The following is a 55,913-nucleotide window of genomic DNA, read 5'->3' as shown; positions in this document are numbered from 1 at the left end:
CGTCGAGAAGGACGTGGCCGCTCGGATCAAGAAGGCCTTTGGCGGAACGCGGCACATGATCCACTCGCGCACGGCCAACATCACCCAGCCGATGCCCGAGCAGGGGCGCGTGAACTGCCAGTACCGCAACAAGTGCATCCTGGGCTGTCCCTTCGGTGCCTACTTCTCGACCCAGTCGGCGACGCTGCCGGCGGCGATGAAGACCGGCAACCTGACGCTGCGGCCGTTCTCGATCGTCAAGGAAGTGCTCTACGACAAGGACCGCAAGCGTGCGCGTGGCGTGGAGGTGATCGACGCCGAAACCGGGCAGACCTACCAGTACACCGCCAAGGTCATCTTCCTCAACGCGTCGTCGTTCAACTCCACCTGGCTGCTGATGAATTCGGCGACCGACGTCTGGGACGGGGGACTGGGTTCTTCGTCGGGCGAGCTGGGGCACAACGTGATGGACCATCATTTCGGTGCGGGCGCCTCGGGCCGGGTCGAGGGCTACGAAGACAAGTACTATTTCGGCCGCCGGCCCTGCGGCTTCTACATTCCGCGTTTCCGCAATGTCGCGTCCGACAAGCGCGGCTACCTGCGCGGGTTCGGTTACCAGGGCGGTGCCAGCCGCACCGGCTGGTCGCGCGAGATCGCCGAGCTGAACATCGGTGCCGATCTGAAGGAGGCGCTGACGGTGCCGGGTGACTGGCGCATCGGCATGACCGGGTTCGGTGAAATGCTGCCGCACCACGACAATGCGATCCGCCTGGACCGCGACCGCAAGGACAAGTGGGGGCTGCCGGTGCTGGCGATGGATGTGTCCATGCGTGCCAACGAACTGGCGATGCGCAAGGACATGGCCGCCGATGCCGCCGAGATGCTGGAGGCGGCCGGGGTCAAGGACGTGAAGATGCACGACAACGACTACGCCCCGGGCAAGGGCATCCATGAGATGGGGACCGCGCGCATGGGACGTGATCGGAAGAGTTCGGTATTGAACGCGCACAACCAGGTCTGGGATGCGCCCAACGTCTACGTCACCGACGGTGCCTGCATGACCTCCAGCGCCTGCGTGAACCCCTCGTTGACCTACATGGCGCTGACCGCGCGCGCGGCCGACCATGCGGTGCGCGAACTGAAAGCGGGGAACCTGTGATGGACCGCCGCGAACTGCTGAAGATGATCGTTGCAGCCACCGGTACGGCCATGGTCGGCCTGCCGGCCCTGGTGCATGGCAAGGTTCCGGCAGCCGGGGCGATGCCCGCGTTCTCCGACGCCGATATCGGCATGCTCGACGAGATCGCCGAGACCATCCTGCCACGGACCCGGACACCGGGTGCAAAGGATGCCGGCGCCGGCCTGTTCATGGCGACGTTCGTCAGCGACTGCTACACCGCCCGCCAGCAGGCAGCGTTCCGCACCGGCCTGGCCGACATCAACACGCGCGCAGGCGGTCGTTTCGTGTCGCTCACGCCGGACGCCCGCACCGAACTGCTGCGCCGGCTGGACGCGGAAGCCAGGGCACGCCCTGCCGAGGTGACCGAAACCGGGACGCCCGAAGAGGGCGAGGCCATGCCGCATTACTTCACGATGATCAAGCAGCTGGCCATTTTCGGCTTCTTCACCTCCAAGGTCGGCGCGACCGGAGTGCTGCAGTACGTCGCCGTGCCGGGACGCTACGATGGCGACCTCGCCTATGTCCCTGGTACGCCGGCGTGGGGGACCAGCTGATGGACAACACCAGGATGATCCGCACAGTGCTGGCCACCGTCGGTCTGCTGGCCACGGCATCGGCATCGGCGCAGGACAGTGCCGACGCTGCACGTGACCCGAAGAAGACCGAAGTGTGGACCCCCGTACCCGCTGTCGTGGCCACGCCGCCAGGCAAGGCCCCCTCCGACGCGATCGTGCTGTTCGATGGCAAGGATGTGTCCGCGTGGGAATCGGAGCAGGGCGGACGCGTGCCCTGGAAGGTTGCCGGGGGCGTGATGACGGTCGTTCCGGGCAGCAAGGGCATCCGTACCCGGCAACGCTTCTGCGATGTCCAGCTGCATGTCGAATGGCGTACTCCCGCCGAAACGAAGGGCTTCGACGGCCAGAACCGCGGCAACAGCGGGATCTTCCTGCAGGAACGGTATGAACTGCAGGTGCTCGACAGCTACAACAACCCGACCTATGCCAATGGCCAGGCGGGCTCCATCTACAAGCAGGCCATGCCGCGGGTGAATGCCTCGCGCGCGCCGGGCCAGTGGCAGGCCTACGACATCCTCTGGAAGGCCCCGCGCTTCTCGGCGGGAGGCGGGCTGATTTCGCCTGCGCGCATCACAGTGCTGCACAACGGCGTGCTGGTGCAGGATGACACCGTGCTGGCCGGCAAGACCGAGTACATCGGGGCGCCCTCGTATTCGCCCCATGCCTGTGCGCCGCTCTATCTGCAGGAGCATGACTCCAGGGTCAGCTACCGCAACATCTGGGTGCGCGAGCTGTAGCCCGGTCCGTTACTTCGCCAGGTAGCTGGCGATGTCATCGATCTCCTGCTGCGACAGCTGGGGGAAGGGCGGCATCAGGCCGCCGCCCTTCCTGATCTTGTCCTTGATCTGCGCGGCATCCAGGCGCTTGCTGACATCGGTGAGCGCCGGGAACGCACCCGGCATGCCAGCGCGGTCCGCACCATGGCAGGCGGTGCAGTTGGCGGAGTAGAGCTTCGCCCCGGCGGCAGGGTCGTCCTTGCACCACGCGGCGGTTGCCAGTGTCGTGCCGCACAGAAGCACGGCCAGGGTCAGGATCGGTTTCAGGCGGATGTCCAAGCAAGGCTCCTTTGCGGGTCAGCGCCGCGCACGAGCGGGCTGGCTGAGGGTCAGGTGTTCACGCAGGTAGTCCGCGCCGGTCTGGATGACCTTGCCCGGATCGCGTGGCTGGTCGTGCTCGACGATGTACCACTTCACGTTGGCCGCCGCTGCGGCAGGCAGGATCGCGTTCCAGTCCAGCACGCCCTGGCCCACCGCGGCGAATCCGCCTTCGTCTTCGGCCTGGCCCTTGGGCGCATTGTCCTTGGCATGCACGGCGAACAGGCGGCCGCTGAACTTGCCCAGCATCGCCGCCGGGTCCAGACCCGCACGCGCGACCCAGGCCAGGTCCAGCTCGGTCTGCAGCTCGGGCCCGGCCGCTGCGAACAGCAGCTCCAGTCCGGTCCTGCCTTCGAAGTCGGCCAGCTCGAAGTCGTGGTTGTGATAGGCCAGCTGCATGCCCTTGCCGCGCAGTTGCCTGGCGATCCGGCCCAGGTCCTGGCCAAGCGCGGTCCATCCTGCGGCATCGGCCGGCCGGTCCTTCTGATCCAGGTAGGGCACCACCAGCGTGGTGTTGCCGATCGCGCGGTTGAACGCCACCACGCCATCAAGATTGTTGCGCAGTTCGGTCAACGGGACATGCGACGAAACCGCCTTGATCGCGTAGCGGTCCAGCAACTGCTTCAACGCCTGCGCGCTGACGTTCTGGGTACCGACCGTTTCGACCGCGCGCACGCCCGCGTCGTGGACGATCTTCAGCTGCTGGTCCAGTGAGCCGGCGTTGCGCAGCGTGTACATCTGCACAGCGATGGGTTGCTGCGGAGCTGCTGCGTTCCGCGCGAAGGCGGGCAGGGCAGCGAGCAACAGCACGACAAGGGTTGCAGTTCTACGCACACGGATGTTCATCATGGGGTCCTCCCGGGATTCAACCGATGGCGGTCCAGGCGCGTGACCTGGCCGATGCAATGACACGATCGACGATCTGCGCCGAGCGCAGGCCGTCTTCGAAGGTGGGCAGGCCCTGCGGCCGCTCACCTTCAATGGCGCGGTAGGTGTCGGCGACGAACGCCTCGAAGCACTGGGCGTAGCCCTGCGCGTGCCCGGCCGGCAGCACCGACAGCCGGCGCTGTTCGGCAGTGCCCGCGCCGGGCCCGCGCACGAAGATCTCCTCGCGCTGGTCGGGCAGGCCGATCCACAGCCGCTCGGCATCCTCCTGGTCGAAGGCGACGCTGGCGTTGGCGCCGTCGATTTCGAACCAGAGGCGGTTGCGGCGTCCGGCCGACACCTGGCTGACGGTCAACGACGCCAGCGTACCGGCCCGGGTCCTGAACATCGCGGCCGCCACGTCCTCGCTTGCGACCGCCTGCATTGCGCCCCCTGCGGCCGGTGTGCTGAAACTCTGCGCGCTGATCGCGCCGCGTTCGGCGATCACGGTGGCGAACGCCGCGCTGACCTCGGCGAAGCGTTCGCCGCTGACCCATTCGACCAGATCGCACCAGTGTGAACCGATGTCGGCGAACACGCGCGACGTGCCTCCCAGCGCAGGGTCCACGCGCCAGTTGTTGCTGGCCGGGTCCAGCAGCCAATCCTGCAGGTAGCTGCCATGGATCAGGTGCAACGGCCCCAGCTCACCCTGCGCGATGCGCGCGCGGGCCTCACGCACCACCGGGTGGTAGCGGTAGACGAACGGCACCGTGGCAACCAATCCGGTCGAGGCCGCCAACGCGGCCAGCTCCCGCGCATCCTCCAGCGTGGTCGCCAGCGGCTTCTCGCAGATCACGTGCTTGCCGGCCTCCAGTGCGGCCTGGGCCATGGCACGGTGCAGGTGGTTCGGCGTGCAGACGTGCACGACCTGCACCTGCGGGTCGGCCACCACCTGTTCGATGTCCCGATAGGCGAGCGGAACATTCCACGCCTCCGCCGTGTCGCGTGCACGCTGCAGGGAGGACGCGGCCACGCCACGGATCTGCGCGCCGGCCAGCAGCGCCGCGCGACGATGCACAGCGCCGATCATGCCGGTGCCGATGATAGCGATTCCAAGCTGGGGCATCGGCCGGTCTCCTCAGTGTGTGGATGGTGCGGCCGCAGCCACCGGCCGGTCGCGGAACAGCAGCAGGAAGGCGACCAACACCACCAGCGCGACGCCGGCCGGGAACAGCCAGATCTGTTGCCAGTCCGGGCCTGCGGCGGTGGTGAAGTGCTCGACCACGGCACCGGACAGGAAGGTGCCGATCAACATGCCAACCCCGTAGGTGGCCAGGGTGATGAAGCCCTGCGCGCTGCTGCGCGCTGCTGCGCCAGCATGCGCATCGGTGTAGATCTGGCCGGTAACGAAGAAGAAGTCGTAGCAGATGCCGTGCAGCACGATGCCGATCACCAGCAGCGAGAAACCGCCCCCGGCATCGCCAAAGGCGAACAGGACGTAGCGCACCACCCAGGCCGCCATGCCCACCGCCAGCATGGTCTTCACCCCCAGCCGCACGAACAGGAAGGGCATGGCCAGCATCAGCAGCACCTCGGAGACCTGGCCCAGCGACTGCAGGCCCGCGGCACCGCGCACGCCCAGGTCGTTGAGATAGGGGTTGGTGAAGTTGTAATAGAACGACAGCGGGATGCAGATGGCGATGGAGGCCAGGAAGAACACCAGGTAGGCGCGCGACTTCAGCAGCCGCAGCGAGTCCAGCCCCAGGATCTGCCCCAGCCCGGCGTCGCGCTGCTGTGCCAGTGGCGGTGTGTGTGGCAGGGTGAACGCATACAGCCCGAGCAAAAGCGACGCCAATGCGGCCATGCGGAACGTCAGCTCAAGCCGATGCGCCTGCTCCCACCCCAGCCAGCCGATCAGCACGCCTGCGATGATCCAGCCGATGCTCCCGGCCACGCGTACCAGCGGGAACTGCTTCTCGGGCGACTGCATGTGCCGCATGGCCACGCTGTTGGCCAGTGCCAGGGTCGGCATGAACAGCAGCATGTAGCCCATCACGCAGGCCGAGAACACACTGAAGCTGGTGGCGGTGGACGCCAGCCACATCAGCACCGCGCCGGCCAGGTGCAGCACCGCGAGGATGCGCTGCGCCGCGAAGTAGCGATCCGCGATCAGGCCGACCAGGAACGGCGCCACGATGGCGCCGATGGACTGGCTGAGGAAGGCGGTCGCTACCTGGCTCGCGCTGGCCTGCAGCGGGCCCTGCACCAGGTAGGTGCCGAGGGTGACGAACCACGCCCCCCAGATGAAGAACTGTAGAAACATCATCGCGCCCAGGCGCGACATGGCGTGCGTCATGGCTTGCCCTCCCGGGGCGGTCTTGGCTCAGATTCCCAGCATGCGGTGCAGTGACGCGGCGTCGGTGCCGCTGTCGGCAAAGTCGTCGAAGGCGCGTTCGGTCACGCGGATGAGGTGGTCGCGGATGAAGGCGGCGCCCTCGCGCGCGCCGTCTTCGGGGTGCTTCAGGCAGCACTCCCATTCCAGTACCGCCCAGCCGGGGAAATCGTACTGGGCGAACTTCGAGAAGATCGCCCTGAAGTCGATCTGGCCGTCGCCCAGTGAACGGAAACGGCCTGGACGATCGATCCAGTCCTGGTAGCCGCCATACACGCCGCTGCTCGCGCTGGGACGATACTCCGCGTCCTTGACGTGGAAGATGCCGATGCGCGCGTGGTAGCGGTCGATGAAGCCCAGGTAGTCCATCTGCTGCAGCAGCAGGTGGCTGGGGTCGTACAGGATCTTCGCGCGCGGGTGGTGGTCCACCACTTCGAGGAAGCGTTCAAAGGTCGCGCCGTCGTGCAGGTCCTCGCCGGGGTGGATCTCGAAGCACAGGTCCACGCCGCAGGCGTCGAAGGCATCCAGGATCGGGCGCCAGCGGCGGCCGAGTTCGGCGAAGGCTTCATCCACCAGCCCGGGGGGGCGCTGCGGCCAGGGGTAGAAGTAGGGCCAGGCCAGTGCGCCGGAGAACGTGGCGTGTGCGGTCAGTCCCAGCCGCTGGCTGGCTTTGGCGGCCAACAGCAGCTGCTCCACCGCCCAGGCCTGGCGGGCGGCCGGATCGCCGCGCTTTTCCGGCGGCGCGAACCCGTCGAACAGCGCGTCATAGGCGGGATGGACGGCCACCAGCTGCCCCTGCAGGTGGGTCGACAGTTCGGTGATCTGTACGCCATGCCCGGCCAGCATGCCGGCAATGTCGTCGCAGTACGCCTGGCTGCGGGCGGCCTCGGCCAGGTCGAACAGGTGGGGCGCGGAGGTGGGGACTTGTACGCCAGAATAGCCCAGACCCGCGGCCCATCCGGCCAGCGTGTCCAGCCGATCAAAAGGAGCTGTGTCGCCGATGAACTGCGCCAGGAACAGCGCTGGACCCTTGAGCGTCTTCAACGTGATTCGCCCTCGATGCAATCGATTGCATTATCCTAGCAGGGGCTTACGCAGGACCTGTTGTGCAGTGCACAGCGGGCAGGAGAACTAACGCCATGGCCACCATCTACGACATCGCAAGACACGTCGGCGTGTCCGCCGGTACGGTGTCGCGCGCGCTTTCGCGGCCGGACAAGGTGCTGCCGGCCACCCGCGCGCGGATCGAACAGGCGGCCGCCTCGTTGGGCTATGTGCCCAACACGGTGGCGCGCACGCTCAAGACTCAGCGCAGTGGCAAGATCCTGGTCACTGTCCCGGACATCGCCAATCCGTTCTTCGCGCAGATCCTGCAGGGGGCGGAGGAGGCCGCGCAGGCGGTCGGCTATGCGGTACTGCTGGGCGATACCCAGCATCAACCCGACCGCGAGGAGCGCTACGCGCAGATGCTCAGGCGCAACGAGGCCGACGGCATGATCGTGCTCGGTCATCGCCTGCCGCCCACCGCGCGCGCGATCGTCGAGCAGCGTGGCGCCGCCGCGCCGGTGGTCAACGGGTGCGAGTTCGACCCCGCACTGGGCATCCCCAGCGTCCACATCGACAATGCGGCCGCCGCACGCACCGTGATGGAGCATCTGTACGCGCTGGGACATGAGCGGATCGCCGTGGTCGGCGGGCCGCCCGACAACCCCCTGCACCAGCAACGGCTGGAAGGGGTCCGCGCGGCCGGCAGGGCGCGTGGCCGCCTGCGCCAGCTCAGCATCGTGCCGGGTGACTTTTCCGTGGAGTCCGGGCATGCGGCGGCAATGGCGCTGCTGCACGCCACGCCTGTTCCGACCGCGGTGTTCTGCTTCAGCGACCAGATGGCGCTGGGCACCCTCGCGGCCTGCCGGGACCTGGGCATCCGCGTGCCGGACGACCTGTCCGTCGTCGGCTTCGACGATCTGGCGTCGTCGCGTTACCTCACCCCGCCGTTGACGACCGTCCGCCAGCCCATGCGCGAGATCGGCGAGCGCGCGGTCAACCTGCTGCTCGCGATCATCGATCAGGCCGATGTACCACTTCAGCAGACGCTGGAGTTCAGTTTCATGCTGCGCGGTTCGACGGCGGTGCCCAGGCCCGGGTGAGCGCGGAGCGGGGCGGCGGCGGGCAGCCATCCGGCGGTCGCGGCAGCGTGCAACCTTGATCCCGAATTGACGCCGGGCTGTCAGACTCATCGCAGGCAGCCCGGCAAGGGCCGTAGCAGCAGGTGCGATCGTCCAAGGGGGTCGGCAATGCCGTTCTTCACCGATTCGACGGAAGGCGCGGTCGAAGGCATTGGCGCGGCACGGCGCATTGGCTGGATGCGCTTCGTTGGCAATGGACTGGGGGCGATCCCCATCGCCTCGATCATGCTCGAACGGGGGGACGGCGGACCGGCGTGGAGCCTGCTGCTGCTCAACGCACTGGCGTGGCCGACACTGGCCCTGTTGCTGACCCGGCGCTCCCGCCAGCCGGCAGTCGTCCAGTTCCGCTGCATGGTGGCCGATTCCTTCTTCGGCGGTGGCTGGATCGCGTTCATGGCGCTGAGCGCCGTGCCCAGCGCGCTGTTCGCTGCACTGCTGGTGGCCGACAAGATCGCCGCCGGTGGCGTGCGCCTGGCGATGCGCGCCACGCTGGCGCTGCTGCTGGGCTTCGCGCTCGCCTGGTGGGCGCTCGGGTTTCCGTACCAGCCGGTGACGTCGCAGCGCACGATCGTGCTCAGTGTGCCGTTCCTGTTCGTCTATGGCATCGGCCTCAGCATCCTCAGCTGGCAGCTGGCGCGCCGGGTCAAATCGCAGAACCGCCAGCTGCAGCGGCTCAGCCGGATGGATCCGCTGGTCGAGCTGGCCAACCGTGGATTCCTGATCCTGCGCGCGCAGCAGGCACTGGACCGGGCGCAGGGCCAGGGCGGCTTTGCCTGCCTGCTGATGCTCGATGTGGACGACTTCAAGCGCATCAACGATTCGCATGGCCACCGCGCCGGCGACGAGGTGCTGCGCCATGTCGCGGCGACGTTGCGCACGTTCGCGCGGCCGGGGGATACCCCGGCGCGGCTCGGCGGCGACGAGTTCGTGGTGCTGCTGCACGACTGCGCGCCCGCCGATGCGATGCACGTGGCCGAGCGCGTGCGCCTGCACCTGCTTGAAGCCGCGCGCCAGGCCACGCCGGGCGTGGAATTCAGCGTGAGCATCGGCATTGCCGCCACCCCGCGCGGGGGCAGTGTCGAGGACTGGCTGGCACTGGCCGACCGCGCGCTCTACCACGCCAAGCGGCAGGGCAAGAACACGGCCAGCTACGGCGAATGAGTGCAGCGGGCGGCGGCAGGGCGGCCACCGGATGAACGCGTAATACCCGTTCAGCCTGCACGCCGAATCGGTGGGTCAATCCTCTACCATGGGCCACCCCGCCCGGACGCGCTCCCATGCAAGATGCTCTTGTTGCCCCGCCCAAGCCCCCGATTGCCAGGATCGCGGCCTGGTTGATGATGCTGCTGGGCATGTGGCTGGCGCTGAAACTGGGCCTGGTGGTGACCCTGCTGTCCGGCCTGCTGGTGTTCCAGCTGACCCACGTTCTGGCGTCCACCGTGGAAGGCAGGCTGCCGCCGGGACGGGCACGGGCGATCGCGGTGATCGTGCTGTCGGCGATCATCATCAGCGCGCTGGTGCTGGCCGGGATCGGCGTGGCCTCGTTCTTCCGCAACGAGACCGGCGGCCCGGACGCACTGCTGGCGCGGCTGATGGAGATCCTCAACACCTCGCGGCACCAGGTGCCGGCGCTGCTGCAACCCTACATTCCCGAAGACATGCCAGCGCTGCGCGCGGCGCTGAACGACTGGGCCGCCGAGCATCAGCGCCAGCTGGGCGTGGCCGGTACCTCGGTGGTCCAGGTAGGTGTGCGCGTGCTGATCGGCATGGTGCTCGGCGCCATGATCGCGCTGTATGACGAACTGCCGCTGCCGAAGATGGGCCCGCTGGCGCAGGAGCTGATCGGGCGCACCAGCCGCCTGGCCACCGCCTTCCGCCAGGTGGTGTTCGCGCAGGTGAAGATCTCGCTGCTCAACACCGTGTTCACCGCCATCTTCCTGCTGGGCGTGCTGCCGTTGTTCGGCATGCACCTGCCGCTGTCCAAGACCCTGGTGCTGATCACTTTCCTGGCCGGCCTGCTGCCGGTGGTGGGCAACATCATCTCCAATACCATCATCACCATCGTCGCGCTGTCGGTCTCGTTCTACGTGGCGGTGGCGGCGCTGCTGTACCTGATCGTGATCCACAAGCTCGAGTACTTCCTCAATGCGCGCATCGTCGGTGGCGAGATCCAGGCCCGCGCGTGGGAACTGCTGCTGGCCATGCTGGTGATGGAAGCGGCCTTCGGCCTGCCGGGCCTGGTCGCCGCGCCGGTGTTCTATGCCTACGTGAAGCGCGAACTGGTCGACCAGCGCTGGATCTGACGCGGCTGGGCATGACGCCATTGCCACGATCCGAGTGCCGGCGCGGCCTTGCCGTTGGGTTCGCGGCGGGTGCGCCATACCCACGGGCACGGTTGGCCCGGTAGCGGCTTGGCGCCCGCGTAGCCGGCCGCTACAGTGAGCGCACTTCAGGGGAATATTGCATGGCCCGCAAGGCGTCGCCCATTGGATTGCGGACCTGGGTCTGGATCCTGGCCGGGCTGTTCGTGGTCTGTACGCTGCCCTTGATGGCCATCGCGCTGGTGCAGGGCACGCTGCGCTTCACTGCCGCCGAGGACAATCTGGTCAGCCTGCGCCAGCTGCGGCAGACCTTTGACCTGGCCAACCGGGTGTCGGCCGAACGCGGCCCGGCCAACAGCCTGCTGGGGGCAGACCCGGCCGATGCGGACGAACAGGCACGGCTGGCAGCACAGCTGGCGGTCGCGCGCCGGCGGGTCGACGCCGCCCTGCTGCAGCTGGACACCGTGTCGAGGGCCGATCCGGACGTGGTCGGCGCGCACGGGCTGCTGGCCGACGCGCGACGTCGCCTGCACTCGGCGCGGGCCGCGGTGGACCGGGTGGCGGCACAGCCGCAGGGTGCACGCCGGGTGGAGGACGTGGAGCGCGCGATCAGCAGCATGTTCGCCGTGGTGGACCGCCTGCACGTGCTGACCTCGGCGCAGATCAACGCACTGGTCAGTGCCGACCGCGAAGCAGCGATTCCCGCGATGCAGGGCCAGGTGCTGATCGACCTGCGCGAACATGGGGGCCGCCTGGCCTCGAACGTGATGGCGCCGGTGGCGGTCCCGGGGGCATGGCGTGATGAACAGGTCCGTGCCGCATTGCAGACCGAAGGCCGCCTGCTGGAGCTGTGGCGGCTGGCCGGCAGCCATGAAGCGGTGTACCGCAGTGATCCGGGGCTGTCCTGGCATTGGGACATGGCGCGCCGGCAGTTCTTCGGCGAATCGCTGCCGATGATCGAACGGCTGATCGACGATGGCCGGCGCGGCGTGCGCCCGCCGTGGACCGCCGCCGAGTTCACCGCACGCTACGTGCCGACCCTGCAGTCGCTGGAAGCGCTGCGCGACGGTTACCTGATCGTGGCCATCGCCCGTTTCGAGCACGCCCGCAACCGTGAAGCCATGCGCCTGGTGGTGCTGGTGGCAACGGCGCTGGGTACGCTGGTGGTGCTCGGCGTGGCCCTGCGCATTGCCCACCTGCAGATCCTGCGGCCACTGCTGCAGGCGCAGAAGCAGGTGGTCCAGATCGCCTCGGACGCGCCCGGTCCGGCGCAGCACGTGACCCACCCGCTGGCCGAGATGCAGCGCCTGTTTGATGCCATCGAAGTGCTGCGCGAAAAGTCGCGGGAGCGCTCGGCCCTGACCAGCGAGCTGCGCCAGCTGGCCGGCACCGATGAACTGACCGGGTTGTTGAACCGGCGCGCGCTGGACGAGAGGGTGCAGCAGCGCCACGCTGACGGCGGCAACAGCGCGGTGGTGATCCTGCTCGACGTGGACCGTTTCAAGGCGATCAACGACGGCCATGGCCATGATGCGGGCGACCAGGTGCTGGTGCAGGTGGCGCGCCTGCTGCAACGGCACCTGCGGCGCAGCGACAGCGTTGCCCGCTACGGTGGCGAGGAGTTCCTGGTGCTGCTGGCCGATGGCGATCTGGCCGGCGGGCGCCAGCTGGCCGAATCGCTGCGCGTGGCACTACAGCAACTGGACATCGCACTGGCCGGTGGCAACGTACTGCGCGTTACCGCCAGCTTCGGTGTGGCCGAGGGCGGGACCGATGCACTGGGCTGGCGCACGCTGCTGCGCGCTGCGGACGCGGCCATGTACCGGGCCAAGGCACAGGGGCGCGACCGCGTGCGCGTGGCCGGCGGTGGCCGCAACCTGCGCTGAGCAGTGCATCAGCCGATGCGTGCATGCACGCGCCGAAGCGTCCGCGCGATCATGCGGCGCGCAATCGGCCGTGGCACCGACAGCCCGCGCCAGCGCAACGCGCCCACCCGGAAGGTGGCGCTGGCGGTGGCCAGCACCTTGCCGGTCGGATCGGTCAGCCAGCCGCGGGTGAAGGCGATGCTGCCCTTGCTGTGCTCGACTTCGCCCCAGCCGATGATCCGCCCGGGCCGCGCCGGGCTGACGAAGCTGGTCTTGGACTCCACCGTGACCGCGATGCGATTGGCCGGCAGCGTGGCGTAGATTGCCGGCCCCATGCAGTCATCGAGCATCGCAGACAGGAATCCCCCCTGCACGTTGCCCATCGGGTTGGTCAGCAGCGGGCGGGCCTCGAATTCGACCTGGATGCGGCGCCGTGCATCGTCGTAGTCGACGAAGCGCCAGCCAAGCAGGGTGCCGGCCTGGGAACGCGGCAGATCACCGTTGACCACGCGGTAGAAGATCGATTCGGGATTCATGGCGGAGCCTCGTGGGGAGGGGGGAGGGGAACTCACCGGGACAGTGACAGCACGGCCAGCACGAAGCCGAGGAGCGACAGCAGCACCACGGCCGCGCCGGTGGATACCGGGGTACGCGCACCGGTGCGTCGCCGCACGCCGGAGGCGACCAGCACCGGCGGGACGGTGGCGACCAGGCAGAACAACTGGAACGCCAGCAGCTGTGGCAGCGCGAAGTGACCGCCGAAGAAGATCAGCCAGGCCAGCATCACGCCGGCGCCGGCCAGCGCGATCCAGCCTGCCCCCACCACGCGGATGAGGGCCATCACCAGCACCTGCATGCGGGGTTCGACCGCAGCCCAGGGCAGGCCGACCGCCTGGCCGTGGTAGGGCATGAAATCGGAACGCCTCAGGTAGGCCGCGGCGAACAGCGCGACAATGACGAACGCCAGCAGGTAGCAGCCGAACGCGAGCCAAGCGAACAAGTCCATGTGGAGGCCATGCGGTTGCGGAGGAGTCGCCGCCCGCACGCCGGCGGCCATGCCGGTCGTGCGACGGGGTTGCGCGATTCTGGGGCAGCACGCCGTTAGGGACGCGTCGCGGCTTGCAGGGCCGTTCCTCCATCTGCCATTAACGCCAGTGTGGTGTTGAGGCATGCGTCACGCACGCGCCATGCGCTCTATCTCGTTTCCTGTGAAGAGGCCGCAACTGGCCATCCACGCTTCGGTCACCGCGCTGCGCAGAGGCTGGGATTCCATCCGATGAAGGACGACGTCATGACCCAGCTCACCCTGCCCGAACTGGCCAAGAAGATGGCCGGCATTGATTTCACCCTGCTGCAGACCCACGCCGGTGGAGAGATTGCCGGCCGTCCGATGAGCAACAACGGCGACGTGGACTATGACGGTGACAGCTGGTTCTTCACCACCGAAGACACCGACATGGTGAAGGAGATTGAAGCTGACCCGGCCGTTGCCCTGGGGTTTTCCGGCAGCAAATCGTTGCTGGGCAAGCCGCCGCTGTTCGTGCACGTGCAGGGCAGGGCTGCGCTGGTGCGCGATCGCGCCACGATGAGCCAGCACTGGGTGAAGGACCTGGAGCGCTGGTTCGAACAGGGCGTGGATACACCGGGGCTGGTGCTGATCCATGTGCGCGCCAGCCGCATCCACTACTGGGATGGTGAGGACGAGGGCGAGCTCACAGTCTGACCCGGCGGTGGTAGGGCAACGCAGCCGTTGCGCGCCGCGCCCGGGCTTTGCCATCCTCCCCGCTGCGTTCCGCACCGTGGAGTTCCAATGCGCCCTGCCATCTGGCTGATCCTGGCCCTGCTGCCTGCCCTGGCGGCAGCGCCGCCTGCACGCGCAGCCAAGGCCAACGCACAGCCGCAGGACTCCTTCAGCGAGTTGTTCGATACCGCCTGCATGCAGCACATCGGCGCGCCGGCGCGGTTGCAGTCGTTGATGGAATCCAACGGGCTGTCGCCGCTGCCGCCGGCCGAGGCCGCGACCCTGCTGCAGGGGCAGCCGGGCGTGGCCTGGATGGTGCCGCTGGCCAGCGGCCGTTATGCGGTCAGCTGGGCCGATGATGGCACCTGCTCGGTGTATGCGGAGAAGGCCGACGCGGCAGTGGTGCAGAAGGGTTTTGCACGACTGGTGCAGGCCGCACCGAAGCCCTTGCAGGCACGCTCGCTGCCGGGCCGTGGGCCCTTGTCGGCCGACCAGGTGGCGATCCAGTACGGCTGGGCCGCGCCGGGACAGGCCAAGCTGCAGGCGCGCTTCCGGCTGGTCACGCGGCAGGCGCCGGAGGCAGGCGTGCAGGCGATGGCCTCGGTGACGCCCGGTGAGGCGATGCGGGAGCAGAGCACGCCGGGGCCCTGATCGGAACCCCCGAGCACGGTTCAGCCTTTCACGCTGGTTGTGGTATATCGTTTATCGATAAATCCACCCGGGGCGGCGAGGCCGCTCCAATGCCGGAGGCCGCTTGACCGCTCGTCCCGCCCGCGCCAGACCGGCGCGAGGCCTGTTTACCCTGGCCCAGGCCGCCGTCCAGGCGGTGCGCGCGATGTGCTGGCTGGGCATCCTGGCCGCACTGCTGGCCGTGCCGCTGGTCGCCCACGACCGCCGCTGGCTGCTCGACAGCGTCCATGACGCCGGTGCCGCCGCCGCGCACGGCAATGACCTGTTCCTGCATTTCTGCCTGGGCCTGGGCGCAATCGTCGCGCTGCTGGTGCTGTGCCTGCTGTTCCTGCGCCATCTGCTGCGGCTGCTGAAATCGGCGGCGCGCGAGCGGCCGTTCACCCACGCCAACGCACAGCGCCTGCAGCGCATGGCCTGGCTGATGCTGGCGATGGAGCTGCTGTCGATCCTGATCGGCACCTACGCGGCCTGGATGGGCCCCGACTTCACCTGGATGGAGGTGGGCGGCGGCATGTCGATCACCGGCCTGGTGGCGGTGCTGATGCTGTTCGTGCTGGCACGCGTATTCGCTGTGGGCGCGGTGATGCGCGATGACCTCGATGGTGTCATCTGATGGCGATTGTCATCACCCTGGACCGCATGCTGCAGGAACGGGGCATGACGCTGTCCGAGCTGGCCGGGCGCATCGACATCACCTTGGCCAACCTGTCGATCCTGAAGACCGGCAAGGCGCGCGCCATCCGCTTTTCCACGCTCGATGCGATCTGCCGCGAGCTGCAGTGCGCGCCTGGCGACCTGCTCGGGCATGACCCGGCGCAGGCGCAGGACGCGGACTGAGTGGACGCCCTTTTCCCCTAACTACTGACGAAACGGACCTGAAATGGAATGGTTGGCTGACCCCTCGATCTGGATGGGCCTTGCAACCCTGGTCGTGCTGGAGATCGTTCTCGGCATCGACAACCTGGTGTTCATCGCGATCCTGGCCGACAAGCTCCCACCGCACCAGCGCGACCGCGCGCGGGTGATCGGCCTGGCGCTGGCGCTGCTGATGCGCCTGGTGCTGCTGGCTGCACTGGCCTGGATCATGAAGCTGACCGCGCCGCTGCTCACGCTGTTCGACCACAGTTTTTCCGGGCGTGACCTGATCCTGCTGGGCGGTGGCCTGTTCCTGCTGTTCAAGGGCACCATGGAGCTGCACGAACGGCTGGAAGGCCGCGAACACCACGAGGATGGCAAGAAGGTCTACGCCAGCTTCGCAATGGTGGTGGCGCAGATCGTGGTGCTCGATGCGGTGTTCTCGCTGGACTCGGTGATCACTGCCGTCGGCATGGTCGACAACCTGGGCGTGATGTATGCGGCCGTGACCATCGCCATGGCGCTGATGCTGCTGGCCAGCAAGCCGCTGACCCGCTTCGTCAACAAGCATCCCACGGTGGTGGTGCTGTGCCTGGGCTTCCTGCTGATGATCGGCTTCAGCCTGGTGGCCGAAGGGCTGGGCTACAAGATCCCGAAGGGCTACCTGTACGCAGCGATCGCCTTCTCGATCCTGGTCGAGGCGTTCAACCAGTGGGTGCGTTTCAACCGCGAGCGCAACGAGCGCCGCCTGCCGTTCCGCCAGCGCACCGCCGATGCCGTGCTGCGCATGCTCGGCGCGCGCCCGGCCAATGGCCAGGACGATGAAGGCGTGGACGCGCAGGTGGACGCTGAAGAGCGCCTGCAGCCGGCCGAACACGAGATGATCCGCAGCGTGCTGGGCCTGGCCGATCGCCCGGTGTCGAGCGTGATGACCGTGCGCGCCGACGTGCAGTGGATCGACCTGGCGCGTGGGCAGGAGGACGTCGTGGCGCGCCTGGTGGCATCGCCGCATACCCGCCTGCTGGTGGGTGAGGGTGACCTGGACAGCCTGCGTGGCGTGGTGCAGAGCCGCGATCTGCTGGCCGACCTGCTGCAGGGCAGGCCCCTGCACCTGGAAGGCAACCTGCGCGAACCGCAGTACGTGCTGTCCAGCGCCAGCGCATTGCAGGCGCTGGAGCTGATCCGCCAGCATCCGGTGCCGCTGGCCGTGGCGGTGGACGAGTACGGCAGCGTGGAAGGACTGGTGACCGCCAACGACCTGCTGGCGGCGATTGCCGGTGACCTGGTCGATACCCAGGATGAGCGCTATGGCGTGGTCGCGCAGGGCGAGGGCCAGTGGGAGGCCGACGGTGCGCTGACCCTGGACGACCTGCAGCGCCTGGCCGGCGTGTCGCTGCCGCGCAGTGCCGACTACATGACCATCTCCGGGCTGGTGCTGGAGCAGCTGGGCCGGCTGCCGGACATCGGCGATGCGGTGGAGGTGGCGGGCGTGCGCATCACCGTGCTGGCGATGGAGAAGCGCCGTATCGCCCGCCTGCGGGTGGAACGCCTCGACGGAATGGCCTGACCACCTGTTGTTGTAGAGCCGAGCCCAGGCTCGGCTCTACACAGCACGACCCGCAGCCGTCACCATGGCGGCCCGCTTTCTTTCCAGGATGGTTGCAGTGCTGAGTACGATCGGTTTGTTGATGGGCCTGTATGTGGCCTGGCGCCTGTTCTGGCCACTGCGGATGCCCACTTGGCTGAAGGTCGTGCTGTCGCTGCTGCTGGTGGGCGTAGCCGTGCAGCTGCGTATCGTCGCCACCTTCTGGGGCACGATGGCGTCGCCGGAAATTCCGAAGCTGGCCATCGCCACGCTGGCCACCGGCTCCACGGCGGTGTTGCTGCTGGCGTTGCTGATGCTGGCGATGGATGTGGGCCTGCTCGCGTCCCGCCTGCTGCGCTGGCCTCGTGCGGTCGCCGCATTGCGCACGCGGCGCTTGCGGCCGGCGGCTGGCGTGCTGGCCCTGCTGGTCAGTGGTTATGGTGTCAGCCAGGGCATGGCAGTGCCCCAGCCCCGGCAGATCGAGGTGAGCATTGCCGGGCTGCCCGCTGCGTTCGACGGCTATCGCGTGCTGCAGCTGACCGACATCCATGCCAGTCGTCTGCTGACCGGCGACTGGGTGCGCAGGGTGGTGGATGAGAGCAACGCATTGACGCCGGACCTGATCGTGATCACCGGCGACTTGATCGACGGCAGTGTCGAGGCCCGCCGTGACGACGCGCGCCCACTGGCGGATCTGCGGGCGCCGGACGGTGTCGTCGCGATCACCGGCAACCACGAGTATTACGCGCAGTACCAGGCATGGATGCAGGCGTTTCGCGCGCTGCACATGCAGGTGCTGGAGAACAGCCACCTGCAGGTGCGCCGTGGCGACGCGGCGCTGACCATTGCCGGGGTCACCGATCCGGTGGCCGCACGCTACGGCCTGCCGCTTCCGGATCTGGACGCCGCCTTGGCCGGTGCCGATCCCGCCGCGCCGGTGATCCTGCTCGATCACCGCCCGCGCAATGCACGTGCGGCACCGGCGCGCGGCGTCAAACTGCAGCTGTCCGGCCATACCCACGGCGGGCAGATCATCGGCATGGACCAACTGGTGAAGCGGGCCAATGGTGGATTCGTGTCCGGCCGCTACGACGTGGATGGGATGACGCTGTACGTGAGCAATGGTGCGGGCCTCTGGGCCGGTTTCCCGGCACGCATCGGCGTGCCGTCGGAGATCACCCTGGTGACACTGCGCCGCGCGCCGTGACCTGAAGTGGGTCAGATCCCTTTTTTGGGGGAAAGGGATCTGGCCCCGGGTCGTCACGCCGTCCGCAGCGGTGGCCGCGCATGCGCGCTTCGGCGCAGCGCCTGCGCCCGCTTGGCGATCCAGCGCACCACGAAGGCGGTGAACAGCAGTGCCGACGGCACCGCATACCAGACGTTGCCCGGCACGCGCTTGAAGTACGAGTAGGTGAACACCGCCGCGATGATCCACATGCCGGTGACGTGCAGGCGACGCCAGGCGGTGGGCCCCATGCGCCGGGCAAGCCCCCGGTGCGAGGTGATGGCCAGCGCCAGGATGGCGAGGTAGCCCACCGTGCCCGGAAGGTTGGCCAGCGCGGATCGTGCAGGCCAGAACGCCGGATTGAGGATGCCGAAACTGGTGATGGCGATTGCATGCAGCAGGTGCGAGAACGCGAAGGACAAACCGACGGTGCGCCGTTCGCGCAGCAGGAACCGGGTGAATGGGCCCGGTAGCAGGCTGGCGAACGACGATGCCGTGAACGCCGCCAGGAACAGCAGGAACGACGTGCGTGCAGTGACCCGGATCGCCGCACGGCTGCCTTCGGCTGCATCGGGATGCAGGGCGAAGGCCGCCAGCGCGAACGCGATCAGGACCACGGCGATGGCCACGAACAGGCGCCAGCCGTGCAGGAAGGGAGTATTGGATGCAGCCATGGTGAGACCTCGAAGTAGGGGGCGGGTCGTGCCGGCCGCTGGCCGGTCAAGGAACGGGTAGTGCCGGCCGCTGGCCGGTCAAGGAACGGGTAGTGCCGGCCGCTGGCCGGTCAGGGAACGGGTAGTGCCGGCCGCTGGCCGGCAACCTCAGGAAGAAGGCAATGCAACCAGCACGCCTGCCGCGCACAGTTCGTCCAGAACGGGCGCGCAGGCCACGCGCAATGCATCCGTTGCCATGCCATGTGCCTGGGACAGCGCCCGCAGTGCCGCTTCCACAGCGGCGCCGTCGTCACCAAAGACTGATAGCAGCGCGTAGGCCAGCGGCGACAGTTGCTCGACCTGCAGGCTGAAATCGGCGAGGCGCCGGATCAGCAGCAGCGTGGGCGCAGCGCTCAGCACCGACCCCGGCCCCTCGTCCTCGTGCACCGGCCACTGGTAGCCAAGCACTCTTGCCAACGGCGACACCGCCAGCACATCACTGCCCACGGCAGCGCGGCACAGCGCACGCCCGGCGTCACGCGCTTCGATGTACAGCGACTGCCGTGTGCTCTCGTAGTGCGCCAGTTCCGCCGCCCAGCCCGGCAGTGCCAGCGTGTCCTGCACCGCCAGCCAGGCCGCGAACTCGTCGGCGATCCGTGGGAACAACGGGGTCTGGCAGGTGTGGCGGGCGTAGTAGTGCTCCACCGTGTCGCGCCAGCGCGGTGTGCCCAACTGCTGTCGCAGGCGCGGCAGGCTGCCGGCCAGCAGAGTGTCCAGGCTGTCGATGCACAGGCGGCGGTATACCGCCAGCCTGCGTGCCTCGATGCCATCGGGTGCGGCCGCTGATGGGTCGCGCACATGGTCGGCCCAACGCCGTTGCAGGGTGGCCAACGACTCAGCCATGGACCACCTCCGGCCAACGTGCCTCAACCTGCACCTGGCGGATCTGCGCAACCTCGGCCAGCAGCTCGGCCAGTGGCGGGAAGTTGAAGTCGCGTTCGAGCAGCGTGGGACGCACGCCCACCCGCATGTAGGCCTCGCGCAACAGCGCCCAGACCACGCCTTTCACCGGCGCACCATGGGTATCGATCTTGAAGCCATCGTCTTCATCGAAGTGGCCCGCCACGTGCAGCGAGGCGACACGCTGGGCCGGCACGCGGGCCAGGAATTCGAAGGCGTCGTAACCGTTGTTGCAGGCGTTGACGAAGACGTTGTTGACGTCCAGCAGCAGGTCGCAGTCGGCCTCGGTGAGCACGGCGTTGATGAAGTCGATCTCGCTCATGTCCGCGCCGGGAACGGCGTAGTAGGAGATGTTCTCCACGGCGATGCGCCGCCCCAGCACGTCCTGCACCTGGGAGATGCGACCGGCGACATGGTGAACGGCCTCGGCAGTGAATGGCAGTGGCAGCAGATCGTAGACGTGGCCACCGGCGGCGCAGTAGCTCAGGTGTTCGCTGTACAGCTGTACCTGGTGCAGGTCGAGGAAGGCACGGGTCTGCGCCAGCAGGGTACGGTCCAGCGGATCAGGACCGCCCAGCGATAGTGACAGGCCGTGGCAGGTCAAGGGGTGCCGCTCGCTCAGCTGGCGCAGCGCGGCGCCATGGGCACCGCCGACGCCGATCCAGTTGTCGGGGGAGACCTCGAGGAAGTCGATGCTGCCGGCCGGTGTTGCCAGCAGTTCGTCGATCAGTCCGCGGCGCAGGCCAAGGCCGGCAGCAGTGGGGGGCAGGGGCAGGGACATGGCGGATGCTCCAGCGAGAGGGCGCCGCCCTGATGGCGGCGCCGGTTGGACGTCGATCAGTCGGCAACGCGGGCGAACAGGCCCTTGGGCATCGGCTTGCCGTTGGCGGTGTAGACGCTGCGCAGGTAGTCGTGCGCCTCCTGTTCGCTGATGTAACCGTCGTGGTCGGTGTCGATGCGGTCGAATTCGGCGGCACGCGTGGCAGCCACAGCGTTGAACTCGGCACGCGAGACCCGGCCGTCGTGGTCGCGGTCGGTGCGGGCAAACGAGGCGTCGCCGCACTTGCCTTCGCCACACTGGCCCTCGGCTACCTTGGCCTTGCCGGCGGGCTTGCCGGTGGTGGTCTTGTTGGCCCCGCACTTGCCTTCACCGCACTTGCCTTCGGCGGCGGCGCTCATGGCCACCGCGCTGATCGCCAGCGGCTGGATCGCCGCGGCCTGGCCGGCCAGCAGCAGGCCACCGGCCAGGGCGATGCCGATGGCACCGATGCGCGGCAGGCGGGAGGAAGAAGTGTTCTTGGTCGAGATGGACATGGTGGTGACTCCTTGGGAAAGCACGCGGGGCGTGCGGGATGGACGCCGCCGAAGAGGCGACGGAAAGCGAAGCGCGCGGGAACAGGGGAGTCGGCTCAGGCGGCGCGGCGACGGCGCAGCAGATGGCCCAGCAGCAGCACACCGCCGAGCAGGGCACCGCCGAAGCCGATGCCGGGCAACAGCGCGGCAACCGGCAGCAGCAGGGCGATCAGGCTGACGCCCCAACCCAGGCCGTCATTGCCTGCCGTGGCGCGGCCGGGGCCGGCCAGCAGCCGGTCCACGCTGAGTGCGCCACCGCCGTTGAGGATCAACGGCAGCAGCATGGCCAGGAACAGCAGCGGCAGCTTGAAGTTGCCGTAGCCCTGGTCGGTGATCGCATAGCCCTGCCAGAGTTCACCCAGGCCGTTCCATTGGTCGGGCCAGTGCACGGCGGCGATGGCAACGATGGTGAGCACCCAGAAGACGTAGGCCACCGAGCGCGTGGCCAGGCCGAGCAGCAGCATCACTGCACCCACCAGTTCCAGCCACGTGGCCAACTGCCAGTTCAGCGACGCGGGCAGGGTGGAGAACGGGAACGGGAAGCGGCCTTCCAGGTCGGCGAACCAGTTCTGGCCGCCCAGCTTCTCGCGGCCGGATTCAAAGAACTCCCAGGCCAGCAGCGTGCGCAGCGCCAGCGGTGACAGCCAGCGGCCGACGGCGTCCAGTCGGGGGGTATATACGGAAGAGGCGGTGCTGATCATGGTGGAGTCCTGCGAGCCAGTGGTCGATGGAGGCCATTCCAGGCGGCGCAGGTATCGGCAACGTGTGCCGTTGCCCGGGGTTTTGTCAGCGACTGTGGCCGCGCCCGGGTTTCGTACAGTCAGTTACATAGACGATGCGTTGAGCTACATCGGGACGTTGCGCGCCCGCGTGCGGGGGGCGATATCCACCCGGCAGTGCCCGGCCAGGACCGGCGCCGGAATGTATCCCACTGTAGAAACCCGCCTGCGTCCTACAGTCCGGTACAACTCCGCGCCACGGAGAAACAGCGCCGATACACCGGCAGGCGGAAATGGCCACTCCCAACACCGGAGTGCTTCCCCATGATCCGTACCTCGTTGCTCGCCGCCGCTCTCGCCCTTGCTGGCACCGCCGCCCCCGCCATCGCTGGCCAGGCCGATACCGCTGCATCGCCCACCGTCATCCTGGTGCACGGCGCGTTCGCCGATGGCTCCAGCTGGAGCAAGGTCATCAGCACGCTGCAAGACTGGAAGCTGCCAGTGGTGGCCGTGCAGAATCCGCTCACCTCGTTGGCCGACGACGTCGCCGCCACCCGCCGCGCGATTGCCGCCGCGCCCGGCAAGGTGGTGCTGGTCGGCCACAGCTGGGGTGGCACGGTCATCACCGAAGCGGGCAATGACCCGAAGGTGCAGTCGCTGGTGTACGTGGCGGCCTTCGCACCGGATGCAGGGCAATCTTCGGCGCAACAGGGCGAAGGTTTTCCGGTCGGTCCGGGCCTTGCCCGACTGCAGGAAAGGGACGGCTACCTGACGTTGCCGGCCGATGCCATCGCCCAGGACTTCGCGCCGGATGTGATGAAGAAGTCCGCCACGCTGCTGTACAGCACGCAGGTCCCGTTGAAGGCCAGCGCGCTGGGCGACGTGGTGAGCGTTGCGGCGTGGCGCAGCAAGCCGAGCTGGTACGTGCTCAGCCGCGATGACCGCATGCTGTCGCCGCAGCTGCAGGCCGCGACCGCACGTCGCATCGGTGCACAGCTGCAATCGATCGGCAGCAGCCATGTGTCGCTGCTTTCGCATCCGGCGCAGGTGGCTGACAGCATCCTGGAAGCGGCGGGAGTGAAGCCGGCGGAGCTGCCGCTGGCCGAGCAGGGGGGCTGAGCGATGACCGCGCTGCGTGCGTACGCGCTGCCGTTGCTGATGGGACTGCTGGGTGGGGCTGCGCTGTTGATGGCCTGGCCCAGCCCGGGGGCCGATGCGCAACCGGCCCAGGCCGTTCCCGCCGCCGGGTTCGATGGTGGCGGGCCCTGGCACAACAGCCCACCGCTCACACTGGAGCAGTTGCGGGGGCAGGTGGTGCTGGTCGAGTTCTGGACCTACACCTGCAGCAACTGCCTCAACGTGGCGCCGTACGTACACCAGTGGCATGCACGCTACGCGCCGCAGGGGCTGCGGGTGATCGGCGTGCATACCCCGGAGTTCGCCTATGAAGGGCTGCCTGGCAACGTGCGCAGGGCCATCACGCGGCTGGATATCACCTGGCCGGTGGTGCAGGACAACCAGTACCGGATCTGGAACACCTGGGGCAACCGCTTCTGGCCCGCGCTGTACCTGCTCGACCGGCAGGGGCGGGTGGTCTACCGCCATTACGGCGAGGGCGACTACGCACGCACTGAAACCGAGATCCAGCGCCTGCTGGCCAGCCCCTGAGCCGCGCTACCATGGCCGCGCAGCGCGGCCCTGACCTCCGTCTTCATCGAGAACGCAATGAACCACGTACCGCATATCCTGGTCGTCGACGATGACAGCGAGATCCGCCAGATGCTGGCCGATTACCTGCAACGCAACGGCCTGCGCGTGAGCCAGGCCGACGGTGGCCGGGCCATGCGCGCGCTGATGGATACCCATGCCGTGGATCTGGTGGTGCTGGACGTGATGATGCCGGGCGAGGACGGCCTGAGCCTGTGCCGCAACCTGCGCGCCGGCAAGCATCGCGCCGTGCCGGTGGTGCTGCTGACCGCCCGCGACGACGAAACCGACCGCATCATCGGGCTGGAAATGGGCGCTGACGACTACGTGACCAAACCGTTCTCTTCGCGCGAACTGCTGGCACGCATCACTGCGGTGATCCGCCGTACCCGGATGTTGCCGCCGAATCTGCAGGTGAGCGAAGCCGGTCGCCAGCTGGCCTTCGGCGAGTGGCGCCTGGATACCACCGCACGCCATCTGCTGGATGCGCAGGACACCGCATATCCACTCAGTGGCGCCGAGTTCCGCCTGTTGCGCGTGTTCCTCGACCACGCCAATCGGGTGCTCAGCCGCGACCAGCTGCTCAGCCTCACCCAGGGTCGCGATGCCGAACTGTTCGATCGCTCGATCGACCTGCTGGTCAGCCGCGTGCGCCAGCGCCTGGGGGATGACGCGCGCGAGCCGACCTACATCAAGACCGTGCGCAGCGAAGGCTATGTGTTCAGCGTGCCGGTGCAGTTGCTGGGGCCGGACGAATGAACACCGCCGCACGCCGCCCACGCTGGCCGCGCACGCTGTCGGCGCGGCTGCTGCTGGTGCTGCTGGGCGGACTGGCGCTGGCCCACGCACTGTCGTTCGGCCTGCTGTTCTTCGAACGCGACCAGTCCACCCGCAGCATGATGCTGCGCAACCTCGACGAGGATGTGGCCGTGAGCGTCGCGTTGCTGGAACACCTGCCCGCAGACCAGCGCGCGGCCTGGGTGCCCCGGCTGGAGCGGCGCACCTACCGTTACCTGCTGCGCCCGGCTGCGGCCGGACCCGGGCTGCAGACCGATCGCGCGCACCAGGTCACCACGGTCATCGATGACAGCCTGCAGCACCGCTATCCGTTGCAGGCGCGCCAGGTGGCTCGCCTGCCGGAGCGGTTCGAGGTGGAACTGCGCCTGCACGACGGCACCCCCGTGACCATTGAAGTCACGCCGTCGGGGCTGCCGCTGGCGCGTTGGTTGCCCGCCGTGCTGCTGGTGCAGCTGGCGCTGCTGCTGGTGTGCGCGTGGCTGGCAGTGCGCCTGGCCATGCGGCCGCTGCAGCAGCTGTCGCATGCGGTGGAGCATCTGCAGCCGGGCAAGGACGGGCCGGCACTGCCTGAAGATGGCCCTGCGGAAGTGGGCGGCGCGGCGGCCGCGCTCAACGCACTGCAGGCACGCATTCGTGGCCATGTCAGTGAGCGCCTGCAGATCCTGGCCGCGATCTCGCATGACCTGCAGACCCCCATCACGCGCATGAAGCTGCGGGTGGAGGCCCTGCCTGAAGACAGCACCCAGCAGCGCCTGCTGGTCGACCTGGACCACCTGGGGCAACTGGTGCGTGAGGGCGTGGCCTATGCGCGCAGCAGCCACGTCGCCAGTGGCGCGCCAGTGGCGATGGACCTGGGCGCATTCCTGGCCAGTGTCGTCGGCGACTACGAGGACATGGGCAAGCCGGTCAGTGGTGGTGCGCTCGCTGGACTGGTCGTGCAGACCTGGCCGCAGCCGCTGCGCCGGGTGGTCGGCAATCTGGTCGACAACGCGTTGCGTTACGCCGGTGCCGCCGAGATTGAGGCCGGCCGTGATGACGCCGGCAGAGTGTGGATCAGCATTTCCGACCGTGGCCCTGGCATTCCCGAGGACCAGCTGCAGGCAGTGCTGGCGCCGTTCCATCGGCTGGAAAGCTCGCGCAACCGCGATACCGGTGGCACTGGCCTGGGCTTGGCCATCGCGGTGCAGCTGGCGCAGTCGCTGGGCGGCTCGCTGCAGCTGTACAACCGGGAGGGCGGCGGGCTGCGGGCGGAATTGCAGTTGCCGGGCTGAGTTGCTCGGTCCTTGGGTTCGCGGGCAGGCGCACGCCTGCTTCCGCTTCGACGACGAGGGCGTCACCGGCCATGAAGTCCAGTACATGCCGGCAATGGATGGCCGATGACCGGTATTTCACCCCGTCCGTGCCACGCTGCATGCAACGTGCCCAACCGGGATCGAAGCTGTTGAAGGCGAAGAGGCAATGACCGCGGCGCGGCAGCGCTCGATGTGGGTGGCGGGCCTGTCCACGGTGGTGGAGTGGTACGACTTCACCCTGTACCTGTATTTCGCCACGGTGTTGTCGCGGGTGTTCTTCGGTGGCGGCGAACAGGCCCTGCTGGTCACCCTGGCTGGCTTCGCCGTGTCCTACCTGATGCGCCCCTTGGGCGCGCTGTGTTTTGGCCACCTGGGTGACCGGCTTGGCCGGCGCTGGATGCTGCTGGCCTCGATGGCGTTGATGGCTGCGGCGATGCTGGTCACCGCGCTGCTGCCGACCGCGGCCACCGCAGGCACCCTGGCGGGCGTGCTGCTGCTGGTACTGCGCTGCGTGATGGCGTTCTCGGTGGGCGGCGAATACACCGGTGTCGTGGCGTACCTGCTGGAAAGCGCACCGGCGCGACGGCGGGGCCTGGTGACCTCGCTGGCCTCGGCGGCCAGTGAGGTGGGCGCGCTGCTGGCGGTAGCGATCTCCGCGTTGACCGTGGCGCTGCTGCCCACCGCGCAGCTGGACAGCTGGGGCTGGCGCATTCCGTTCTTCGTCGGCGCGGCGCTGGCCCTGGTGATCCTGGTTGCGCGCTCGGGCATGCACGAATCGCCCGAGTTCGAACGCCAGCGGCGCGAGGGCAGCATCCCGGCCACGCCGCTTCGGCACGTGCTGCGCAACCATCCGCTGGCGGTGGCGCGCACCTTTGCGATCTCCGCCTTGGGATCGATCACCTACTACGTGGGCATCACCTACGTACCGGCCTTCCTGCATGCGCGCGGCCACGATGAGGGCGATGCCCTGTGGCTGTCGACGATCGCGGCGGTCGCGGTCATCGCCATCACACCGTTGTGTGGCGCGTTGTCCGACCGGGTCGGACGACGGCCGATGTTGTTGGGCCTGACCGCGCTGGCGGCGCTGCTGCCGCTGTCCCTGTTCGCGTGGATGGCACAGGCGCCGCCGCTGGGCATCGCGTTGGCTGCGGTGCTGCTGGCCTGCGTGGCCGGCGGCGTAAGCGCGGTGGCGGCACCGGCCACGGCCGAGCAGTTTCCCGGGGAAGGCCGGGTCAGCGGTCTGGCGCTGGGCGTAACCATGGCCACGGCGGTGTTCGGCGGTGCGACGCCGTGGCTGGCGCAATGGTGGGTGGAACGCAGCGGCTGGGTAGCAGCGCCAGGCGCGATGATCGCGCTGGTGGCGGTGCTGGTGCTGCCGGTGCTGTGGACCCTGCCCGAGACGGTCCCGGGCAGGGCCAAGCGCTAGCGGGTCAGACCTTGAGGGTCTGCTCGATGTCGGCCAGTACCGCGGCCGCATCCACGCCGATGGCGATCGACTGCACCACGTGGCCGTCCCACACGCTGGGACCGAATGCCAGGCCTTCCGGCTTGGGAATGGTCATGCCGCGGGCAACGCCGTCGGTGGCCACGCGCACGCTGGCGCGTTCGAACTGGAACAGCTCCGGTCGGGTCAGCGCGATGCAGGCGCAGCAGTCGTGCACGACCATGCCCTTGTGGCCAGCCTGCAGGTAGAAGTCCACGTAGTCCTGCGACAGCGCGCGCACCAGTTCGGCATCGGCACCGCCGATCGCAGCCAGCGTATCCAGGCCGTCACGGTCCATTTCCACGCGGGTGGTCACGTCCAGGCCGATCGCGGTGACCGGCCAGCTGGCGGTGAACACCACGTCGGCCGCTTCGGCGTCACCCCAGATGTTGGCCTCGGCGGCCGGGGTGATGTTGCCGTTGACATGGAAGGCGCCGCCCATGATCACCACGCCGCGCACCAGGCCGGCGATGTCCGGGGCCTGCTGCAGCGCCAGCGCCAGGTTGGTCATGCGGCCGACCGCGACCAGGGTCACTTCGCCCGGATGGGCGCGGACCAGATCGATGATCAGCTGATGGGCCGGGCGCGCATCGGCGGCCACGTCCAGATGGGCCGGCACCGGATGGTTGCCCAGGCCGTTGTGGCCATGGATGTGCACCGGCCAGGCTTCCGGGGTGGCCTCCGGCTGCAGCGGGCCTTCGGCGCCGCGTGCGACCGGAGCGGCAAAGCCCCAGGCCTGCTTGAGGTACAGCGCATTGTGCGTGGTCGACTCCACCGAGGCATTGCCGAAGCTGGTGGTGACGCCGATCAGGTCAATCTGGGCGTGCTTGTGCAGGTACAGCAGGGCCAGGGCGTCGTCGACGCCCGGGTCGGTATCGAAAATGACTTTCAGCATGTTGTTGTTCTTCTTCTTCCGTGTGGTGCGGGGGGCGCCGGCGGCCCGCAGGCAGGCCGGCGCGCCCTGCATTGTCCCATCTTCATGACGGGCAGGGCCATTGCCGGAGGGGCAGGCCATAATGCACGCAGTCCAGGCACGGAGTCGCCGAATGCTGATCGTTGCCCTTCTGCTGGTGCTGCTGGTGCTGGGCCTGAACGTGGTGGCCACCGTGGTGATCGCCAGGCGCGATGGCCTGTCGGCGGGCGGCCGGACCGTGCAGTTGCTGCTGGTCTGGCTGCTGCCGGCGGTCGGCGCGATCCTGTGCATGGCGGTGGCCACGGCCGACGGCTCCGGGATCCGGGGCGACAACAGTCTCGGCGGTGGCTACGATCACGCGGGCGGCTACTCCGGCGACGGCGCCAGCCAGCACAGCCACGGCAGCCCGGACTGCGGCAGCGACGGTGGCAGCGGCGACGGCGGCAGCTGCGGTGGTGGCGATTGACGAGACGTTACGGGATGCCGGCCAGCGGCCGGCACTACCCAACCACGGCCACGTCCGGTAGTGCCGGCCGCTGGCCGGCAACCACATCCGCTCAGCCGCCACCTTCGGCCGGCAAGCGCCCCCGGCACGTTCGACAGCCCAACCAAGCCCACGTCCGGTAGTGCCGGCCGCTGGCCGGCAACCTCTTCCGCTCAGCCGCCACCTTCGGCGGGCAAGCGCCCCCGGCACGTTCAATAGCCCAACCAAGGTCCCGTCCGGTAGTGCCGGCCGCTGGCCGGCAACCACATCCGCTCAGCCGCCGCCTTCGGCGGGCAAGCGCCCCCGGCACGTTCGACAGCCCAACCAAGCTCACGTCCGGTAGTGCCGGCCGCTGGCCGGCAACCACATCCCCTCAGCCGCCACCTTCGGCGGGCAAGCGCCCCGGCACGTTCAACAGCCCAACCAAGGTCACGTCCGGGAGTGCCGGCCGCTGGCCGGCAACCACTTCCCCTCAGCCGCCACCTCCGGCGGGCAAGCGCCCCCGGCACGTTCAACAGCCCAGCCAAGGCCCCGTCCCGGTAGTGCCGGCCGCTGGCCGGCAACCTCTTCCGCTCAGCCGCCACCTTCGGCGGGCAAGCGCCCCCGGCACGTTCAACAGCCCAACCAAGGTCCCGTCCGGTAGTGCCGGCCGCTGGCCGGCAACCAATTCCCCTCAGCCGCCGCCTTCGGCGGGCAAGCGCCCCCGACACGTTCAATAGCCCAACCAAGCTCACGTCCGGTAGTGCCGGCCGCTGGCCGGCAACCACATCCCCTCAGCCGCCACCTCCGGCGGGCAAGCGCCCCCGGCACGTTCAATAGCCCAACCAAGGTCCCGTCCGGTAGTGCCGGCCGCTGGCCGGCAACCACATCCCCTCAGCCGCCACCTCCGGCGGGCAAGCGCCCACGGCACGTTAGACAGCCCAACCAAGGCCCCGTCCCGGTAGTGCCGGCCGCTGGCCGGCAACCACATCCGCTCAGCCGCCGCCTTCGGTGGGCAAGGGCGCTGGTACGTTCAACAGCCCGCCTGCCGCCACATAGGCGGCCAGGGCCTGGCCCTGGCTGAGCAGGTGGCGTTCCATGGTGCGTTCGGCGGCCTGCGCGTCGCGGCGACGGAAGCACTCCATCAGCTCGCGGTGCTCGGCCAGCGATTGCGCGGTGCGCCCCGGGGTCAGCAGCTGGCGGCCGCGATGCATCTTCAGGATGCGGTGCAGGTCGTGGGTGATGCGGATCAGCCACGGATTGCCGGCGTAATGCTGCACGGTTTCGTGGATCAGGTAGTTGTTGCGGTAGTACTCGGCGATGTTGCCCTCGGCCGCCGCTGCTTCCATCGCCGCATGCAGGGCCTCCAGCTGTTGCACGCCGGCATCGTCGATGTGCCTGACCGCCTCGTGGGCGCAACGGCCTTCCAGCATGGCCATCACCGGGAACAGCTGGTTGAGGTCTTCCAGCGTCAGCCGGGTGACCCGGCTGCCACGACCGGCATCGATCTGTACCAGGCCTTCGGCTGCCAGCAGCTTCAACGCCTCGCGCAGGGGCGTACGGCTGATACCCAGTTCTTCGCACAGCGCGGGCTCGTCGATCCACTCGCCCGGCGGCAACCGGTAGTCATAGATGCGCTCGCGCACGTGTTCGGCCACCTCTTCGTACAGAGGCGCGCGCTTCTTCGGTGACCGCGGGGCAGGGGCAATGGCCATGCGCAGAGTGTAACGCCAGGTCGCGCCGGCCAGCGGCCGGCACGACCCGATGGCAGTTACATCCAGCCCGGCACCACGAACACCAGCCAGGCCAGCAACGGCCCCAGCGCCACCACCAGGCCGCTGTACACCAGGAAGCGACGGAACAGGCTCTCGCGCTCTTCCTTGGCTGCCGAAGCCACCACCAGTGCGCCATTGGTGGAGAACGGGCTGACATCGACGATGGTGGACGACACCGCCAGCGCGCAGATCACCCCAGCGGCGCTGAGGTGACCCTGCATCAGGAACGGCACGGCCAATGGAATCGTTGCGCCGAGCACCGCGGCCGACGAGGCGAATGCGGAGACGATGCCGCCGACGTAGCAGACCAGAAGTGCACCGAGCAGCGGGATGCCGATGTCGGAGACGCCGTTGCCGATGAAGTCCACCGCGCCGGCATGTTCCAGCACGCCGATGTAGGTCACCACGCCGCAGATCAGCAGCACGGTGGACCAGCTGATGCCGTCGACCGCGCCCTTCTGGCTCTGCGGCGACAGCAGCGCCAGCGCCACCGCCACGGTGATCGAGACCAGGCCGACGTTGAGGTTGTAGATCAGCGCGGCCACGCCCAGGCCGAGCAGGCCGATCAGGGTGAACAACCGCTCGCGGGTCAGGCTGACCGCATCCAGTGCCGCCGGATCGTTGGACAGGGTGCCGCCGCCCGCCGCGACCAGCGCGCCATGGCCTTCGATCGCGAACTGGCGCGATGACGCCTGCGGGCCACCGGCCATCGCCAGTTCCGCACTGCCGATCGTTCCTGCTGCGGTGATCGAGCCACGACGCAGCAGGGCGATGCCACCGAAAGCGAAGAAGCAGATCGTCGCCATCATGAAGTTGAAGCCCAGGCTGGTCAGGAACACCGCCATCTCGGTCACTTCCAGCCCGGCTTTCTGCACCACGCCATTGGTGATGCTGCCGTACACGCTGATGGGCGAGAAGCCGCCGGCCTGCGCACCATGGATGACCAGCAGGCCCATCATCAGTGGATTGATGTTGTACTGCTTGGCAAAGCGCAGGGCGACCGGGCCGATGATCGCGACCGCCGCCGGGCCCAGCGCGCCGAACGCGGTGAGGACCGCGGTGATCACGAACATCACCCACGGAATGGCCACGATATGGCCGCGCACCGCTTTCACTGCCCAGTGCACCAGCAGGTCGATGGTGCCGTTCTTCTGCGCGATGGCGAACAGGTAGGTGATGCCGACCAGGGTCAGGAACAGATCGCCGGGAAAGCCGGCCAGGACCTCCTTGCCGCCCATGTCGACCCACAGCCCGCCGATGATGAAGGCCAGCGCGAAGGCGACGGCCCCCATGTTGATCGGCATCGCCGTGGCGACGATGAACATGATCACCAGACCGATGATCGTTGCGATTTGTGGACTCATGCGCCCTCCCAGACACGTGACTCACGTACAGCGCGGATGGAGACCCGCCATCCCCGGGGTAAGGCGACGTACAGCGTGTTGCGTGATACGTACTGCTCGAACCCGTTACTGCCGCCGTTCCAGCGCACTGCGGACCCAGGCCGCGGCGCCTTCAAGGCTCTGGAACTCTTCCACCGCGCGTACCTCGCAGCACGGATAGGCCGGCGCGACCATGCGCGCCAATGCGTTGCCCGGGCCCAGCTGCAGGAACACCCGCGCGCCACGCTCGAAGGCCTGGCGCATCACCTGCGCCCATTCGATGGTCTGTGCCAGCTGCGCCGACAGCGTGTGGACCGCCGTTGTGCGATCCCGCACCGGTCGCGCGTCGATGCCGGCCAGCAGGGGCAGGCGTGGTGCCTGCATCTGCGCTGCTTCGAGCACTGCGGCAAACGACGTCACTGCGCCGGCCAGCAGTGGCGTGTGCGCGGGCACATGGACCGGCAACGGACGGATTTCTGCGCCGAAGGCCTGTGCGTCTGCCGCCAACGCGAGTAGCGACGGCCGTGCACCCCCCAGGATGAAGTGGTCATCACCATTGGCAATCGCGATGAACGCGCCGTGCGCATCGCACAGGCGCTGTGCGGCAATGCGGTCCAGCCCCAGGACTGCCTGGAGCCCGGCACCATCCGGACTGGCGGCGTCCATGAGCCGCGCGCGCTGCGCGGCCAGGGCAAGGCAGGTCGGGGTGTCGAAGCTGCCGGCGATGGCATGCGCGGCCAACTCCCCGATGCTGTAGCCCGCGATCACTGTCGGCGTTGGCAACGCCTCGCGCAGGCCCTGCCAGTGCGCCAGGCTGGCCGCGCACAGCAGCGGCTGCGCCTTCGCATTGTCAAAGCGGTCGTCGGCCGCCGCGGCGGCGAATGCATCGCGGCCCAGCAGTTCGTCCGTGGCATCGAGCACCGGCTGCGCGGCAGCAACGTCGCGCACGCGATCGAACATCGCCGCATGTTGCGCGCCCTGTCCAGGGCAGAGCAGGGCAAGGCTCATGTGCCCTCCTGCTGCAGCAGGAAGAGGCTGCAGGCAAGCAGGTCGGCGCTGCCACCGGGGCTGAGGTGGCGTGCAACGAAGGCGTCGGCGATGACGTGCAGGCGCGGCCGCCAATCGTGTGCGAAGGCACCACCTTCGGCCAGGAAACGACGGGCCTGCTGCTGCGCCCAGCGCAGGCCTTCAGCACCACCGCGATGCAGCAGGTTGAGGTCGTCGGTGTGTGCGACCAGCTGCATCAGCGTGTGGCACATTGCGGCTTCGCGCGCCAGCCCATTGGCCAGTGCATCGCGCAGGACCGGCAGCGCCACCTCGCGCAACAGCGGGTAGCCGGCGGCGGCCTGTTCGCGCACGCCTGGCACCTTGTGCAGGGCGCGCGCACGTTGGCCCGGGCTGCCTGCATCCAGCGGTGCCCGTGCGAAGTCCACAGCCCAGCGACGGACCTCCAGGCAGACTTGCTCACCGGTGGCCGCATGGCCCGGGCGGGAGCGGCAGGCCGCGGCGGCCGCCACCAACAGGCCGAGACTGAAGACCGCGCCACGATGGGTGTTGATGCCGCCGGTCGCGCGCAGCATCGCGGCTTCGGCGGCAATGCCACACCGGCGCATCGCCTCGAAGTCCGCCCCGGCTGCACCGAGGCGGGCCACGGCGGTGAAATAGTGGCGCAGTGCGAACAGGCTGCGCAGGAAGGTGCGCGCATCCATGTCGTGATGGCTGCCGCGGTCGAACGGCGTGACCAGTCCCGGTTTCGGTGCCAGGGCCAGTTCTGCATGCAGGCTGGCAACGGCGAGGCGCCCCAGGCGCGCGCAGTCCACGGCGGCGGCCGGCCTGGCAGTCGGCTGCGCAACGGCGTTCATGCGCTCACCCCGGCGGGGGCGAATACGGACTCTCGCAGTTCCAGCGCGGCGCCGGCCGGGCGCTTGACCAGTACCTCGCGACTGCGTCCCGCGTATTCCCGCCAGTTCACGGCGGCGCCGTCGGCCAGGCACAGTTCGCCATCGACCCGTCGGCCGTATCGCGTTTCCCATGCCTGCAGCCTTGCAGCCATGGCATCGGCCTGCGCGGTGGTGTCGATCCGCCACAGCAGATCGATGTCCGAGCGCGCGTGCACATAGTGCAGTCCAGTGAGGTGCTGCCAGGCGAACGCTCCGAATACGCGCGCTGCGGCGATGTCCTGCAGTGCCTGCAGGGGCCGCTGCCAGTCCTGCACCAGGTCGCCTTCCAGCACCGCCTGAAGCGCCGGTGGTGGCGCAGTGCGCAGCACATCGTGTGCCGGCACGCGCAGGGCCAGGCGCAGTTTGCCCTCGGCGGGCGGCAGCGGTACGCCCAGGCGCAGGCGGGGATCGGCATCGTCGGCGGCACGCCGGGCGACGATGGCTGGCAGGCCCTGCGCAAACCAGGCGGCCAAGCGCGGTTCATGCGCGGCGATGTCTGCCTGCCAGCCGGCGTACGCTGACAGCCAGACCAGCGTATGGCGGGGCAGCCGCTCAGGCATCGCCCTGGCTCACGGCTGCGGCCACGCGTGCGGCCAGCATGCGACCGCCGCGCTGAGCGCCGCGTGCGGCACGCAGGTCGCCTTCGACCGGCGCGCGCAGGGCCCGCAGCAGGTGCTGGGCAAGGTCGCCTTCCCACACCGATTCCACCGCGCCCATCGCCACGTAGTTGGCCACGCCCGGTGCGAACACCGGCGAGCTCTGGCTGAGCGCCTGCAGCTTCTCCAGCGGTTGCTTGGTCACCCGTGCCATCGCGCGCAGGTCCATCACCCGCACCTGCGCATCGGGCAGGGCGTGGATGTGGTCGGCCATCAGGCCGAAGGACAGGAAGCCACCGCTGACCGATTCGCCGTAGACCAGCGTGACCAGGCGCGCGCCACGCCGGCGCGCCAGGTCGAGCGTCTGCGCCAGATGTGCAAAGTAGCCATTGATGCCCAGCAGCTCATCGCGCCGCGCCAGGCGCTGGCCGGCGGTATCGGCCAGCATCACGATCGGCCGCTGCGGGTGCGCGGCGGTGCTGGCCAGCACGGCTTCGGCCAGGAAGAGCGCATGGTCGACGCCGACCTCGATGCGGTCGGTGGTGCCGATCACGGTCACCTCGCCATCGTCGGTGGCTGCGCTGCCGGTCAGTACCGAATCGTCCACCGCAATGGCGTGCCCACGAGGGAACAGCGCATCGAACAGGGTCTGCAGCGGTGCACTCATGGCAGGCTCCGGCCAGCGGTGGCGGCGAGGAAGGCATCGGTGTCCAACACTGGCAGCCGCTCGGGTTCGGCGATGCCCTGGCGGGCCCAGATCTCCAGACCGTCGCGGCAATCGCCCCAGGCCTGCACGCGAGCCTTCAATGCGGCGTGGCGGGCCTGCAGGGCGCTCAGCGCCGTGTCGGTATCGCTGCTGCTGGTGTCGGGCTGCAGCGCATTGGCTGCGGCCTGCGCGAACGCTGCGATGGTGTCGGGCACCAGCACCTGCGCCTGGTCGATCAGGTACCGGTGCTTGCCACCGGTCACGCGCCAGACCAGCGCGCGATCGCGTGAGTCGAACTCTTCCACGCCGCGTACGGTCTCGATCACTTCCGGGCCGGACAGCGATAGGCGCCCCTCTTCGGACATGATGACCGTGGTGCAGCAGCGGGCGACAATGCCCATGCCGCCGAAGGCGCCGTTGCCGCTGCCGATCAGCGCGATCACCGGCACGCCGGCAGCGCGTGCACCCAGGGTGGCGCGCATGATTTCGGAAATGGCGATCAGCCCGGCATTGGCTTCGTGCAGGCGCACGCCGCCGGTATCCAGCAGCAGCAGCACGCCGTCAGGCCGGGTGTCGGCGGCGCGGCGCAGCAGCCCGGTCAGCTTGGCGCCGTGCACCTCGCCCACGCCGCCGCCCATGAATGCACCCTGCTGTGCGGCCAGCAGCACGCGCTTGCCCCGCAGCGTGGCTTCGCCGACCACGATGCCGTCGTCGAACGCCGCGGGCTGGTCGAGCTGGGCCAGGTGCGGGCTCGTCATCCGCCGCGCCGGGCCGAGGAACTCGCGGAACGAACCCGCGTCGACCAGCCCGGCAATGCGTTCGCGTGCATCGGCTTCGTAATAGCTGTGGCGTTGTACGTGGCTCATGGCTTGCCTCCGGCCAGCAGGGTTTCCACGGCCTGGTCCAGGCGCAGGCTGACCACCGCCGGGGTGGCACCGGCGTCATTGATCGACACGCGCACGTCGCGCAGCGGATGGCGTTGCGCAAAGTCGGCGATCACCGCCTGCCAGATGCTGCCGAAGCCCTGCGCAGCGGTGATGATGCGCACGGTCATCGCACCCTCCTGTGCCACAGGCTCCAGCAGGATCTCCAGGTTGCCCGAAGCCAGCACGCCCACCAGCACCGCATCGTGCGGGAACTGCACGCGGGTGCGGCCGTCGAATCGATAGTCGAGGGTTTCCATGCTCAGCCCCTTACCAGTTGCGGAAGCGCTTGGGCGGGTCGTACAGGCCGCCGGACCAGCGCACCAGGTCCTTCACCGACCGCGCCGCCAGCAGGTCACGGCTGGCATCGCGCACCGAGATACCGAGGTCGTCGGGACGACGGATCACGCCGCGGTCGCGCAGGTTCTCCACCATCGCGCGGTCGCGGCCCATGCCCACTGCGGTGTAGCCGGCCACGCCCCGGATCGCCTGTTCGCGTTCTTCCGGGGTGCGGCACAGCAGCAGGTTGGCGATGCCTTCCTCGGTCAGCACATGGCTGACGTCGTCGCCATAGATCATCACGGGCGGCAGCGGCATCTGCGCGCGCTCGGCCAGTTCCCAGGCATCGAGCCGTTCGACGAAGGCCGGTGCCATGTGCTCGCGGAAGGTCTCCACCATCTGCACCACCAGCTTGCGCCCGCGCGGCATCTCGCCCGGGCGCGCGGCCTGCTGGCCGGCCTTGATCCAGGCGTCGCTGGCATGGCGGCGACCACGTGCATCCGAGCCCATGTTCGGCGCGCCGCCAAACCCGGCGATGCGGTCGCGGGTGGCGGTGGAGCTGTTGCCCTGCAGGTCGACCTGCAACGTCGAGCCGATGAACATGTCACAGGCATACAGGCCGGCGGTCTGCGAGAACGCGCGGTTGGAGCGCATCGAGCCATCGGCACCGGTGAAGAACACATCGCTGCGTGCGGCGATGTACTTCTCCATGCCCAGTTCGGAACCAAAGGAATGCACCGACTTCACGAAGCCCGATTCGATCGCCGGAATCAGCGCCGGATGTGGATTGAGCGCCCAGTGCTGGCAGATCTTTCCCTTCAGCCCGAGTGATTCGGCGTAGGTGGGCAGCAGCAGTTCGATGGCGGCCGTGTCGAAGCCGATGCCATGGTTGAGGCGGTTGACGCCGTACTCGGCGTAGATGCCTTTGATCGCCATCATTGCCATCAACACCTGGATCTCGGAGATCTGCGCCGGGTCGCGGGTGAACAGCGGTTCGATGTGGTTGGGACGCGGCGCCTGCACCACGAAGTTGACCCAGTCGGCGGGGATATCGACGCGGGGGAGGGTGTCGACGATCTCGTTGACCTGGGCAATGACGATGCCGCCACCAAACGCCGTGGCCTCGACGATCACCGGGGTGTCTTCGGTATTCGGCCCGGTGTACAGGTTGCCGTGGCGATCTGCGGCCTGTGCTGCGACCAGCGCTACGCGCGGGGTCAGGTCGATGAAGTAGCGGCCGAACAGCTCCAGGTAGGTGTGGATGGCGCCGATCTGGATGCGCCCCTCAGCCACCAGGTTGGCCAGCCGCACGGACTGCGGGCCGGAGAACGAGAAGTCCAGTTTCGAGGCGATGCCACGCTCGAATACATCCAGGTGCGAGGGCAGGGACAGCACCGACTGCACCATGTGCAGGTCATGGACCCGCGCCGGGTCGAGGTCGGCCAGCGCCTGGGCGAGGAAATCGGCCTGCTTCTGGTTGTTGCCTTCCAGGCAGACCTTGTCGCCGGGCTCCAGCAGCGCATGCAGCAGGTCGCCGATGTCACCGGCGGCAACGCTGCGTCCCCGGGCCCATGGCGCGGCCCGTTCCAGGCGCGTCTGGCGACTGCGTTCCAACGTATCCCAGCTCGGGTTCATCGACCGGCTTCCGATGGGTGGTGAAATAATTACGCCATAATTATGAGAGCGGGCGCAACCTGCATTGCAGCAAAAGGAAGGGCCCGCGCGAGGCGGGCCCATTCAGAGATCCGGGTAGTGCCGGCCGCTGGCCGGCTCCACGCGATGCGGGAGGACGGGGAGCCGGCCAGCGGCCGGCACGGCCCTTTCCAGTCGCTCAGAACTTCCAGCGCAGGCTGGCCGACACGAAGCGCGGCTCGCCGTAGTTGTTGTAGTCCAGGTTGGCCCAGTAGGTCTTGTCCAGCGCGTTGCGCACGCTCAGCGTCGCGGTCCAGTTGTCGCTGATGCGGTAGTTGGCGTTGAACTGCACCAGGGTGTACGCCGGCTGGTTCACCGTCACCGTGCCGCCGAGCGGGTAGGCGATGTTGTAGCCCTGCACTTTGCTCTGCCACTGCAGGCCACCGCCGATGCTCAGGCGCTCGAGCGCGCCGCGCAGCTGCAGCTGGGTGTTGAGCTGCAGCAGGTCCTTGGGCGGATTGGCGTACAGCAGGTCGGTGGCCGCGCGGGTCACCTTGACGTGGGTGTAGCCGGCATTGACCGTCCAGCCCGGCAGGATCTCGCCGTTGACGTCCATCTCCCAGCCGCGCGCCTTGGTGCCGTTGACGCCGATGTAGGCCGAGCTGCCGTCGCTCAGCGTGCCTTCCGGCACCCCCATGTCACGCACCGCGTAGTTGTCCTGCTTGGCTTCGAACACCGCCGCATTGGCGGTCAGGCGGCCCTCGAACCACTGCGTCTTGATGCCCGCTTCCAGGTTCGAACCCTGCACCGGCGCCAGCAGGTTCTCGTTGCGGTCCTTGTAGTTCTGCGGATTGAAGATCTCGGTGTAGCTGGCATAGGCCGACACGTTCGGGGTGATCTCATAGACCAGGCCCACATACGGGGTGACCTCATCGCTCACCTTGTAGGCACCACTGGTGCCGGTGTAGGCGCCCGCCGCGTTGTAGGACCGGCTGAGGGTTTCCCATCGGCTCAGGCGCGCACCGGCAATCAGCGACAGCGGATCGGCCAGGTGCAGGCGGGTGGCCAGATAGACGCCGCTCTGCGTGGTCTTGGCCACGCGGCGTGCGCCGGTACGGTTGTAGGTCACCTCGGAGATGTCGCCGTTCCAGCTGTGCACGTTGGGAATGTAGTAGCAGCGTTCGCTGCCGCAGCGGGCCCAGTCGGTCGGGAAGTTCAGCGCCACGGTGCTCGTGGTGCCTTCCAGGTCCGACCATTGCGCGCCGACCGTGAGGTCGTGGTCGCGGCCGAACAGCGGGAAGCTGCCGGTCAGGTAGGCATCGACATTGCGGCGGGTGTCCTTGGAATCACCGGCGGCCGCGCGCAGGTAGATGCCCGCGCCGGTCACCGGGTCCGGGTTGCCGGTGCCGTACAGGCGCACGTTCTGCACGTTGCCGCGGGTGTAGGCGGTGTTGACCTTCAACAGCCAGTTGTCGCCGAAGCGCTGTTCCAGGTTGGCGAAGGCGGTGTTGCTCTCGCGCTTCCAGTAGCTCCACTTCGGCGACAGGTTGGTCGAGCGCGGCAGGTGCGCGAAGTTGCCCTGGTTGTCGAAGAACGGCACCGTGCCCCAGGTCGAGCCGGTCGGGTTGTTGTCCTGGGTCTGGTAGCCAAGGGTGACCGTGGTGCTGTCGGTGACATCGCCTTCCAGCACCGCCATGCCGGCCATCTTGTTCTCGTCGTAGCGGTCGTAGTACAGCCCGCGATCGGTATAGGCGGCGACCACGCGGCTGCGGAAGCGGCCGTCATCGGTCAGTGGTGCGGTCACGTCGGCTTCCATGCGGCGGTAGTCCCAACTGCCGGCACTGACCGAGAACGATGCGTCGAATTCCTTGCCGGGGCGCTTGCGCAGCAGGTTGACCGTGGCCGACGGCACGCCGGCGCCGCTGAGCAGGCCGTTGGCACCGCGGATCACTTCGATGCGGTCGTAGAAGGCGGTGTCGTATTCCTGGTTGGTCGAGCCGCTGTAGGTGGGAATGCCATCGACCTGGAAGTCGGTGATGGCAAAGCCGCGTGCGTAGTACAGCGGGCGCTGGGTGTCATAGAAGGACACGCTGACGCCGGTCACGTTGCGCATCACGTCGTTGATGCTGAACAGCGATTCGTCCTGCAGGCGCTGCAGGCTGATCGCGGTGGCCGACTGCGGGGTTTCCTGCAGGGTGATCGGCAGGCGCGTGGTGCTGGCCGGCGGAGCGGACTGCTCGGCACGCACGCTGACCCGGTCCAGGGTCTTGGCGTCGGCCGTGCCGTCGGCGGCGGCGAACGCGCTGGGCGTGGCCAGCAGGGCCATCGACGCAAGCAAAGCGGCCGGCAGCAGCGCACGGCGGGGCAGGCGGTTACGGAAGGTCAGGGACATGATGGGCTCGAAGCATTGAGGCGGGGAAGGGCGGCAACAGTCGTCCAGCACCCGGGGCGGCGGCTTCGGGCACGGTCAGGTTCATCCGGGAGACGCGCGGTTACCGCGCAGGATGCAAATGTAAATAATTCCCAACAACATTACAATTCGCTTCATTCCGGGGCGCTGCCACGCTCAGCGCCGCTGGCAGGGTCGGACTCCGTTGCCGCACAAACGCAAACGGCCACCCGAAGGTGGCCGCCTGCCTGCTTCACGGGGAACGTGCCGGCTTACAGCGCCTGCAGTTCCTCGTTGGCGTTGCGCTTTTCCTTGGCCGGCGCCGGGGCCGCTGGCGGTGCCGCGGCGGCCGGGCTGGGCGATGCGGCGTTCGCATCCACCGGCACCTCCAGGTACGGCAGGTGCAGGGTCTGGCTGGTCAGGGTACGGATCTCGTTCACCAGCGCGGCGCTGTCGTTGAGCTTGCGCCCGTACGACGGCACGATCTCGCGCAGGCGGGTTTCCCAGCCGGCCTTCATCTGCTCCGGGAAGGCCTTGGCCATCAGGTCCAGCATGATCGGCGGCGAGGTCGACGCACCCGGCGAGGCACCGAGCAGGGCCGCAAGGGTGTGGTCCTTGTCGGTCACGATCTCGGTACCGAACTGCAGCACCGGGCCCTTCAGCGGATCACGCTTGATGATCTGCACGCGCTGGCCGGCGGTGACCAGCTTCCAGTCGCCCGGCTTGGCATTGGGGAAGTACTTGACCAGCTCGGCCTGGCGGTCGGCATCGTTCAACCGCGCCTGGCCCATCAGGTACTGCACCAGGTCCAGGTTGTCCTTGCCCACTCCCAGCATCGGGCCGACGTTGTTGTGGTTCACCGACGAGTACAGGTCCCACCACGAGCCATGCTTGAGGAACTTGGTGCTGTACAGCGCGAAGGGCCCGAACAGGACCACCGGCTTGCCGTCCAGCTTGCGTGCATCCAGGTGCGGCACCGACATCGGCGGTGAACCGGTCTCGGCCATGCCGTAGGCCTTCACGCCATGGCGCGAGGTCACGTCCTGGCCCTGGAAGGCGAGGAACTGGCCACCGACCGGGAAGCCGGCGTAGTCCTTCGACTCCGGAATGCCGGACATCTGCAGCAGCTTCAGCGCGGCGCCGCCGGCACCGATGAACACGAAGCGGGCGTGGGTGGTGGACTCGGTGCCGGCCTTGAGGTCCTTCACCGTCACGTTCCAGCTCTTGTCGGCGTTCTGCCGCAGCGCGGTCACTTCATGGTTCAGGTGCAGGCTGAAGTTCGGGCTGCGCTGCAGGCCGCTGGTCAGCTGGCGGGTGATCACACCGAAGTTGACGTCGGTGCCCAGCGGCATCCAGGTTGCGGCAACCTTCTGTTTCGGATCGCGGCCTTCCATCAGCAGCGGGGCCCACTGCCTGATCTGCGCCGGATCTTCGGAGTACTGCATGCCGTAGAACAGCGGGTTCTTCACCAGCGCCTGCTGGCGCTTGTGCAGGTAGGCGATGTTGTCATCACCCCAGACGAAGCTCATGTGCGGGGTCGGGTTGATGAAGTCGCTGGGCTGGCTCAGCCGCCCCTGCTTGACCTGGTGCGACCAGAACTGGCGCGAGACCTCGAACGATTCGGCGATGCCGACCGCGCGCTTGGTCTCGATGCTGCCGTCGGGCAGTTCCGGGGTGTAGTTCAGTTCGGCGAACGCCGAGTGGCCGGTGCCGGCGTTGTTCCAGCCATCGGAGCTTTCACCGGCGACGCCGTCGAGGCGTTCGTAGACCTGGATGTTCCAGTCCGGCTGCAGTTCCTGCAGGTAGGTGGCCAGGGTGATGCTCATGATGCCGGCGCCGACCAGCACAACATCGACGGGCTTGTCGTTGCTGGCGGCGGGCACCGAGCGCTGGGTCAGCGGCCAGTACAGGAACAGCGCGGCGGCCAGCAACAGCAGCACGAGCAGGGCGAGAAGAGCCTTGCCAAATTTCTTCATGGGGGCGGGATCGTTGGCGGAGGGGAAGGGGTCAGGATGCGCGTGGGGCAGGGAAAGGGCGTAAAGAAACAACGCCTTGCAGCATCCACCGGTGATTCTAACCGGAACCGGTCCGTTTTTGATGCAACGCAGCATCCGACCTTTCGCGGCCCGTCGCCGACAGTGGCGGGCAAGGCCAGGCAGCGCCCGAGTCAGACCCGTTCGATGATCGGCCGATCAGTATCCGCATCACCCATGGACCCGGTGTGGAAAAAGGGGACGGAGGGGATTAAGTCGCATTTGCCTTGGATGTCGTATCGGCCTAAAGCGACCTAATCCCCTCCGTCCCCTTTTTGCGCTGTGCGTCAGCGCTTGCGCCGGATCAGTGCCGAGGAGGCATCCAGCACGGCGCGGGTCAGCAGCGCCATGGTCTGTACGTCGCCCTTCCAGTGCTGCCAGTACAGCGGCACGTCTTCCCACGCGCGCTGGCGTACGTAGACCAGTCGCCCGGCGTCCAGGTGCCGCTTGACCAGCGGCAATGGATTCATCGTCCAGCCCATGCCGCCCAGGTTGGCCTGCACGAAGGCGCGCGTGGACGGAATCCACCAGGTCGGTGCGGTGCTGGGCAGGTCGTCGCCGGCCATGCGCCGGGCGAAGCGCGACTGCATTTCGTCCTTGCGGTTGAACACCAGCACCGGCGCCTGTGCCAGCGCCTGCGCGGTCACGCCCTTGGCGAAGTGGCGTTCGCGGAATTCAGGGGTGCAGGTCGCTGCATAGCGGATGCTGCCCAGCGCATGGATCTGGCAGCCCTGCACCGGCTCGTCCAGCGTGGTCACCGCGCCCAGCACCGTGCCCTGGCGCAGCAGCTCCACCGTGTGGTCCTGGTCTTCCACACGCAGGTCCAGGGTGGTGCCGGTGGTCTGCGCGAACTGGTAGGCGGCCTGCGGAAACCAGGTTTCCAGGCTGTCGTGGTTCACCGCCACCGGGATGCTGGCCTGGGGCAGGTCCTCATCGGCCAGGCCCATGCGGTGCAGCGCATCGTGTTCCAGCAGGGCGGTCTGCTCGGCCAGCTGCACCAGCAACTGGCCCTCGGCGGTGGCGGTGGCCGGGGTGCCACGCTTGACCAGCAGGCGGCCGATCCGGTCCTCCAGCGCCTTGACCCGCTGCGAGATGGCCGACGGCGTGACATTCAGCGACTGCGCGGCGCGGTCGAAGCTGCCTTCGCGGATCACTGCGGCCAGGGCGCGCAGCTGGGCATGATCGATGCGCATCGAATTAAGCTCCGCTAATGTTGGTTTAGAAAGTTTAGCTCGTCTTTTTCATGTTGCGGCGCGACAATGGCGCCCGTTCCGGTGCTGTCCGCCTTCGCGAGGCACCGTCCCCCCAAGCAATACAAGGCAGTGAATCCCATGTTCTCGGTCATCTCCGCCAGCACCGGCCTCGGTGCCTGGTTCTCTGGTGCCGCTACCGGCATCGGCCTGTTCGCCGTGGTCGGCGCCCAGAGCGCCTTCATTCTGCGCCAGGGCATCCTGCGCAAGCACATCGTGCCGGTGGTCGCCACCTGCGCGGCCATCGATGCCATCTTCATCTTCGCCAGCGTGGCCGGCCTGCGCACGCTCACCTCGGCGCTGCCGTGGCTGACCAGCGCCGTGCTGTGGACCGGCGTGGCCTTCCTGGCCTGGTATGCGATGAAGTCGGCACGCCGTGCGATCGCCGGTGGCGGTGGCATGGGCGACGCCGACAGCGACGACGGCAGCCGCCGTGCGGTGCTGATCGCCGCGGTCGGCTTCTCGCTGATCAATCCGCACTTCTGGCTGGACATGATGGTGATCGGCTCCATCGCCGAGAACTTCGGCAACGCCCGCATGGCCTTCGCCGCCGGCGTGGTCACCGCCAGCTGCCTGTGGCTGACCGCGCAGGGCCTCGGCGCGCGCCTGCTGGCGCCGCTGTTCACCAAGCCCAGCACCTGGCGCGTGCTCGACGGCACCATCGCGGTGATCCTCAGCATCCTGGCCCTCATGTTGGCGGTGCGCGGGGTCCACTGACCCGGCGCACGCCCCCCGAACCCACGTCCTGACTCTCTCTCCAAGGTAGTGGCAACGACGGCACCGGCAACGGTGCCGTCGTCTTTTCCGGCTCTGGCGGGAAACCCATGGCCCTGCCTAGAATCGGCCACCAGGACAAGGTGTCCACAGGAGCAGGGGAAGGATGCACAAGACGATTCTGGCGGCCGCACTGGCCGTCATCGGGGGCGTTGCCGCAGGCAGCGTGGGGGCGGTGGACCTGACGCAGTACCTGCGCCGGGAGAGCTTCACCGATATCAAGATTTCGCCGGGGGGCGAGTATGTGGCGGCGACGGTGCCGATGGAGGACGCCACCGCGATCGCCGTGCTGCGGTTGAAGGACAAGCAGATGGTCGGCAGTTTCCGGCCACCCAGCCGCAACCACGCGCAGGAATTCGACTGGGTCAGCAACGAGCGCCTGCTGATCGGCCTGGCCCAGAAGTGGGGCTCGCTCGACCAGCCCAATCCCACCGGCGAACTCTACGCCATCGATGCCAACGGCAATCGCGGCGAACTGCTGGTCGGCTACCGCGTGGAGAGCAACGGCCCGGGAACCCGCATCCAGCCGAAGAAGGTCGAAGCGGTGGCCGCCTTCCTGGCCGACGACCTGCCGGGCGATGAGCGCAACGTGCTGGTGACCGTATGGCCGCTGGCCGAGGATCCGTTCACCCGCGTCGACCGCATGGATGTGACCACGGGGCGTCGCTCGCGGGTGGCGTCTTCGCCGGTACGGCGCGGCGAATTCACCACCGATGGCGCCGGCGAAGTGCGCTTCGTGCACGGCTCGGGCAGCGACAACGTCAACAAGCTGTATTTCCGCGAACGCAGCGGCGACACCTGGAAGCTGATCAACGACGAGGCCGTCAGCAAGCGCATCGAAACCGCCCTCGGCTTCTCGGCCGATGACAGCGTGGCCTACCTCAACGTCGAGCAGACCCAGGGCCCGGATGCGATCGTCAGCTGGAACCCGCAGACCGGCGAGCGCGCCACGCTGCTGCGCGACGAGGTGGTCAATCCGTACCGCATCATCCATCGCCCTGGCACCCATGTGCCGGTCGGCGCGCTCTACCTGGGCGATACGCCACGTACCCGTTTCTTCGACGAGAAGTCGCCGGAGGCACGCCTGTATCGCAGCCTGGAAGCCGCCTTCGGGGGCGCCGTCTACATCACCTCCAGCACCCGCGACGGCCGCGTCGTGCTGGTGGAAACGTGGTCGGGCTCGAACCCGGGCGATTTCTACGTGTACGACACCGTGGCGCGCAAGGCCGACCATCTGATCAGCCGCAGCGACTGGATCGACGTCGACCGCAGCGCCAGCGTGAAGCCGATTGCATTGAAGGCCCGCGACGGTCTGCCACTGCACGGGTTCCTGACCCTGCCGGCCGGCAGCAACGGCCGCAACCTGCCGATGGTGGTGATGCCGCATGGTGGCCCGTTCGACATCTTCGATTCCGGCCAGTACGACCGCGAAACCCAGATGCTGGCCGCCGCCGGTTATGCCGTGCTGCAGGTCAATTTCCGCGGGTCGGGCAACTACGGCCGGGCCCACACCCAGGCCGGTGCGCAGCAGTGGGGCGCGGCGATGCAGGACGATGTCACCGATGCCACCCGCTGGGCGATCAGCGAAGGCATCGCCGACGGCCGTCGCATCTGCATCTACGGTGCCAGCTACGGGGCCTACTCGGCGATGATGGGGGCCGCGCGCGAGCCCGGGTTGTACCAGTGCGCGGCCGGCTATGTGGGTGTCTACGATCTGCCGATGATGTACACCCGCGGCGACATCCAGGACCGCGGCTCAGGCGTGACCTACCTGCGCGAATGGCTGGGTGACCCGGCCAAGCTGGGCGCGGTGTCTCCGGTGAACCTGGCCGAACGGATCAAGGTGCCGGTGTTCCTGGCCGCCGGTGGCGAAGACAAGCGCGCGCCGATCCAGCATACCGAGCGCATGGAAGCGGCGCTCAAGCGCGCCGGCACGCCGGTGGAAAGCCTGTACTACAAGACCGAAGGCCACGGCTTCTACACCGAGGCGCATCGCAGCGAGTACTACGACAAGCTGCTGGCGTTCCTGGCGCGCAGCCTGGGGGGCAAGACCGCGACGACCGCGCCCGCGGGCGGCAAGGACAAGGCGCTCTGAGCTGACAGGGCGGCGGATGATCGTTCCGCCGCCCTGGTTTTCCACATGTGCGGGGTTTACTTCACCCTGTGCATCATCTTCTTCAGCAGCGGCGCGGCGAGGAAGGCGGCCAGCGCGCAGCCCAGGCCGATCCACATCAGCAGCCAGAACAGGTGCGCATAGGCGCCTGCGGCAGCCACCATGTCCAGCGATTCACCTTCCGGCACCTCGATCGCGGCCAGCTTGCCGAACAGGGCCGCCAGCGTTTCCGAGAACGCGGTAGCCAGGAACCAGGTGCCCATCATCAGGCTCATCACCCGCGGCACGGCCAGCTGGGTCACTGCCGACAGGCCGACCGGCGACAGGCACATCTCGCCGCTGGCCAGCAGGAAGTAGGCCAGCACCAGCCACCACACGCTGGCCATCTCGCCGGTCGCGCCGACCTGCTGAGCCGCCAGCGCCAGCGGCACGAACGACAGCGCGGCAATCACCAGGCCCCAGGCCGACTTGACCGGCTTGCCCGGTTCCCAGCCGCGGCGGTCCATCCAGGTCCACAGCGCGGCGAAGGCCGGTGCCAGCAGCACCAGGAACAGGCCGCCGAGATAGGTGAGCGAACCGGCGGTCTGCGGAATCACCAGGCAGTCGCGCACCAGCAGCACCAGCATCAGCACGACAATGGCGGCAAAGAACGCGCGCGGTGCGGCCGAACCCGGGCGCCGTTCCGACAGGCGCGCGCTGACCACGAAGCCCAGCGGTGCCAGCAGCAGCGAGAGGATCGACCACGGCAGCGGGGTACCGCCGGTGATCACCAGCGCGGGCACGATGTCCTTGGTCAGCAGGCGGTCGGTGAAGGTCACCCACGAGCCGTAGGACTGCTCGTACATCGTGAAGAACACCAGCGCCAGGAAGATCAGCACCATCAGCGCGATCATCTGCTGGCGCTGCACCGGCGTGCACTTGCTGCCGGTGAACCAGGCGAACCAGACCAGCACGCCGCCCAGCACCACCAGCATCAGCATCAGCGCCAGGCTGATTTCACCGCCCAGCGCGAACGCGCCGTTGCCGGCAGCCCACATCAGCCACGCCACCGGCAGCACAGCAAGCACCGCGCACAGATAGATGAGCCATTCGCGCGGCAGGCCCAGCACCTTCTGCTTCAGCGCCGCCGGTTGCGGTGGTTCGGCATGGCCCTGCAGGTACTTCTGGCCCCACAGGAACATCGCCAGGCCGGCCAGCATGCCGACGCCGGCCGCACCGAAACCGTATTTCCAGCCGTAGGCCTCACCGAGGAAGCCACACACCAGCGAAGAGAACAGCGCGCCGAGGTTGATGCCGGCGTAGAACAGCGAGAAGCCCGAGTCGCGACGCGGGTCGTCCTTGGCGTACAGCTTGCCGACGATGGTAGAGATGTTCGGCTTGAGGAAGCCGACGCCCATGATGATCAGCGCCAGTGACAGGTAGGTCACCGCCAGCGCCGAGGTGTCGCGCACCACTTCGCCGTTCACCCGGTACGCCGCATGGCCCTCGAAGGCCATGCCGAGGTGGTCGAGCACCAGCAGGATGCCGCCGAACAGCACCGCCCGGCGCATGCCCAGCCAGCGGTCGGCCAGCATGCCGCCGAACACCGGGATGCAGTACACCAGGCCACCGTAGGCACCGAGCAGGTCCAGGCCGGCCTTGTCGCCGAACAGGTGGTACTTGGTCAGGTACAGCAGCAGCAGCGCCTTCATGCCGTAGAAGGAGAAGCGCTCCCACATCTCGGTGAAGAAACAGACGTAGACGCCCTTGGGATGGCCCAGGAAGTCGTCGGAAGCGGAGGCGGCAACGGTCATCGACGGCGGGGACAGCGGAAAGGGCGCGATTATAGGCCTCTGCGCCTGGGCAGGCAGCCGCCGGTGGATCCACGCCATGCAGGGATGGCGCTCCCCCGGCGGCCGCCGCTCACAGGTATCGCAACCATGGCAGATCGCGCCTTCGCGCTTTGAACCGCGCAAACGCCCGCGTCGGCGGGTACAGCCCCACGGCCAGCGCACAGGCCACCAGCAGCAGGCCGCTGACCGAATCCAGCGCATACAGCGTGCCCTGGGTCGGGCCCCACGCGGCCAACGCGGCCAGGTACAGCCCCTTCAACACGTACAGGTGCAGCAGGTAGAAGAACATCGGCGCGGCGCCGATATCGGCCAGCGGCTGCAGTGCCCGCGCCAGCGGCGGCCATTCGTACAGCCGCAGCAGCAACAGTCCCACCCCCAGGGTCAGCAGCAGGAACTGCAAGGACGGCGGGTACTTGGTGACGTTGAAGATGCTCAGCCAGGTACGCAGCGTGGTGGCCTGGTACTGCCATGGCGCATCGCCGTAGTCGTTGGCGAAGCGCAGCAGCGCGAACAGGGCCAGCGCGCCGACGCCCGCCCACAGCAGCCAGCGCTGGCGCTGCTCCGGCGCGCGCTCGCGGCCGAACCACGGTCCCATCAGGTAGCCCAGCGCAATCACCCCGATCCAGGGCAGCAGCGGATAGGACGTGCGCAGGCGCAGCGTGCCGGCCTCGATCCAGTCACGCTGGTGCAGCACCTTCCATACCACCGCCAGCAGGCCGTTGCCCTGCACCCGCACACCATCCAGCAGGTTGTGCCCGGCCACCACCGCGACCGCAACCGCCAGCAGGACGGGGCGGGGCAGCCACAGCAGGCCGGCCAGCGCGATCATGCTCAGCCCGATGGCCCAGATCACCTGCAGGTACAGCGTTTGCGGCGGCAGCTGGAAGGTCCAGGCGAAATTCACCAGGGTCAGCTCCAGTACCACCAGGAACAGCCCGCGCTTGAGCAGGAACGCGGCCGTGGCCGCGCGCGGATCCGCCTGGCGCTGGCCGTACAGCCAGGCCGACAGCCCGGTCAGCAGCACGAACACGGGGGCACACAGGTGGGCCAGCAGGCGGCAGGCGAACAGCGCAGGGGAGACCGTGGCGGCGTCCATCGGGTCGCTCACCTGGTGCTGCAGGAAGAAGGTCTCGCGCACATGGTCGAGCAGCATCAACAGCATGACGGTGCCGCGCAGCTGGTCGATGGAGGCCAGGCGGGAAGGGGAGGAAGGGGGCATGCGATGCGGCAACGACAGGGTAGCATTAGGATATAACATATCAATTGCGGCGATCCCAGCCGGACTTTGCCGGGTCTGCCGATTCCGGGGCCACGCACCGCGCCGTTGCGCTGCGGCGGCCGCCCCATCCTTTGGCACGCTGGACTTGGTCTGCCCTGAACGCTAGCGTGGCAGGGATTTTTTGCCAGCAGGGGCTTCCATGAACCACGACGCTGCGCCCAAGCAGCTCACCTTCCGCGCAGTGGCCCTGGCCATCGTGCTGGCGGTGGTGCTGTCGGCCGCAAACGCCTACCTCGGTCTGTTCGCAGGCCTGACCATCGCCACCGCCATTCCCGCCGCGGTGATTTCCATGGGCGTGCTGCGCCTGCTGGGCGGTGGCTCCATCCTCGAGAACAACATCGTGCAGACCGGCGCCTCGGCCGGTTCGTCGATCGCCGCCGGTGTGATCTTCACCATCCCGGCGCTGGTGATCATGGGCTACTGGCCGGACTTCAAGTACTGGTGGGTGCTGGGCATCGCCGGCCTCGGCGGCCTGCTGGGCGTGCTGTTCTCGGTGCCGCTGCGCCGTTCGATGATCGTCGAAGATCCCCTGCCGTTCCCGGAAGGCAAGGCGGCAGCCGAAGTGCTCAAGGCCGGTGAGAACCCGGGCCCGGGCCTGAAGATCCTCGGCCTGTCGGCGGTGATCGGTGCCTTTGTCAAGCTGGCCGCGGAAAGCGGCATGCGCCTGATTCCCGATGCCTGGGCCACCTCGGCCTACGTCGGCAGCTCCAAGGTCACCGCCTTCATCGGCACCAACCTGTCGCCGGCACTGCTGGGCGTGGGCTACATCGTCGGCCTCAACGTCGGCATCGTGGTGGTGTCCGGCTCGATCCTGACCTGGCACATCGCCATTCCGATCTACCAGGCATTCTTCATGAACACCGATCCGGCACTGGCCGCGTCGGTCGCCACCGCCTCGTCCACCGAGGCCGCGTTCGCCATCTGGGGCGCGAAGATGCGCTACCTGGGCGTCGGCGCAATGCTGATCGGTGGCATCTGGACCCTGATCTCGCTGCGCAAGTCGCTGCTCAACGGCGTCAAGAGCGGCTTCGCCGCGGCCCGCAAGAGCGGTGGCCCGGTGCTGGCGCACACCGAGCGCGACCTGCCGATGAAGTGGATGCTGGTCGCCCTGGTGGTGTTCGTGCTGCCGCTGCTGGCCCTGTACCAGGCCATCGTCGGCCAGTGGCACGTGTCGATCCCGATGACCCTCATCATGATCGTCGCCGGCTTCCTGTTCGTTTCGGTCTCGGCCTACCTGGCCGGCCTGATCGGCTCGTCCAACAACCCGGTTTCGGGCATCACCATCTCCACCATCCTGTTCGCTTCGGCCGTGCTGGTGGTGCTGCTGGGCGCCGATGGCCTCAAGCCGGTCGGTGCCGGCGGGGCGCCGCTGGGTGCGGTGGCCGCGATCATGATCGGCGCGGTGGTGTGCTGTGCCGCCGCCGTCGGTGGTGACAACCTGCAGGACCTCAAGGCCGGCTACATCGTTGGCGCCACCCCGTGGAAGCAGCAGCTGATGCTGGGCATCGGCGCGTTCTCGTGCGCGCTGATCATGGCCCCGGTGCTGAACCTGCTGGCCACCGCCTACGGCATCGGCGTGAAGTCCGAGCTGCACCCCAACGCGCTGGCTGCGCCGCAGGCCAACCTGATGGCCTCGGTGGCCAAGGGCCTGTTCGGTGGTGAACTGCCGTGGACGTTCATCGGCATCGGTGCCGTGGTCGGTGCCGCCATCATCGCCTTCGACAGCTGGCTGAAGGCGCGCAACGCCCGCTTCCGCGTGCCGGTGCTGGCCGCCGCCATCGGCATCTACCTGCCGCTGGAGCTGATGGTGCCGATCTTCCTCGGCGGCCTGATCGCCCACCTGGTCGAGCGCTTCCACAAGGTGCGTGCCGACGACGAAGAAGGCCGCGACCGCGTGCACAAGCCGGGCGTGCTGTTCGCCGCTGGCCTGATCACCGGCGAAGCGCTGATGGGCATCGCCATCGCGATTCCGATCGTGGTCAGCAGCCGCGCCGACGTGCTGGCCGTGCCGTTCCACCTGCCGGGCGCACAGTGGATCGGCCTGGCCGTGCTGTTCCTGGTCGGCTGGCTGATCTACCGCACCGGCAAGTACGCCAAGGCGTAAGGGAAGGGTAGTGCCGGCCGCTGGCCGGCAACGCCAACGCAATGCCGGCCAGCGCCCGGCACTACCGCAGACCCCGCTTCGGCGGGGTTTGCCTTTTCTGGCGGCTGCTCGATCACGGCCATGACCGATGGCCTTGGCAGCCCCGGGCGCACGGGCCTACCATCGGTTTTTTGCCGTCCTGCGGAGACCCCGATGAAACTGCGTCATGCCCTGCTGCCACTGAGCCTGCTGGCCGCCCTGCCCAGCGTCGCCGCTGCCCGCGGCCTGGACGTCCGCGACATGGTGGCCATGGACCGCGTCTCCGCACCGGTACTGACCGCTGACGGCGGCACCGTGGTGTTCGCCAAGCGCAGCGTGGACGCCAACCTGAAGGCCTCCACCGCGCTGTTCGCGCGCAACCTGCGCACCCGCGACGCAGCGCCGCCGAAGCAGATCACCCCGGCCGGCTGGAACGTCAATTCCGCTTCGCTGTCGGCCGATGGCCAGACCGTCTATTTCCTCAGCGCCAAGAACGGCAGCCAGCAGTTGTATGCACAGCCGATCGGCGGCGGCACCCCGCGCCAGCTGACCGACTTCCCGGTCGACGTGGACAGCTATCACGTGTCGCCGCAGGACGACCGCGTGCTGTTCAGCGCCGGCGTGTTCCAGGCCTGTGCCTCGGACCTGGCCTGCACCGAGAAGAAGCTGAAGGACGTGGCCGGCGCCAAGGCCAGCGGCGAGGTCTTCGATTCGCTGTTCGTGCGCCACTGGGACACCTGGAACGACGGCCGCCGCAACACCCTGTTCGTCGCGCCGCTGCCGACGGCCAAGGCCGGCGCGGTCAAGGGCGCTTCCGCGCTGAGCGCGACCATCGACGGCGATGCCCCGTCCAAGCCGTTCGGTGGCAATGATGACTTCGCGTGGTCGCCGGATGGCGCCAGCGTGGTGGCCAGCATCCGCGTGGCCGGCAAGCAGGAGCCGTGGTCGACCAACTTCGACCTGTACCGCTTCGACGCCGCCGGCAAGCAGGCGCCGGTCAACCTGACGGCTTCCAACCCGGCCTGGGATGCCGGTCCGGTGTTCAGCGCCGACGGCAAGACCCTGTTCTACCGTGCGATGAAGCGCCCGGGCTTCGAGGCCGACCGCTTCGGCCTGATGGCGATGGACCTGGCGAGCGGCAAGACCCGCGAGATCGCGCCGCAGTGGGATCGTTCGGCCGGTGGCATCACCCTGTCCGCCGACGGCGCCAGCATCTACACCACCGCCGATGACCTCGGCGAACACCCGCTGTTCCAGATCGACGTGGCCAGCGGCAAGGCCACCAAGCTGATCGGTGATGGCAGCGTGACCGCGGTCGACGTGGCCGGCAACAGCGTGGCGATCACCCGCAACAGCCTGAAGAGCAACGACCAGGTGCTGGTCGGCCTGCTGCCGGCCGCGGGCGAAGCCATCGGCGAACTGCGCGCGCTGACCCCGGCCGCCGGTGAGGTGCTCAAGGACGTCAGCTTCGGCGACTACGAACAGTTCGAGTTCAAGGGCTGGAACAACGACACCGTGCATGGCTACGTGGTCAAGCCGCACAACTACCAGGAAGGCAAGTCGTACCCGGTCGCGTTCCTGATCCATGGCGGCCCGCAGGGCAGCTTCGGCAATGGCTGGAGCTACCGCTGGAACCCGCAGACCTATGCGGGCCAGGGCTACGCGGTGGTGATGATCGACTTCCACGGCTCCACCGGCTACGGCCAGGCGTTCACCGATGCGATCAGCCAGCACTGGGGCGACCGCCCGCTGGAAGACCTGCAGAAGGGCTGGGATGCGGCGCTGAAGAAGTATTCCTTCCTCAACGGTGACAAGGCCTGTGCGCTGGGCGCCAGCTACGGCGGCTTCATGGTCAACTGGATCGCCGGCAACTGGAACAGCCCGTTCAAGTGCCTGGTCAACCACGACGGCGTGTTCGACCAGCGCATGATGGGCTACGCCACCGAAGAACTGTGGTTCACCGAGTGGGAGCAGGGCGGCACGCCGTACCAGAAGGCCGCGAACTACGAGAAGTTCAACCCGGTCAACCACGTGGCGGACTGGAAGAAGCCGATCCTGGTCATCCACGGCCAGCAGGACTTCCGCATCCCGGTCGAGCAGGGCCTGGCCGCGTTCACCGCGGCCCAGCGCCAGGGCATCGAATCGAAGTTCCTGTACTTCCCGGATGAAAACCACTGGGTGCTGAAGCCGAACAACAGCATCCTGTGGCATGACACCGTCAATGCCTGGCTGAAGCAGCACATCGGCAACTGAGGGTTGCGGCGCCGCCCTCCGGGGCGGCGCTTCTGTTTTCTGGTAGTGCCGGCCGCTGGCCGGCAACCGCTTGCCGCTTCCCACCTGTACGAGATTGCCGGCCAGCGGCCGGCACTACCCAGAGCGCCTGCATGCCCTCGAACGCCCTGATCCAGAATGACATCGTCGTCTTCGGTTTGATCGCCGCCACGCTCGGTGCCGTGTTCTGGACCGCCTCGCGCGAGCAGGGCCTGTGGAAGCGCTTCTACACCTTCGTGCCGGCACTGCTGCTGTGCTACCTGATTCCCGGCATCTACAACACTGTGGGCCTGATCGACGGCCAGAACACCCGGCTCTACAACCCGATCGCGCGCGACATCCTGTTGCCAGCGGCGCTGATCCTGCTGACCCTTGCGGTCGACATAAAGGGCATCCTGCGGCTCGGCCCGAAGCTGGTGCTGATGTACCTGGGCGCCTCGGCCAGCATCATGCTGGGCGCAGTGGTGGCGTTCCTGGTGATGCGCGCGATCCATCCCGACACCGTGGCCGGCGACACCTGGGCCGGCATGGCCGCGCTGGCCGGCAGCTGGATCGGTGGCGGTGCCAACATGCTGGCGATGCGCGAAGTGTTCGACGTCAATGCGACCACCTTCGGCCAGTTCGCGGTGGTCGATGTCGGTGTCGGCTACGTGTGGATGGCGGCGCTGATCTTCCTGGCCGGGCGCGCGGCGAAGATCGACGCACGCAGTGGTGCCGATACCTCGGCCATCGATGAACTGAAGGAGCGCATCGCGCGCTTCCAGGCCGAGCACGAACGCATTCCCAGCCTGACCGACCTGATGCTGATCGTGGCCGTGGCCTTCGGTGGCGTCGGACTGTCACATGCGATCGGTGCGCCGCTGGCGGCCTGGTTCAAGGCCAACGTCAGCTGGGCCTCGCAGTTCAGCCTGGACGCGCCGTTCGTGTGGGTGGTGGTGCTGTCGACCACGCTGGGCCTGAGCCTGAGTTTCACCCGCGCACGCAACCTGGAAGGGGCGGGGGCATCGCGCCTGGGTTCGTTGCTGCTGTATTTCCTGATCGCCTGCATCGGCATGCAGATGGATCTGCTGGCGCTGCTGGATCGCCCGTGGCTGTTCCTGCTTGGCCTGATCTGGATCGCCGTGCACATCGTGCTGCTGTGGTGCCTGGGCAAGCTGCTGAAGGTGCCGTTCTTCTATTTCGCCATCGGTTCGCAGTCGAACATCGGTGGCCCGGCCTCGGCGCCGGTGGTGGCGGCCGCGTTCCATCCGGCGCTGGCACCGGTGGGCGTGCTGCTGGGTACGATGGGCTATGCCACCGGCACCTACCTGGCCTACATCGTCGGCATCACCCTGCGCGCACTGGCCGGGCAGGGCTGATGGGGCAGTGCCGGCCGCTGGCCGGCAACCCGGTGATGCCTCACGGGTTCATGAGGTTGCCGGCCAGCGGCCGGCACTACCGATGCGCTACGCCACCGGCAAGCCGCGTTCGACCAGCCACGCCTTCGCGTCTTCGGCGTCCTGCTCGAACCGCGCCGAGTGAAAAGAGGGGCGCCGCGAGGTCCGACGCGTCGCCACGCGCCCGTGGCCAACCGCGCCCGCGGCTTTACGCTACCGGCAAGCCGCGTTCGACCAGCCACGCCTTCGCGTCTTCGGCGTCCTGCTCGAACCGCGCCGAGTGAAAAGAGGGGCGCCGCAAGGTCCGGCGCGTCGCCACGCGCCCGTTGCCAACCGCGCCCGCGGCTT

General features: G+C 68.1%; 51 protein-coding genes (1 of these 51 running past the window's edge). 24 read left to right on the top strand and 27 right to left on the bottom strand.

What is annotated here, in order from left to right; all coding sequences use genetic code 11:
• The 3 genes in view from AC5P9I_RS07395 to AC5P9I_RS07385 are tightly spaced (each overlapping or abutting the next) and all read left to right on the top strand, a layout consistent with a single transcriptional unit that may run on beyond the window.
• Positions 1 to 1,138: the 3' portion of a GMC oxidoreductase gene (locus AC5P9I_RS07395; RefSeq protein WP_049467361.1), read on the top strand. 548 nt of this gene lie to the left of the window's left edge; 1,138 of the gene's 1,686 nt are visible here — the last part of the coding sequence; its start codon lies beyond the left edge, outside the window; the stop codon is at positions 1,136 to 1,138.
• A complete protein-coding gene (locus tag AC5P9I_RS07390) occupies positions 1,138 to 1,713 on the top strand; it encodes a gluconate 2-dehydrogenase subunit 3 family protein (RefSeq protein ID WP_130768405.1) in 576 nt (191 codons plus the stop codon). Before AC5P9I_RS07395 ends, AC5P9I_RS07390 begins: the two co-directional genes overlap by 1 nt.
• Positions 1,713 to 2,471: a 3-keto-disaccharide hydrolase gene (locus tag AC5P9I_RS07385; RefSeq protein WP_130768404.1), complete on the top strand. Its 759-nt coding sequence runs from the start codon at positions 1,713 to 1,715 to the stop codon at positions 2,469 to 2,471. The genes AC5P9I_RS07390 and AC5P9I_RS07385 overlap by 1 nt, the downstream gene beginning before the upstream one ends.
• 9 nt (positions 2,472 to 2,480) lie before the next feature.
• Here AC5P9I_RS07385 and AC5P9I_RS07380 read toward each other — a convergent pair whose 3' ends face one another.
• The 5 genes from AC5P9I_RS07380 to AC5P9I_RS07360 are packed head-to-tail and all read right to left on the bottom strand — an operon-like array spanning position 2,481 to position 7,128.
• Entirely contained in the window at positions 2,481 to 2,777 is a 297-nt protein-coding gene (locus AC5P9I_RS07380; RefSeq protein ID WP_053505887.1) for a c-type cytochrome, read from the bottom strand.
• A 30-nt stretch (positions 2,778 to 2,807) separates the two neighbouring features.
• On the bottom strand, positions 2,808 to 3,674 hold the full coding sequence (locus AC5P9I_RS07375) for a sugar phosphate isomerase/epimerase family protein (RefSeq protein WP_130768466.1): 867 nt from the start codon (positions 3,672 to 3,674) through the stop codon (positions 2,808 to 2,810).
• Positions 3,675 to 3,693: 19 nt separating this feature from the next.
• Positions 3,694 to 4,818, bottom strand: coding sequence for a Gfo/Idh/MocA family protein (locus tag AC5P9I_RS07370; RefSeq protein ID WP_130768403.1), 1,125 nt, complete (start codon positions 4,816 to 4,818; stop codon positions 3,694 to 3,696).
• Between the two features lie 12 nt (positions 4,819 to 4,830).
• Positions 4,831 to 6,048, bottom strand: a complete 1,218-nt coding sequence (locus tag AC5P9I_RS07365) for an MFS transporter (protein WP_064237861.1) — start codon at positions 6,046 to 6,048, stop codon at positions 4,831 to 4,833.
• A gap of 27 nt (positions 6,049 to 6,075) precedes the next feature.
• Positions 6,076 to 7,128: a sugar phosphate isomerase/epimerase family protein gene (locus AC5P9I_RS07360; RefSeq protein ID WP_130768402.1), complete on the bottom strand. Its 1,053-nt coding sequence runs from the start codon at positions 7,126 to 7,128 to the stop codon at positions 6,076 to 6,078.
• Positions 7,129 to 7,223: 95 nt separating this feature from the next.
• On the opposite strand from AC5P9I_RS07360, the gene AC5P9I_RS07355 reads away from it, so the two are divergent.
• The 4 genes from AC5P9I_RS07355 to AC5P9I_RS07340 all read left to right on the top strand — a co-directional run bounded on the left by AC5P9I_RS07355 (position 7,224) and on the right by AC5P9I_RS07340 (position 12,477).
• On the top strand, positions 7,224 to 8,231 hold the full coding sequence (locus AC5P9I_RS07355) for a LacI family DNA-binding transcriptional regulator (protein ID WP_130768401.1): 1,008 nt from the start codon (positions 7,224 to 7,226) through the stop codon (positions 8,229 to 8,231).
• Between the two features lie 147 nt (positions 8,232 to 8,378).
• Entirely contained in the window at positions 8,379 to 9,431 is a 1,053-nt protein-coding gene (locus AC5P9I_RS07350) for a sensor domain-containing diguanylate cyclase (protein ID WP_049467350.1), read from the top strand.
• Between the two features lie 116 nt (positions 9,432 to 9,547).
• Positions 9,548 to 10,573 (top strand): AI-2E family transporter, encoded by a 1,026-nt coding sequence (locus AC5P9I_RS07345; RefSeq protein WP_049467349.1) that lies wholly within the window; start codon positions 9,548 to 9,550, stop codon positions 10,571 to 10,573.
• A gap of 161 nt (positions 10,574 to 10,734) precedes the next feature.
• On the top strand, positions 10,735 to 12,477 hold the full coding sequence (locus AC5P9I_RS07340) for a GGDEF domain-containing protein (protein WP_164082875.1): 1,743 nt from the start codon (positions 10,735 to 10,737) through the stop codon (positions 12,475 to 12,477).
• An 8-nt stretch (positions 12,478 to 12,485) separates the two neighbouring features.
• On the opposite strand, the gene AC5P9I_RS07335 is transcribed toward AC5P9I_RS07340, so the two are convergent.
• Both AC5P9I_RS07335 and AC5P9I_RS07330 read right to left on the bottom strand, forming a co-directional pair.
• Entirely contained in the window at positions 12,486 to 12,992 is a 507-nt protein-coding gene (locus AC5P9I_RS07335) for a PaaI family thioesterase (RefSeq protein ID WP_049467345.1), read from the bottom strand.
• A 32-nt stretch (positions 12,993 to 13,024) separates the two neighbouring features.
• On the bottom strand, positions 13,025 to 13,462 hold the full coding sequence (locus tag AC5P9I_RS07330) for a hypothetical protein (protein ID WP_049467343.1): 438 nt from the start codon (positions 13,460 to 13,462) through the stop codon (positions 13,025 to 13,027).
• 285 nt (positions 13,463 to 13,747) lie between these two features.
• Here AC5P9I_RS07330 and AC5P9I_RS07325 point away from each other — a divergent pair, with 285 nt between their 5' ends.
• The 6 genes from AC5P9I_RS07325 (at position 13,748) to AC5P9I_RS07300 (ending at position 18,534) form a co-directional block, all read left to right on the top strand.
• Positions 13,748 to 14,179, top strand: coding sequence for a pyridoxamine 5'-phosphate oxidase family protein (locus AC5P9I_RS07325; RefSeq protein WP_064239624.1), 432 nt, complete (start codon positions 13,748 to 13,750; stop codon positions 14,177 to 14,179).
• Positions 14,180 to 14,266: 87 nt separating this feature from the next.
• Positions 14,267 to 14,848, top strand: a complete 582-nt coding sequence (locus AC5P9I_RS07320; RefSeq protein ID WP_074726551.1) for an NMCC_0638 family (lipo)protein — start codon at positions 14,267 to 14,269, stop codon at positions 14,846 to 14,848.
• Positions 14,849 to 15,032: 184 nt separating this feature from the next.
• Positions 15,033 to 15,500, top strand: coding sequence for a DUF2975 domain-containing protein (locus tag AC5P9I_RS07315; RefSeq protein ID WP_130768465.1), 468 nt, complete (start codon positions 15,033 to 15,035; stop codon positions 15,498 to 15,500).
• Positions 15,500 to 15,724 (top strand): helix-turn-helix domain-containing protein, encoded by a 225-nt coding sequence (locus AC5P9I_RS07310; RefSeq protein WP_057494175.1) that lies wholly within the window; start codon positions 15,500 to 15,502, stop codon positions 15,722 to 15,724. The genes AC5P9I_RS07315 and AC5P9I_RS07310 overlap by 1 nt, the downstream gene beginning before the upstream one ends.
• Before the next feature lie 43 nt (positions 15,725 to 15,767).
• Entirely contained in the window at positions 15,768 to 17,309 is a 1,542-nt protein-coding gene (locus AC5P9I_RS07305; protein ID WP_130768399.1) for a TerC family protein, read from the top strand.
• An 88-nt stretch (positions 17,310 to 17,397) separates the two neighbouring features.
• On the top strand, positions 17,398 to 18,534 hold the full coding sequence (locus tag AC5P9I_RS07300) for a metallophosphoesterase (protein ID WP_130768464.1): 1,137 nt from the start codon (positions 17,398 to 17,400) through the stop codon (positions 18,532 to 18,534).
• Between the two features lie 53 nt (positions 18,535 to 18,587).
• On the opposite strand, the gene AC5P9I_RS07295 is transcribed toward AC5P9I_RS07300, so the two are convergent.
• The 5 genes from AC5P9I_RS07295 to AC5P9I_RS07275 form a co-directional block, all read right to left on the bottom strand.
• Positions 18,588 to 19,226 (bottom strand): ferric reductase-like transmembrane domain-containing protein, encoded by a 639-nt coding sequence (locus AC5P9I_RS07295; RefSeq protein WP_103283259.1) that lies wholly within the window; start codon positions 19,224 to 19,226, stop codon positions 18,588 to 18,590.
• Between the two features lie 147 nt (positions 19,227 to 19,373).
• Positions 19,374 to 20,108, bottom strand: a complete 735-nt coding sequence (locus tag AC5P9I_RS07290) for an HvfC family RiPP maturation protein (protein WP_049469745.1) — start codon at positions 20,106 to 20,108, stop codon at positions 19,374 to 19,376.
• Positions 20,101 to 20,946: an HvfB family MNIO-type RiPP peptide maturase gene (locus AC5P9I_RS07285; RefSeq protein ID WP_049469742.1), complete on the bottom strand. Its 846-nt coding sequence runs from the start codon at positions 20,944 to 20,946 to the stop codon at positions 20,101 to 20,103. Before AC5P9I_RS07285 ends, AC5P9I_RS07290 begins: the two co-directional genes overlap by 8 nt.
• Before the next feature lie 56 nt (positions 20,947 to 21,002).
• Positions 21,003 to 21,479: an HvfA family oxazolone/thioamide-modified RiPP metallophore gene (locus AC5P9I_RS07280; protein WP_130768398.1), complete on the bottom strand. Its 477-nt coding sequence runs from the start codon at positions 21,477 to 21,479 to the stop codon at positions 21,003 to 21,005.
• Between the two features lie 95 nt (positions 21,480 to 21,574).
• Entirely contained in the window at positions 21,575 to 22,219 is a 645-nt protein-coding gene (locus AC5P9I_RS07275; RefSeq protein ID WP_049469733.1) for an HvfX family Cu-binding RiPP maturation protein, read from the bottom strand.
• A gap of 342 nt (positions 22,220 to 22,561) precedes the next feature.
• Here AC5P9I_RS07275 and AC5P9I_RS07270 point away from each other — a divergent pair, with 342 nt between their 5' ends.
• From AC5P9I_RS07270 to AC5P9I_RS07250, 5 genes are all read left to right on the top strand, one after another.
• Positions 22,562 to 23,356, top strand: coding sequence for an alpha/beta fold hydrolase (locus AC5P9I_RS07270; protein ID WP_049469731.1), 795 nt, complete (start codon positions 22,562 to 22,564; stop codon positions 23,354 to 23,356).
• Positions 23,357 to 23,359: 3 nt separating this feature from the next.
• Positions 23,360 to 23,905: a redoxin family protein gene (locus tag AC5P9I_RS07265; RefSeq protein ID WP_049469729.1), complete on the top strand. Its 546-nt coding sequence runs from the start codon at positions 23,360 to 23,362 to the stop codon at positions 23,903 to 23,905.
• 57 nt (positions 23,906 to 23,962) lie between these two features.
• The gene (locus AC5P9I_RS07260; protein WP_053462431.1) at positions 23,963 to 24,703 is read left to right on the top strand and encodes a response regulator; all 741 of its coding nucleotides are present in this window, start codon (positions 23,963 to 23,965) and stop codon (positions 24,701 to 24,703) included.
• Complete coding sequence (locus AC5P9I_RS07255; RefSeq protein ID WP_049469726.1) at positions 24,700 to 26,013, top strand: sensor histidine kinase; 1,314 nt, start codon at positions 24,700 to 24,702, stop codon at positions 26,011 to 26,013. Before AC5P9I_RS07260 ends, AC5P9I_RS07255 begins: the two co-directional genes overlap by 4 nt.
• A gap of 187 nt (positions 26,014 to 26,200) precedes the next feature.
• Positions 26,201 to 27,460, top strand: a complete 1,260-nt coding sequence (locus AC5P9I_RS07250) for an MFS transporter (RefSeq protein ID WP_187756751.1) — start codon at positions 26,201 to 26,203, stop codon at positions 27,458 to 27,460.
• A 4-nt stretch (positions 27,461 to 27,464) separates the two neighbouring features.
• Here the strand turns inward: AC5P9I_RS07250 and AC5P9I_RS07245 are convergent, their stop codons facing one another.
• Complete coding sequence (locus AC5P9I_RS07245) at positions 27,465 to 28,412, bottom strand: nucleoside hydrolase (RefSeq protein ID WP_049469748.1); 948 nt, start codon at positions 28,410 to 28,412, stop codon at positions 27,465 to 27,467.
• Positions 28,413 to 28,563: 151 nt separating this feature from the next.
• Between AC5P9I_RS07245 and AC5P9I_RS07240 the strand changes: the two genes are divergently transcribed.
• Positions 28,564 to 28,896, top strand: a complete 333-nt coding sequence (locus AC5P9I_RS07240) for a hypothetical protein (RefSeq protein ID WP_049469722.1) — start codon at positions 28,564 to 28,566, stop codon at positions 28,894 to 28,896.
• Between the two features lie 992 nt (positions 28,897 to 29,888).
• On the opposite strand, the gene AC5P9I_RS07235 is transcribed toward AC5P9I_RS07240, so the two are convergent.
• The 12 genes from AC5P9I_RS07235 to AC5P9I_RS07180 form a co-directional block, all read right to left on the bottom strand.
• Positions 29,889 to 30,608, bottom strand: a complete 720-nt coding sequence (locus AC5P9I_RS07235; RefSeq protein ID WP_049441166.1) for a GntR family transcriptional regulator — start codon at positions 30,606 to 30,608, stop codon at positions 29,889 to 29,891.
• 56 nt (positions 30,609 to 30,664) lie between these two features.
• On the bottom strand, positions 30,665 to 32,032 hold the full coding sequence (locus tag AC5P9I_RS07230; protein WP_049465216.1) for an SLC13 family permease: 1,368 nt from the start codon (positions 32,030 to 32,032) through the stop codon (positions 30,665 to 30,667).
• Positions 32,033 to 32,137: 105 nt separating this feature from the next.
• The gene (gene mdcH / locus AC5P9I_RS07225; RefSeq protein WP_130768394.1) at positions 32,138 to 33,058 is read right to left on the bottom strand and encodes a malonate decarboxylase subunit epsilon; all 921 of its coding nucleotides are present in this window, start codon (positions 33,056 to 33,058) and stop codon (positions 32,138 to 32,140) included.
• Positions 33,055 to 33,912: a triphosphoribosyl-dephospho-CoA synthase MdcB gene (gene mdcB / locus AC5P9I_RS07220; RefSeq protein ID WP_130768393.1), complete on the bottom strand. Its 858-nt coding sequence runs from the start codon at positions 33,910 to 33,912 to the stop codon at positions 33,055 to 33,057. Before mdcB ends, mdcH begins: the two co-directional genes overlap by 4 nt.
• Entirely contained in the window at positions 33,909 to 34,550 is a 642-nt protein-coding gene (mdcG, locus tag AC5P9I_RS07215; RefSeq protein WP_130768392.1) for a malonate decarboxylase holo-[acyl-carrier-protein] synthase, read from the bottom strand. The genes mdcB and mdcG overlap by 4 nt, the downstream gene beginning before the upstream one ends.
• Entirely contained in the window at positions 34,543 to 35,253 is a 711-nt protein-coding gene (gene mdcE / locus AC5P9I_RS07210) for a biotin-independent malonate decarboxylase subunit gamma (RefSeq protein ID WP_187756752.1), read from the bottom strand. The genes mdcG and mdcE overlap by 8 nt, the downstream gene beginning before the upstream one ends.
• On the bottom strand, positions 35,250 to 36,158 hold the full coding sequence (locus AC5P9I_RS07205; protein ID WP_074726542.1) for a biotin-independent malonate decarboxylase subunit beta: 909 nt from the start codon (positions 36,156 to 36,158) through the stop codon (positions 35,250 to 35,252). Before AC5P9I_RS07205 ends, mdcE begins: the two co-directional genes overlap by 4 nt.
• A complete protein-coding gene (mdcC, locus tag AC5P9I_RS07200) occupies positions 36,155 to 36,475 on the bottom strand; it encodes a malonate decarboxylase acyl carrier protein (protein WP_053462440.1) in 321 nt (106 codons plus the stop codon). The genes AC5P9I_RS07205 and mdcC overlap by 4 nt, the downstream gene beginning before the upstream one ends.
• A gap of 10 nt (positions 36,476 to 36,485) precedes the next feature.
• Complete coding sequence (mdcA, locus tag AC5P9I_RS07195) at positions 36,486 to 38,129, bottom strand: malonate decarboxylase subunit alpha (protein WP_187756753.1); 1,644 nt, start codon at positions 38,127 to 38,129, stop codon at positions 36,486 to 36,488.
• 196 nt (positions 38,130 to 38,325) lie between these two features.
• A complete protein-coding gene (locus AC5P9I_RS07190; protein WP_197591056.1) occupies positions 38,326 to 40,518 on the bottom strand; it encodes a TonB-dependent siderophore receptor in 2,193 nt (730 codons plus the stop codon).
• Positions 40,519 to 40,787: 269 nt separating this feature from the next.
• Complete coding sequence (gene mqo / locus AC5P9I_RS07185; protein WP_197591055.1) at positions 40,788 to 42,491, bottom strand: malate dehydrogenase (quinone); 1,704 nt, start codon at positions 42,489 to 42,491, stop codon at positions 40,788 to 40,790.
• Between the two features lie 344 nt (positions 42,492 to 42,835).
• A complete protein-coding gene (locus tag AC5P9I_RS07180) occupies positions 42,836 to 43,741 on the bottom strand; it encodes a LysR family transcriptional regulator ArgP (RefSeq protein WP_049416399.1) in 906 nt (301 codons plus the stop codon).
• A gap of 138 nt (positions 43,742 to 43,879) precedes the next feature.
• Here AC5P9I_RS07180 and AC5P9I_RS07175 point away from each other — a divergent pair, with 138 nt between their 5' ends.
• On the top strand, positions 43,880 to 44,515 hold the full coding sequence (locus AC5P9I_RS07175) for a LysE/ArgO family amino acid transporter (RefSeq protein ID WP_049465197.1): 636 nt from the start codon (positions 43,880 to 43,882) through the stop codon (positions 44,513 to 44,515).
• A gap of 163 nt (positions 44,516 to 44,678) precedes the next feature.
• Entirely contained in the window at positions 44,679 to 46,667 is a 1,989-nt protein-coding gene (locus tag AC5P9I_RS07170) for an alpha/beta hydrolase family protein (protein WP_130768386.1), read from the top strand.
• A 56-nt stretch (positions 46,668 to 46,723) separates the two neighbouring features.
• On the opposite strand, the gene AC5P9I_RS07165 is transcribed toward AC5P9I_RS07170, so the two are convergent.
• On the bottom strand, positions 46,724 to 48,478 hold the full coding sequence (locus AC5P9I_RS07165) for a peptide MFS transporter (RefSeq protein ID WP_187756755.1): 1,755 nt from the start codon (positions 48,476 to 48,478) through the stop codon (positions 46,724 to 46,726).
• A gap of 109 nt (positions 48,479 to 48,587) precedes the next feature.
• Positions 48,588 to 49,736 (bottom strand): acetyltransferase domain-containing protein, encoded by a 1,149-nt coding sequence (locus tag AC5P9I_RS07160; RefSeq protein WP_130768384.1) that lies wholly within the window; start codon positions 49,734 to 49,736, stop codon positions 48,588 to 48,590.
• Between the two features lie 199 nt (positions 49,737 to 49,935).
• Here AC5P9I_RS07160 and AC5P9I_RS07155 point away from each other — a divergent pair, with 199 nt between their 5' ends.
• The 3 genes from AC5P9I_RS07155 to AC5P9I_RS07145 all read left to right on the top strand — a co-directional run bounded on the left by AC5P9I_RS07155 (position 49,936) and on the right by AC5P9I_RS07145 (position 55,547).
• Positions 49,936 to 51,900 (top strand): OPT family oligopeptide transporter, encoded by a 1,965-nt coding sequence (locus tag AC5P9I_RS07155; RefSeq protein ID WP_049465191.1) that lies wholly within the window; start codon positions 49,936 to 49,938, stop codon positions 51,898 to 51,900.
• Positions 51,901 to 52,092: 192 nt separating this feature from the next.
• Entirely contained in the window at positions 52,093 to 54,171 is a 2,079-nt protein-coding gene (locus tag AC5P9I_RS07150; protein WP_130768382.1) for an alpha/beta hydrolase family protein, read from the top strand.
• A gap of 131 nt (positions 54,172 to 54,302) precedes the next feature.
• Positions 54,303 to 55,547: a DUF819 family protein gene (locus AC5P9I_RS07145; RefSeq protein WP_049465185.1), complete on the top strand. Its 1,245-nt coding sequence runs from the start codon at positions 54,303 to 54,305 to the stop codon at positions 55,545 to 55,547.
• Positions 55,548 to 55,913: the final 366 nt, after the last annotated feature.

The organism is Stenotrophomonas sp. YJH_SMC_29 (assembly GCF_059371235.1).
This window is presented reverse-complemented; position numbering and strand designations above follow the sequence as displayed.

Bases quoted from the DNA above. Each gene is read 5' to 3' on its own strand.
- AC5P9I_RS07375 (WP_130768466.1), bottom strand. From the start codon at position 3,674: ATGAACATCCGTGTGCGTAGAACTGCAACCCTTGTCGTGCTGTTGCTC.
- AC5P9I_RS07190 (WP_197591056.1), bottom strand. From the start codon at position 40,518: ATGTCCCTGACCTTCCGTAACCGCCTGCCCCGCCGTGCGCTGCTGCCG.
- AC5P9I_RS07345 (WP_049467349.1), top strand. From the start codon at position 9,548: ATGCAAGATGCTCTTGTTGCCCCGCCCAAGCCCCCGATTGCCAGGATC.
- AC5P9I_RS07290 (WP_049469745.1), bottom strand. From the start codon at position 20,108: ATGGCTGAGTCGTTGGCCACCCTGCAACGGCGTTGGGCCGACCATGTG.
- AC5P9I_RS07175 (WP_049465197.1), top strand. From the start codon at position 43,880: ATGTTCTCGGTCATCTCCGCCAGCACCGGCCTCGGTGCCTGGTTCTCT.
- AC5P9I_RS07365 (WP_064237861.1), bottom strand. From the start codon at position 6,048: ATGACGCACGCCATGTCGCGCCTGGGCGCGATGATGTTTCTACAGTTC.
- mdcA (WP_187756753.1), bottom strand. From the start codon at position 38,129: ATGAACCCGAGCTGGGATACGTTGGAACGCAGTCGCCAGACGCGCCTG.
- AC5P9I_RS07270 (WP_049469731.1), top strand. From the start codon at position 22,562: ATGATCCGTACCTCGTTGCTCGCCGCCGCTCTCGCCCTTGCTGGCACC.
- AC5P9I_RS07255 (WP_049469726.1), top strand. From the start codon at position 24,700: ATGAACACCGCCGCACGCCGCCCACGCTGGCCGCGCACGCTGTCGGCG.
- AC5P9I_RS07350 (WP_049467350.1), top strand. From the start codon at position 8,379: ATGCCGTTCTTCACCGATTCGACGGAAGGCGCGGTCGAAGGCATTGGC.
- AC5P9I_RS07265 (WP_049469729.1), top strand. From the start codon at position 23,360: ATGACCGCGCTGCGTGCGTACGCGCTGCCGTTGCTGATGGGACTGCTG.
- mqo (WP_197591055.1), bottom strand. From the start codon at position 42,491: ATGAAGAAATTTGGCAAGGCTCTTCTCGCCCTGCTCGTGCTGCTGTTG.
- AC5P9I_RS07170 (WP_130768386.1), top strand. From the start codon at position 44,679: ATGCACAAGACGATTCTGGCGGCCGCACTGGCCGTCATCGGGGGCGTT.
- AC5P9I_RS07180 (WP_049416399.1), bottom strand. From the start codon at position 43,741: ATGCGCATCGATCATGCCCAGCTGCGCGCCCTGGCCGCAGTGATCCGC.
- AC5P9I_RS07335 (WP_049467345.1), bottom strand. From the start codon at position 12,992: ATGAATCCCGAATCGATCTTCTACCGCGTGGTCAACGGTGATCTGCCG.
- AC5P9I_RS07310 (WP_057494175.1), top strand. From the start codon at position 15,500: ATGGCGATTGTCATCACCCTGGACCGCATGCTGCAGGAACGGGGCATG.
- AC5P9I_RS07150 (WP_130768382.1), top strand. From the start codon at position 52,093: ATGAAACTGCGTCATGCCCTGCTGCCACTGAGCCTGCTGGCCGCCCTG.
- AC5P9I_RS07145 (WP_049465185.1), top strand. From the start codon at position 54,303: ATGCCCTCGAACGCCCTGATCCAGAATGACATCGTCGTCTTCGGTTTG.
- AC5P9I_RS07355 (WP_130768401.1), top strand. From the start codon at position 7,224: ATGGCCACCATCTACGACATCGCAAGACACGTCGGCGTGTCCGCCGGT.
- mdcB (WP_130768393.1), bottom strand. From the start codon at position 33,912: ATGAACGCCGTTGCGCAGCCGACTGCCAGGCCGGCCGCCGCCGTGGAC.
- AC5P9I_RS07390 (WP_130768405.1), top strand. From the start codon at position 1,138: ATGGACCGCCGCGAACTGCTGAAGATGATCGTTGCAGCCACCGGTACG.
- AC5P9I_RS07285 (WP_049469742.1), bottom strand. From the start codon at position 20,946: ATGTCCCTGCCCCTGCCCCCCACTGCTGCCGGCCTTGGCCTGCGCCGC.
- AC5P9I_RS07230 (WP_049465216.1), bottom strand. From the start codon at position 32,032: ATGAGTCCACAAATCGCAACGATCATCGGTCTGGTGATCATGTTCATC.
- AC5P9I_RS07320 (WP_074726551.1), top strand. From the start codon at position 14,267: ATGCGCCCTGCCATCTGGCTGATCCTGGCCCTGCTGCCTGCCCTGGCG.
- mdcG (WP_130768392.1), bottom strand. From the start codon at position 34,550: ATGCCTGAGCGGCTGCCCCGCCATACGCTGGTCTGGCTGTCAGCGTAC.
- mdcH (WP_130768394.1), bottom strand. From the start codon at position 33,058: ATGAGCCTTGCCCTGCTCTGCCCTGGACAGGGCGCGCAACATGCGGCG.
- AC5P9I_RS07300 (WP_130768464.1), top strand. From the start codon at position 17,398: ATGGTTGCAGTGCTGAGTACGATCGGTTTGTTGATGGGCCTGTATGTG.
- AC5P9I_RS07165 (WP_187756755.1), bottom strand. From the start codon at position 48,478: ATGACCGTTGCCGCCTCCGCTTCCGACGACTTCCTGGGCCATCCCAAG.
- AC5P9I_RS07250 (WP_187756751.1), top strand. From the start codon at position 26,201: ATGACCGCGGCGCGGCAGCGCTCGATGTGGGTGGCGGGCCTGTCCACG.
- AC5P9I_RS07160 (WP_130768384.1), bottom strand. From the start codon at position 49,736: ATGCCCCCTTCCTCCCCTTCCCGCCTGGCCTCCATCGACCAGCTGCGC.
- AC5P9I_RS07340 (WP_164082875.1), top strand. From the start codon at position 10,735: ATGGCCCGCAAGGCGTCGCCCATTGGATTGCGGACCTGGGTCTGGATC.
- AC5P9I_RS07205 (WP_074726542.1), bottom strand. From the start codon at position 36,158: ATGAGCCACGTACAACGCCACAGCTATTACGAAGCCGATGCACGCGAA.
- AC5P9I_RS07385 (WP_130768404.1), top strand. From the start codon at position 1,713: ATGGACAACACCAGGATGATCCGCACAGTGCTGGCCACCGTCGGTCTG.
- AC5P9I_RS07245 (WP_049469748.1), bottom strand. From the start codon at position 28,412: ATGCTGAAAGTCATTTTCGATACCGACCCGGGCGTCGACGACGCCCTG.
- AC5P9I_RS07315 (WP_130768465.1), top strand. From the start codon at position 15,033: ATGTGCTGGCTGGGCATCCTGGCCGCACTGCTGGCCGTGCCGCTGGTC.
- AC5P9I_RS07325 (WP_064239624.1), top strand. From the start codon at position 13,748: ATGACCCAGCTCACCCTGCCCGAACTGGCCAAGAAGATGGCCGGCATT.
- mdcE (WP_187756752.1), bottom strand. From the start codon at position 35,253: ATGAGTGCACCGCTGCAGACCCTGTTCGATGCGCTGTTCCCTCGTGGG.
- AC5P9I_RS07330 (WP_049467343.1), bottom strand. From the start codon at position 13,462: ATGGACTTGTTCGCTTGGCTCGCGTTCGGCTGCTACCTGCTGGCGTTC.
- AC5P9I_RS07240 (WP_049469722.1), top strand. From the start codon at position 28,564: ATGCTGATCGTTGCCCTTCTGCTGGTGCTGCTGGTGCTGGGCCTGAAC.
- mdcC (WP_053462440.1), bottom strand. From the start codon at position 36,475: ATGGAAACCCTCGACTATCGATTCGACGGCCGCACCCGCGTGCAGTTC.
- AC5P9I_RS07305 (WP_130768399.1), top strand. From the start codon at position 15,768: ATGGAATGGTTGGCTGACCCCTCGATCTGGATGGGCCTTGCAACCCTG.
- AC5P9I_RS07295 (WP_103283259.1), bottom strand. From the start codon at position 19,226: ATGGCTGCATCCAATACTCCCTTCCTGCACGGCTGGCGCCTGTTCGTG.
- AC5P9I_RS07280 (WP_130768398.1), bottom strand. From the start codon at position 21,479: ATGTCCATCTCGACCAAGAACACTTCTTCCTCCCGCCTGCCGCGCATC.
- AC5P9I_RS07370 (WP_130768403.1), bottom strand. From the start codon at position 4,818: ATGCCCCAGCTTGGAATCGCTATCATCGGCACCGGCATGATCGGCGCT.
- AC5P9I_RS07260 (WP_053462431.1), top strand. From the start codon at position 23,963: ATGAACCACGTACCGCATATCCTGGTCGTCGACGATGACAGCGAGATC.
- AC5P9I_RS07235 (WP_049441166.1), bottom strand. From the start codon at position 30,608: ATGGCCATTGCCCCTGCCCCGCGGTCACCGAAGAAGCGCGCGCCTCTG.
- AC5P9I_RS07275 (WP_049469733.1), bottom strand. From the start codon at position 22,219: ATGATCAGCACCGCCTCTTCCGTATATACCCCCCGACTGGACGCCGTC.
- AC5P9I_RS07155 (WP_049465191.1), top strand. From the start codon at position 49,936: ATGAACCACGACGCTGCGCCCAAGCAGCTCACCTTCCGCGCAGTGGCC.